Annotated in this window: 53 protein-coding genes (1 of these 53 cut by a window edge); 29 read left to right on the forward strand and 24 right to left on the reverse strand. The window is 64.2% G+C overall.

The window, feature by feature from the left end:
- Positions 1-101 precede the first annotated feature (101 nt).
- Positions 102-779, forward strand: coding sequence for a Hint domain-containing protein (locus tag RIdsm_RS12740; RefSeq protein ID WP_057815666.1), 678 nt, complete (start codon positions 102-104; stop codon positions 777-779).
- A gap of 118 nt (positions 780-897) precedes the next feature.
- Here RIdsm_RS12740 and RIdsm_RS12745 read toward each other — a convergent pair whose 3' ends face one another.
- From RIdsm_RS12745 to RIdsm_RS12755, 3 genes are all read right to left on the reverse strand, one after another.
- Complete coding sequence (locus tag RIdsm_RS12745; RefSeq protein ID WP_074939762.1) at positions 898-1524, reverse strand: nucleotidyltransferase family protein; 627 nt, start codon at positions 1522-1524, stop codon at positions 898-900.
- A gap of 97 nt (positions 1525-1621) precedes the next feature.
- A complete protein-coding gene (locus tag RIdsm_RS12750; RefSeq protein ID WP_057815664.1) occupies positions 1622-4039 on the reverse strand; it encodes a GcvT family protein in 2418 nt (805 codons plus the stop codon).
- Between the two features lie 405 nt (positions 4040-4444).
- Positions 4445-6052, reverse strand: coding sequence for an AAA family ATPase (locus RIdsm_RS12755; RefSeq protein ID WP_057815662.1), 1608 nt, complete (start codon positions 6050-6052; stop codon positions 4445-4447).
- A gap of 525 nt (positions 6053-6577) precedes the next feature.
- On the opposite strand from RIdsm_RS12755, the gene RIdsm_RS12760 reads away from it, so the two are divergent.
- Complete coding sequence (locus tag RIdsm_RS12760; RefSeq protein ID WP_057815660.1) at positions 6578-9007, forward strand: GcvT family protein; 2430 nt, start codon at positions 6578-6580, stop codon at positions 9005-9007.
- A 104-nt stretch (positions 9008-9111) separates the two neighbouring features.
- On the opposite strand, the gene RIdsm_RS12765 is transcribed toward RIdsm_RS12760, so the two are convergent.
- Complete coding sequence (locus tag RIdsm_RS12765) at positions 9112-10035, reverse strand: GIY-YIG nuclease family protein (protein ID WP_057815658.1); 924 nt, start codon at positions 10033-10035, stop codon at positions 9112-9114.
- A gap of 362 nt (positions 10036-10397) precedes the next feature.
- Between RIdsm_RS12765 and RIdsm_RS12770 the strand changes: the two genes are divergently transcribed.
- The gene (locus RIdsm_RS12770; RefSeq protein ID WP_057815656.1) at positions 10398-11378 is read left to right on the forward strand and encodes a YihY/virulence factor BrkB family protein; all 981 of its coding nucleotides are present in this window, start codon (positions 10398-10400) and stop codon (positions 11376-11378) included.
- Positions 11379-11492: 114 nt separating this feature from the next.
- Positions 11493-11846: a YybH family protein gene (locus tag RIdsm_RS12775; RefSeq protein ID WP_057815654.1), complete on the forward strand. Its 354-nt coding sequence runs from the start codon at positions 11493-11495 to the stop codon at positions 11844-11846.
- A gap of 9 nt (positions 11847-11855) precedes the next feature.
- Here RIdsm_RS12775 and RIdsm_RS12780 read toward each other — a convergent pair whose 3' ends face one another.
- On the reverse strand, positions 11856-13103 hold the full coding sequence (locus RIdsm_RS12780) for an adenylate/guanylate cyclase domain-containing protein (RefSeq protein ID WP_057815652.1): 1248 nt from the start codon (positions 13101-13103) through the stop codon (positions 11856-11858).
- 230 nt (positions 13104-13333) lie between these two features.
- Positions 13334-15481, reverse strand: coding sequence for a malate synthase G (locus tag RIdsm_RS12785; RefSeq protein WP_057815650.1), 2148 nt, complete (start codon positions 15479-15481; stop codon positions 13334-13336).
- Positions 15482-15696: 215 nt separating this feature from the next.
- Between RIdsm_RS12785 and RIdsm_RS30725 the strand changes: the two genes are divergently transcribed.
- Entirely contained in the window at positions 15697-15831 is a 135-nt protein-coding gene (locus tag RIdsm_RS30725) for a hypothetical protein (protein ID WP_268874586.1), read from the forward strand.
- Between the two features lie 43 nt (positions 15832-15874).
- Entirely contained in the window at positions 15875-16183 is a 309-nt protein-coding gene (locus RIdsm_RS12790; protein WP_057815709.1) for a hypothetical protein, read from the forward strand.
- A 52-nt stretch (positions 16184-16235) separates the two neighbouring features.
- Here the strand turns inward: RIdsm_RS12790 and RIdsm_RS12795 are convergent, their stop codons facing one another.
- The 4 genes from RIdsm_RS12795 to RIdsm_RS30140 all read right to left on the reverse strand — a co-directional run bounded on the left by RIdsm_RS12795 (position 16236) and on the right by RIdsm_RS30140 (position 20264).
- Positions 16236-17543, reverse strand: coding sequence for an HlyC/CorC family transporter (locus RIdsm_RS12795; protein WP_057815648.1), 1308 nt, complete (start codon positions 17541-17543; stop codon positions 16236-16238).
- Positions 17544-17636: 93 nt separating this feature from the next.
- Entirely contained in the window at positions 17637-18605 is a 969-nt protein-coding gene (locus RIdsm_RS12800) for a tyrosine recombinase (RefSeq protein ID WP_057815645.1), read from the reverse strand.
- A complete protein-coding gene (locus RIdsm_RS12805; RefSeq protein ID WP_064259069.1) occupies positions 18602-20128 on the reverse strand; it encodes a hypothetical protein in 1527 nt (508 codons plus the stop codon). Before RIdsm_RS12805 ends, RIdsm_RS12800 begins: the two co-directional genes overlap by 4 nt.
- Entirely contained in the window at positions 20115-20264 is a 150-nt protein-coding gene (locus RIdsm_RS30140) for a hypothetical protein (RefSeq protein ID WP_177228373.1), read from the reverse strand. The genes RIdsm_RS12805 and RIdsm_RS30140 overlap by 14 nt, the downstream gene beginning before the upstream one ends.
- Positions 20265-20411: 147 nt before the next feature.
- Here RIdsm_RS30140 and RIdsm_RS12810 point away from each other — a divergent pair, with 147 nt between their 5' ends.
- Entirely contained in the window at positions 20412-20936 is a 525-nt protein-coding gene (locus tag RIdsm_RS12810) for a shikimate kinase (protein ID WP_420854127.1), read from the forward strand.
- Positions 20933-22045, forward strand: a complete 1113-nt coding sequence (gene aroB, locus RIdsm_RS12815) for a 3-dehydroquinate synthase (RefSeq protein WP_057815641.1) — start codon at positions 20933-20935, stop codon at positions 22043-22045. The genes RIdsm_RS12810 and aroB overlap by 4 nt, the downstream gene beginning before the upstream one ends.
- Here the strand turns inward: aroB and arsH are convergent.
- From arsH to tyrS, 6 genes are all read right to left on the reverse strand, one after another.
- Positions 22042-22770 carry an arsenical resistance protein ArsH gene (arsH, locus tag RIdsm_RS12820; RefSeq protein ID WP_057815639.1) on the reverse strand — a complete coding sequence of 243 codons (729 nt, stop codon included), beginning with the start codon at positions 22768-22770 and terminating at the stop codon, positions 22042-22044. The two genes, aroB and arsH, sit on opposite strands and share 4 nt — an antisense overlap.
- The gene (gene arsC / locus RIdsm_RS12825) at positions 22763-23185 is read right to left on the reverse strand and encodes an arsenate reductase (glutaredoxin) (RefSeq protein WP_057815637.1); all 423 of its coding nucleotides are present in this window, start codon (positions 23183-23185) and stop codon (positions 22763-22765) included. Before arsC ends, arsH begins: the two co-directional genes overlap by 8 nt.
- 5 nt (positions 23186-23190) lie before the next feature.
- Positions 23191-24234, reverse strand: a complete 1044-nt coding sequence (arsB, locus tag RIdsm_RS12830; RefSeq protein WP_057815635.1) for an ACR3 family arsenite efflux transporter — start codon at positions 24232-24234, stop codon at positions 23191-23193.
- Between the two features lie 16 nt (positions 24235-24250).
- Positions 24251-24766, reverse strand: a complete 516-nt coding sequence (locus RIdsm_RS12835) for an arsenate reductase ArsC (protein WP_057815632.1) — start codon at positions 24764-24766, stop codon at positions 24251-24253.
- A 14-nt stretch (positions 24767-24780) separates the two neighbouring features.
- On the reverse strand, positions 24781-25113 hold the full coding sequence (locus RIdsm_RS12840; protein ID WP_057815629.1) for an ArsR/SmtB family transcription factor: 333 nt from the start codon (positions 25111-25113) through the stop codon (positions 24781-24783).
- 201 nt (positions 25114-25314) lie between these two features.
- On the reverse strand, positions 25315-26565 hold the full coding sequence (gene tyrS, locus RIdsm_RS12845; RefSeq protein ID WP_057815627.1) for a tyrosine--tRNA ligase: 1251 nt from the start codon (positions 26563-26565) through the stop codon (positions 25315-25317).
- Positions 26566-26628: 63 nt separating this feature from the next.
- On the opposite strand from tyrS, the gene RIdsm_RS12850 reads away from it, so the two are divergent.
- The 12 genes from RIdsm_RS12850 (at position 26629) to RIdsm_RS12905 (ending at position 37785) form a co-directional block, all read left to right on the forward strand.
- Positions 26629-27732: an anhydro-N-acetylmuramic acid kinase gene (locus tag RIdsm_RS12850; protein ID WP_057815625.1), complete on the forward strand. Its 1104-nt coding sequence runs from the start codon at positions 26629-26631 to the stop codon at positions 27730-27732.
- An 18-nt stretch (positions 27733-27750) separates the two neighbouring features.
- Positions 27751-28491: a maleate cis-trans isomerase family protein gene (locus RIdsm_RS12855; RefSeq protein ID WP_057815623.1), complete on the forward strand. Its 741-nt coding sequence runs from the start codon at positions 27751-27753 to the stop codon at positions 28489-28491.
- A gap of 10 nt (positions 28492-28501) precedes the next feature.
- Complete coding sequence (locus RIdsm_RS12860; protein ID WP_057815621.1) at positions 28502-30451, forward strand: acyltransferase family protein; 1950 nt, start codon at positions 28502-28504, stop codon at positions 30449-30451.
- A complete protein-coding gene (locus RIdsm_RS12865) occupies positions 30451-31593 on the forward strand; it encodes a trans-sulfuration enzyme family protein (protein WP_057815620.1) in 1143 nt (380 codons plus the stop codon). Before RIdsm_RS12860 ends, RIdsm_RS12865 begins: the two co-directional genes overlap by 1 nt.
- A gap of 549 nt (positions 31594-32142) precedes the next feature.
- Complete coding sequence (locus RIdsm_RS12870; RefSeq protein ID WP_057815618.1) at positions 32143-32820, forward strand: hypothetical protein; 678 nt, start codon at positions 32143-32145, stop codon at positions 32818-32820.
- An 83-nt stretch (positions 32821-32903) separates the two neighbouring features.
- Positions 32904-33563, forward strand: a complete 660-nt coding sequence (locus RIdsm_RS12875; RefSeq protein WP_057815616.1) for a hypothetical protein — start codon at positions 32904-32906, stop codon at positions 33561-33563.
- Positions 33564-33645: 82 nt separating this feature from the next.
- Entirely contained in the window at positions 33646-34323 is a 678-nt protein-coding gene (locus RIdsm_RS12880; RefSeq protein ID WP_057815615.1) for a hypothetical protein, read from the forward strand.
- Positions 34324-34409: 86 nt separating this feature from the next.
- The gene (locus RIdsm_RS12885) at positions 34410-35048 is read left to right on the forward strand and encodes a hypothetical protein (RefSeq protein WP_057815613.1); all 639 of its coding nucleotides are present in this window, start codon (positions 34410-34412) and stop codon (positions 35046-35048) included.
- A gap of 182 nt (positions 35049-35230) precedes the next feature.
- Complete coding sequence (csgH, locus tag RIdsm_RS12890; RefSeq protein ID WP_057815611.1) at positions 35231-35536, forward strand: curli-like amyloid fiber formation chaperone CsgH; 306 nt, start codon at positions 35231-35233, stop codon at positions 35534-35536.
- Positions 35537-35548: 12 nt separating this feature from the next.
- Complete coding sequence (locus RIdsm_RS12895) at positions 35549-36133, forward strand: hypothetical protein (protein ID WP_143100336.1); 585 nt, start codon at positions 35549-35551, stop codon at positions 36131-36133.
- 81 nt (positions 36134-36214) lie between these two features.
- The gene (locus RIdsm_RS12900; RefSeq protein ID WP_074939759.1) at positions 36215-36628 is read left to right on the forward strand and encodes a curli assembly protein CsgF; all 414 of its coding nucleotides are present in this window, start codon (positions 36215-36217) and stop codon (positions 36626-36628) included.
- A 38-nt stretch (positions 36629-36666) separates the two neighbouring features.
- Positions 36667-37785 carry a CsgG/HfaB family protein gene (locus RIdsm_RS12905; protein ID WP_074939757.1) on the forward strand — a complete coding sequence of 373 codons (1119 nt, stop codon included), beginning with the start codon at positions 36667-36669 and terminating at the stop codon, positions 37783-37785.
- A 42-nt stretch (positions 37786-37827) separates the two neighbouring features.
- Here RIdsm_RS12905 and RIdsm_RS12910 read toward each other — a convergent pair whose 3' ends face one another.
- Entirely contained in the window at positions 37828-39072 is a 1245-nt protein-coding gene (locus RIdsm_RS12910) for a cation:proton antiporter (RefSeq protein ID WP_057815605.1), read from the reverse strand.
- 410 nt (positions 39073-39482) lie between these two features.
- Between RIdsm_RS12910 and RIdsm_RS12915 the strand changes: the two genes are divergently transcribed.
- On the forward strand, positions 39483-41633 hold the full coding sequence (locus RIdsm_RS12915; RefSeq protein WP_057815603.1) for a DEAD/DEAH box helicase: 2151 nt from the start codon (positions 39483-39485) through the stop codon (positions 41631-41633).
- 15 nt (positions 41634-41648) lie between these two features.
- Here the strand turns inward: RIdsm_RS12915 and RIdsm_RS12920 are convergent, their stop codons facing one another.
- Both RIdsm_RS12920 and RIdsm_RS12925 read right to left on the reverse strand, forming a co-directional pair.
- Positions 41649-42083, reverse strand: coding sequence for a CBS domain-containing protein (locus RIdsm_RS12920; RefSeq protein WP_057815601.1), 435 nt, complete (start codon positions 42081-42083; stop codon positions 41649-41651).
- 60 nt (positions 42084-42143) lie between these two features.
- Positions 42144-43040, reverse strand: a complete 897-nt coding sequence (locus RIdsm_RS12925; RefSeq protein WP_057815599.1) for a LysR family transcriptional regulator — start codon at positions 43038-43040, stop codon at positions 42144-42146.
- Between the two features lie 113 nt (positions 43041-43153).
- Between RIdsm_RS12925 and RIdsm_RS12930 the strand changes: the two genes are divergently transcribed.
- The 5 genes from RIdsm_RS12930 to RIdsm_RS12950 all read left to right on the forward strand — a co-directional run bounded on the left by RIdsm_RS12930 (position 43154) and on the right by RIdsm_RS12950 (position 48116).
- Positions 43154-44653: a CoA-acylating methylmalonate-semialdehyde dehydrogenase gene (locus tag RIdsm_RS12930; protein ID WP_057815596.1), complete on the forward strand. Its 1500-nt coding sequence runs from the start codon at positions 43154-43156 to the stop codon at positions 44651-44653.
- Positions 44654-44730: 77 nt separating this feature from the next.
- Entirely contained in the window at positions 44731-45777 is a 1047-nt protein-coding gene (locus RIdsm_RS12935; protein WP_057815595.1) for an NAD(P)H-dependent flavin oxidoreductase, read from the forward strand.
- A gap of 91 nt (positions 45778-45868) precedes the next feature.
- Positions 45869-47002 carry a carboxylate-amine ligase gene (locus RIdsm_RS12940; RefSeq protein WP_057815593.1) on the forward strand — a complete coding sequence of 378 codons (1134 nt, stop codon included), beginning with the start codon at positions 45869-45871 and terminating at the stop codon, positions 47000-47002.
- Between the two features lie 124 nt (positions 47003-47126).
- Positions 47127-47624 (forward strand): pantetheine-phosphate adenylyltransferase, encoded by a 498-nt coding sequence (gene coaD / locus RIdsm_RS12945; protein ID WP_057815590.1) that lies wholly within the window; start codon positions 47127-47129, stop codon positions 47622-47624.
- Between the two features lie 93 nt (positions 47625-47717).
- Entirely contained in the window at positions 47718-48116 is a 399-nt protein-coding gene (locus RIdsm_RS12950; RefSeq protein WP_143100335.1) for a hypothetical protein, read from the forward strand.
- 7 nt (positions 48117-48123) lie between these two features.
- On the opposite strand, the gene RIdsm_RS30145 is transcribed toward RIdsm_RS12950, so the two are convergent.
- The 4 genes from RIdsm_RS30145 to RIdsm_RS12965 form a co-directional block, all read right to left on the reverse strand.
- The gene (locus tag RIdsm_RS30145) at positions 48124-48267 is read right to left on the reverse strand and encodes a hypothetical protein (protein WP_057815585.1); all 144 of its coding nucleotides are present in this window, start codon (positions 48265-48267) and stop codon (positions 48124-48126) included.
- 181 nt (positions 48268-48448) lie between these two features.
- Positions 48449-49450 (reverse strand): type I glyceraldehyde-3-phosphate dehydrogenase, encoded by a 1002-nt coding sequence (gene gap, locus RIdsm_RS12955; RefSeq protein WP_057815583.1) that lies wholly within the window; start codon positions 49448-49450, stop codon positions 48449-48451.
- Positions 49451-49752: 302 nt separating this feature from the next.
- Entirely contained in the window at positions 49753-50061 is a 309-nt protein-coding gene (locus RIdsm_RS12960; RefSeq protein ID WP_143100334.1) for a hypothetical protein, read from the reverse strand.
- 189 nt (positions 50062-50250) lie between these two features.
- A complete protein-coding gene (locus RIdsm_RS12965; RefSeq protein WP_057815581.1) occupies positions 50251-51696 on the reverse strand; it encodes a DUF5818 domain-containing protein in 1446 nt (481 codons plus the stop codon).
- A 138-nt stretch (positions 51697-51834) separates the two neighbouring features.
- Between RIdsm_RS12965 and RIdsm_RS12970 the strand changes: the two genes are divergently transcribed.
- On the forward strand, positions 51835-53739 hold the full coding sequence (locus RIdsm_RS12970; RefSeq protein WP_057815579.1) for a cation:proton antiporter domain-containing protein: 1905 nt from the start codon (positions 51835-51837) through the stop codon (positions 53737-53739).
- 33 nt (positions 53740-53772) lie between these two features.
- The gene (locus RIdsm_RS12975) at positions 53773-54747 is read left to right on the forward strand and encodes a DUF808 domain-containing protein (RefSeq protein ID WP_057815576.1); all 975 of its coding nucleotides are present in this window, start codon (positions 53773-53775) and stop codon (positions 54745-54747) included.
- Between the two features lie 132 nt (positions 54748-54879).
- On the opposite strand, the gene tkt is transcribed toward RIdsm_RS12975, so the two are convergent.
- On the reverse strand, positions 54880-56898 hold the full coding sequence (tkt, locus tag RIdsm_RS12980) for a transketolase (protein WP_057815574.1): 2019 nt from the start codon (positions 56896-56898) through the stop codon (positions 54880-54882).
- A 187-nt stretch (positions 56899-57085) separates the two neighbouring features.
- Here tkt and RIdsm_RS12985 point away from each other — a divergent pair, with 187 nt between their 5' ends.
- Positions 57086-57135, forward strand: partial view of a hypothetical protein gene (locus tag RIdsm_RS12985; RefSeq protein ID WP_057815572.1) — the 5' portion only. Its footprint extends 457 nt past the window's final position; the window shows 50 of its 507 coding nt (coding positions 1-50); the start codon lies at positions 57086-57088; the stop codon falls past the right edge of the window.

Raw genomic sequence — 57135 nt, forward strand, 5'->3', positions numbered from 1 at the left:
ACGTTCTCGCATGTGTGAGTAAGTGAAGTGCGAGTGCCGGGCAATCTGTCCGGATGTTTGAAGGTTAACGAGTAGCAAGTGCTGGTCTAAAAGGAGACAACATGCCGTCGATCGAGAACCCCGCAAGCCAGAACGCCGCCATCGCGGCCCTTGGCACCAGCGAGCAGGCAGAGTTGCCCATCGAGAACGTCGTTCCCTGCTTCACCCCCGGTACCGTCATTGCCACGCCTTCGGGCGAGAAACGGGTCGAGGATCTGCAACTCGGCGACCGGGTCCTGACACGCGACAATGGTCTGCAGGAAATCCGCTGGATCGGATCCTGCCGCCTTGGCGCCGAGGATCTTCGCAAAGCGCCCTCCCTTCGTCCGGTCCTGATCCGGTCGGGGGCGCTGGATCATGGGCTGCCCGAGGCCGACATCATGGTCAGCCCGTGGCATAATGTCCTGATCCAGAACGACAAAACGGCGCAGTTCTTCGAAGACAGTGAAGTTCTGTCCGCCGCCGGGCACCTGACGGGGCTCGACGGGGTGGATGTGGTAGACGTGGCCCAGGTCACGTATATCCACTTCATGTTCGACCAGCACCAGGTGGTGCTTTCCAACGGCTTCTGGACCGAAAGCTTCCGGCCCGACGAACGGGTCATGGCAAGCCTCGGCTCTCGCCAGCGCCGCCAGATTTTCGAGTTGTTCCCCGATCTTCGCGACACCGCGGGGCGCAAGGCCTACCAGGCCGCGCGCCGTGCGTTGACCGAAGCGGAAAGCCGTCTCCTGTTGAAGTGAGTACGAGTGTTGCAGCTGGCCGGGTTGTCCTTTGACGCCCGGCCTCATTGAAATCGGTGCGGGGGCAACGTCCGGTTTCGAAGGCGGCAATCCCGGCGCAAGCCGGGATTGTTCGTTTTCAGGGGGAGGGTTTTTTGCGCCGTTCACGCCACGCGGACCAGTCTTCCGGGGTATCGAGGTCGGTTGTGGCACGGCGACCGGGCAGGGCAATACGCGTGACCTTCTCCGAGGCCAGCACCGGCTTGGCGCCCTCGTCGCCGTGCAGTCCCGAGAGGCGCTGAAACAGGCGGGCGGGCAGGATCACGGGATGGCCCGGCTTGCCTGTCGCGTCGGTCGCCCTGAACACGGATTTCGGCTCTTTTTCAGAGGCCTGTAGCAGCTTTTTCAGGTCGTCTAGCGTGAGCTCCGGCAAATCCGCCAGCAGGATCATCAACCCCTGCGCCCCCTGCGCCGCTGCCCATGTCGCGCCGGCCCGTATCGAGGCAGAGATCCCCTCGGCCGCATCCGGCACGACTATCTGAGATAGCCCCTCAAGACCTGAAACCGCGTTGGCGCGTGCCGGGCGGTCTGCGGCCAGCGTCACGAGCACAGGATAGCGCGTTGCAAGTGCGAGCATTGCTTGACGGCGCAGCAACGGCTGGCCATCGACAACCTCCAGCAGTTTGTCACGCCCCTGCATGCGCGAGGAGCGGCCCGCCGCAGGGATCAGGATGCAATGCCCGCTCATCGCCGGGTCCGGCAGCATGTGAGACTTTGCAGAACGATGAAAATCATGGTGATCCCCTGCCTTTCACCGTTCCACAAATACTCCCGCCGGAGGCGTCCTGCCAGAGCGTATGGCGCTACATCCGAAACCTTTCGCCTTCCGGGTCAAAGAGCGGTTCGGTGATCAGCCGGGCAGGGCACATCTTGCCCAGGATCTCGATCTCGGCCTCGAGCCCATCCTTGGCAAGCGCGCGCGGGATAAGGGCCAGCGCGATCGATTTTTCCGCGTGGTGCGAATAGCCGCCCGAGGTGCAAAATCCCTGAACGGCGCCGTCGATCCAGATCGGCTCATAGGCATGCGGGTCGGCATCCTCCGCATCGACCTCGAACACAACCAACTGGCGCTCCGGCCCCTTGTTTTTCTCGTCTTCCGCCGCTGCGCGCCCAATGAAATCGGTGTTCTTCGTGAAGCTGATGAACCGGTCCATCCCTGTCTCGCCGGGGGTGTAGTCGGGTGAGAATTCCGACAGCCAAGAGCCGAAGAACCGGTCGAGCCGCAGCGACATCATCGCCCGCATCCCGAAGGGCTTCATGCCGTGCTTCTGGCCTTCTTCCCAGAGGGTTTTCCAGAGCGACCTCTGGGCCATCGGATCGCAGTAGATCTCGTAGCCCAGATCGCCCGTATAGCTGACCCGCTGGATCAGACAGTCGACCATGCCCACGGTGGCGCGGCGGAGGTCCATGAAGCGCATGTCGGCGACAGTGTCCCGGGTGCAGGCGGTCAGCACGTCGCGCGCCTTGGGGCCGGCGATCTGGAAGCCGTTGAGGCGGTCGGAGATGTTTTCAACCCGCACGCCGTCGGCCTCGTTCTGTTCGAACCAGCGCATGTGGAAGGCCTGGGCGCCATAGGAGGCGGTGAGCTGGAAGGCTTCCGGCCCAAGGCAGGAGACGGTGAAATCACCGATCAGCCGGCCCTTGGGCGACAGCATCGGGGTGAGCGAGACGCGGCCCTGTTTGGGGATGCGCCCGGCCATGATCCGGTCGAGCCAGTCGCGGGCATTGGGGCCGGTGACGAGGTACTTTCCGAAGTTGTGAACCTCGTTGATTCCAACGGCTTCGCGGACGGCCTTCACCTCGCGCTTGGTGGCCTCCCAGGCGTTGGAGCGGCGGAAAGAGGGCGTCTCGAAACGCGGCTCGTCGCCCTCGGCGAAGTAGTTCACCACCTCGAGCCCGTATTGGTGGCCCCAGACCGCGCCCATGCTGTCGAAGATGTCGTACATCGGCGTGGTGTTCAGCGGGCGGGCGGCGGGAAGTTCTTCGTTCGGATAGGAGACCGAGAATCTTTTCTGATAGTTTTCAATGACTTTCGGAAGGGTGTAGCCCTTGTTGATCCAGTCGCCGTAGCGGGCCACGTCCATGGCAGAGACGTCGCGTTCGCATTCGCCCTCGATCATCCACTGCGCGAGCATGAGGCCGACGCCGCCGCCCTGGCTGAATCCGGCCATCACGCCGCAGGCGGACCAGTAGTTGCGCAGGCCCGGCACGGGGCCGACAAGGGGGTTGCCGTCGGGGGCGAAGGTGAAGGGGCCGTGGATGACGGACTTCACCCCGGCGCGTTCGAGGGCGGGGAAGCGTTTGTAAGCGAAATCAATGGATTGTTCGATCTTGTCAAGGTTGTCGGGGAGCAGCTCGTGGCCGAAATCCCAGGACGTTCCGTCGACGGCCCAGGGCTTGCAGGGCTGTTCGTAGAAGCCGATGCAGAGGCCGCGGCCTTCTTGGCGGAGGTAGCTTTCGCCGGCGGGGTCCATGACGTGGGGGTGTTCGCCGCCGGCGTCGATGATCTCGGCGATCTCGGGGACTTCCTCGGTCACGACATACTGGTGTTCCATGGGGTGGAGCGGCAGGTAAACCCCTGACATCGCTGCAACTTCCCGGGCCCAGAGGCCGCCGGCATTGACCACGTGCTCGGCGTCGATGGTGCCTTTCTCAGTGACAATTTGCCACGTCCCGTCGGATTTCTGGTTTGTTTCCAGCACCTTGCAATGCGTCTCGATGGTGGCGCCGGCCATGCGGGCGGCCTTGGCGTAGGCGTGGGTGGTGCCGGACGGATCGAGGTGGCCGTCGAGCGGATCGTAGAGGGCGCCGAGGATGCCGTCGGTGTTGGTGACGGGGGCGATCTTGCGGATTTCCTCGGGCGAAACGATCTCGGTTTCGAGGCCCATGTAGCGGTGCTTGGCCCGCTCGGCGAGGAGCATGTCGAAGCGGTCGCGGTTGTCGGCGAGGGTGACGCCGCCCACGTGATGGAGCCCGCAGGAGAGGCCGGTGATTTCCTCCAACTCCTTGTAAAGCTTGATCGTATAGCCCTGAAGGGCGGCCATGTTGGTGTCGCCGTTGAGGGTGTGAAAGCCGCCGGCGGCATGCCAGGTGGAGCCGGAGGTGAGCTCGGACCGCTCGATCAGCATGACATCGGACCAGCCCAGCTTGGTGAGGTGGTAGAGAACGCTGCAGCCGACGACTCCGCCGCCGATAATCGCCACGCGGGTGGTGGTTTTCATGTGTGACTCCCTGCTTTTACGGTGGCCCTACACTGTCGTCTGACGCGGATCGGGCATGTCCGTTTGCGACAGATCGTGTCGGTAACCGATTCGAAGGTTAACGGCCATGATTTGCAGGGAAACCGACGTCGGTATCACGTCGGTATTACGTCGGTATTACGTCGGTATCGGGTCAGTGGAGGCCGGGTGTTAATGTGTCGCGCGATGGGGGGAGGGGCGAGATGTTGTTTCGGGCGCAACGGGGGGGTGGGGTGTGGTATTGGTTTCTCGAAGGCGACACCGTTTTGCGACGCAAGGCGTCTATCGAACTGCGAGTAACAGCGACGTTCCCTCTTAGAATAGATCTTTAATCTTTGCCGGTGCGTAGACGTCAAAATAACTTTGGGGTGGGAGCGATTTTCAATGTCATTGCCGATCGAAAATACATTTCTCAAGTTCACGAAATACAGGCATTTCAGCGCTAATGTATTTAGAGAGTTCGACTTTAAAAACGTCAGCATTGATACTGCTCTTGATGTTGCAAAAGTTCTTGATGTGCTGCACGTAATCCTTGAGGTTCTGGTCGCTAATATTCGTGACAAGCTTGTCATACGCTTCTTCAGAAAATGTTAGTCCTTCGCCTTCACAGTAGGCTTTCAATACATCCTTGTCGAAAAGGTAGTTTTCAATTTCCCACCGCGTAAGCACTCTGTGGTTTGGGGAATTGGTTCTCAGATAAATTTGTCGATCTTTTTCGTCCATGTACTTGCCCGAACCAACGTCCCGGTCTTTTAGTACCAGGATGTCCACGGTAGGGAACACTTTGCTGAGAACTGCTAGCGCAATTGCACTCCTCTGATCGGGTTCAGTATTTCCCCCGCTTGAAGTGAAAAAAGCATCAGGATGCGATTCAGCAAAAATATTGTTGAAAACCTGTGCGTCCAACCCTCGTTCTCGTCCACCTACGCCGGGTTCAGCCCGCCCTTCACAGTATATGATCGTTTTTGGACTGACCAGTAGCGCCATGTCGTCTAACGCGACTGAAAAAAGTTCCCGCCAAGTACCTGCCCCGACTTTCATTGGTGTCAGAACACAAGGTTCGGCAGCTAAGTTGTACTCGGGTCTAAAATAGATGATCTGGCACTGGCTATACATTTTCGTCTGTAGTGCGCGCAGAAAGCCAATACTGTGCGTAGTAAGCCAAATTTGGCAGTCTGGTCCTACAAGCCGGTCAATTTCTGTTAGCAAATTGCCTTGAATTGCCGTGTTGATGTGTAGTTCGGGCTCATCGATTAGGAAGATTGAGTCGTTGTAATCGTTTTTTCGCAAATACAGGTCGAGCAGCAAATCGACCACTTCTTTTTCCCCTGATGACAAGACATTAAATTCAAAGTCTTTAGGGTGATCCGGCTTACTAAAGTACAGTGTGCCTTTGTCACCTTCGACGTTTCCCAGATTGGATATCTCTAGGTCTACGCAATTCTGGATCGAGCGATTTAGTTCCCCAATTATTTTACTCTTTGCTTCACTTGGCTTGATATCATTCTCGTCGAGATAAGAATTATACAAGGCATACAAGCGTCGATAGTTATCTTCCATTTTTGCATCCAAACTGGATGCGTCGCCTGCGCCATAGGAGTTAAGACTAATCTTTTCCACGGCGCGGGTTTCTTTGATTTTGAGCGTGCTGTTGTAGCGATATGGGCTTCGGAACGAGAATATGGTGTTAGATCTGCCTGCGCTTGATCTGGCGTTATGGACCTCATTGAATGAACCCTCTGTAAAGCGAATATCTATATCCTGCCAACTAACGTTTGTTTCCTTCATTGAATGGTAGGTAGGATCGCGTTGCTGAGGTTTTCCTATCCTTTGATGGGCGTTTGCGTGATACAATAAACCGTCGAGAACGCTACTTTTGCCGCATCCATTCGGTCCCACCAAAGCTACAATTCGAGCAGGTTCTTCACCCAAATCTATTGTTAGATCGTGGAAACGTTTGTAACCGTTTCGAAAATGGATTTTTGTAATGCGCATGACGATGCATCTATTCGTTGAGTAGGCTTGTCTAACTTTCTAACACGATTGAAAAACTCGTAAAGTACGTCACTAACAAACTGCTGAGAACTCAGAAACTAAAGTGTAATCTTACCTCCTGCCGCGAACCGTGATTATTCCCGTGCCAAGCCGCGCATCGTCGGGCCGTGGTGCGGCGATCCAACCTCCGTGGGGCAGTGCTTTATGCCTGCCAAGTCCCTCCGACCTCGGAGCGTTGCGCTGGTGGTAGCCAAATCGCCGTGCCGGGGGGCGGCCCACCTCTCGGCGATTGCTTTGCAATCGCCTGCCGGCCAGCGGGCGATGCGCGGCGGCCTTCGGCCTTGATTCCGCGCGGGTGTGCGCCTCGGGCGTGGCCACACCCCACCCCTGCCGCAAACCGTAATTCCCTGACGCAAAACGAAACGACAATGGCCCCCGACCGACGAATGATGTCGGGAACCGGCATTCATGGCGCCCGCAAACGGTGTCAGGCTGGCCGCTGAAACCAGGTTCAAGGGACGATACATGAAAACCCATGCTCAGGCTGTCGTGATCGGCGGCGGCGTTATCGGATGCTCCATCCTCTATCACCTCACCAAGCTGGGGTGGACGGACGTGGTTCTGCTGGAGCGGGACGAGCTGACGAGCGGCTCGACCTGGCACGCGGCGGCGAACATCCACGGGCTGCATGACAGTGCCAATATCTCCCGGCTGCAGCATTACACGATGAACCTCTACAAGCAGCTTGAGGAGGAGACGGGGCAGAGCTGTGGCGTGTTCCAGCCCGGGAGCCTCTACCTCGCGCAGACGGAGAACAGGGAGCATCAGCTCAAGCTGCAGGCGGCGAAGGCGAAGCTTTACGGGATGAACTTCTTCGAGATCAGCCGGGAGGAGGCGGAGGAGAAGCATCCGCTGGTGAATTTCGACGGCATCCGCTGCATCATGTGGGAGCCGGACGGGGGGAACGTGGACCCGTCGGGCGTGACCAATGCCTATGCGGTGGGGGCGCGGCAGAAGGGGGCCGAGATTTACCGGTTCACGCCGGTGACGGGGACGGTTCAGAAGCCCGACGGAAGCTGGGTGGTGGAGATGCCGAAGGGGAATATCGAGACGGAGTGGGTGATCAATGCGGCCGGGCTCTGGGGCCGGGAGGTGGCGAAGCTGGCCGGCATCGAGGTGCCGCTGCAGCCGACGGAGCACCAGTATTTCGTGACCGAGACCATGCCGGAGATCGAGGAGATGGGGCGGCGGTTGCCGTCGGTCGCGGATCGGGATGGCGAGTATTACCTGCGGCAGGAAGGCAAGGGCTTGCTGATCGGGGCCTATGAGAGGGACATGCGGTTCTGGGCGGAGGATGGGACGCCGCTCGATTTCGCGCATGACCTGTTTCCCGATGACCTCGAGCGGATCATGGAGAACGTGATGCGGGCGATGGACCGGGTGCCGGCGGCGGCGGAGGCCGGGGTGAAGCGGGTGATCAACGGGCCGATGATCTGGTCGCCGGATTCGAACGTGATCCTGGGCCCGGTGCCGGAGCTGAAGAATTACTTCATGTGCGGGGGGATCATTCCCGGGTTCTCGCAATCGGCCGGGATGGGCCTGATGGTGGCGCAGTGGATCGTGGAGGGGGAGATGCAGTATGACATGTTCCCCTGGGATATCGCGCGGTTCGGCCTGTGGGCGAATGACCGGAAGTTCGTGATGGCGAAGGTGGAGGATGTGTATACGCATCGGTTTGCCATTCACTATCCGAACGAGGAGCGGGCGGCGGGGCGGCCGTTGCGGACGAGGCCGGTTTACGGGTTGCAGAAGGAGATGGGGGCGGTGTTTGGCCTCAACTACGGGTGGGAGCATCCGCAGTGGTTCGCGGGCGAGCCGGGGGCGAAGGATACGAACGGGTTCGTGCGGCAGAACTGGTGGGGGCCTGTTGGCGAGGAATGCCGGATGCTGAGGGAAAGGGCCGGGATCATCGATATCTCGAACTTCGCCAAGTACCGGGTGAAGGGGCCGGGGGCGGAGGACTGGCTGAACGCGGTGTTTGCGAACAAAATGCCGAAGTCTGTCGGGCGGTCGTGCCTGACGCCGCTGATTTCCAAGCGCGGCGGGATTGCCGGGGATGCGACGGTGACACGGGTCGAGGAGGACGAGTTCTGGGTCGTGTCATCGGGGATGGCGGAGCGCTATCAGAAACGGTTCTACGACATGGTGCCGCTGCCCGAGGGGACCACGTTCGAGAGCATGACCGAGGCGATGTGCGGGTTCAACGTGGCGGGGCCGAAGTCGCGCGAGATATTGCAGCGGATGACGAACACGTCGCTGGCGACCGAGGATTTCCCGTTCATGCGGTCGAAGATGATCGACATTGCGGGCGTGCGGTGCCTGGCGCTTCGGGTGAGCTTTACGGGCGATCTGGGCTGGGAGCTGCACTGCAAGACGGAGGACCAGGAGAAGCTTTACCGGGCGCTTCTGGACGCCGCGAAGGAGTTTGGCGGCGGGCCGGTGGGCGCGCGGGCGCTGATGTCGATGCGGATCGAGAAGGGGTATGGCTCGTGGAGCCGGGAATACTCGCCCGAATACTATCCGCACGAGGTGGGGCTGGGGCCGCTCTGCAAGATGCAGAAGGACTTCCTCAACAAGGACGCGGCCCAGAAGGTGATGGCCGAGCCCACCCGCGAGACGCTGGTGCTGGTGCATATCGACGAAGAGGCGGTGACGGCCTCGAACGCCGATGCCACCGGGGGCGAGCCGATCTTCAAGGATGGCAAGGGGATCGGGCGGGTCACGTCGGGGACCTATGGCTATACCGTGGGGATGTCACTGGCGCTTGGGTATATCAAGAGCGGCACGGCAGCGCCCGGCGACGAGGTCGAGGTGATGGTGCTGGGACAGCCGCACAAGGGGCGGATCCTTGAGGAACCGCCGTTTGACCCGAAGGGGGAGAAGCTGCGGGCTTGAGGGGTTGAGTTAGGGAAATGGATGCGGGTCGGGGGAGACCCCGGCCTGTTTGGGGTGGCTGCAGGGACAAGTCTGCCGCTGGATTGAACGGAAACAGCGGCAGACTAATTCGGTCTGTGAATCCAGATTGTTGTCTTGGACAGCACGTCCACCTGAACTAGCCCATTGATCTTGAAGTTTCGCTGGAACCAATCTCGTAGTTCCCGGCCTCCCATTATTCGGGGCGTGTTGTTGGTATTTGCAGTTCGGTTCACACGCCCCTGGACGGATTCTCTGCCGGCACCAAGCCGGATTTCGATGAGTGCACCATCCCTCGCGAAAAGGCTTTCATAGGCAACAATTACGTTGAAGAACCCTTGGTCATAGTAAGTTTTGTGGAGCGTGAACTCGAACCGATCACCACTTTGCTCGAATGCCTTCGGATTGGCAGTGTCTAGATTCATATCCGGAGGCTCCAGATCGAGGGCCGCATTCGCTGATTTCGGCTTCTCGGGCGACGCCGTGCGCGAAGCAATCTGTCTGCCGTTCCAAGGTGGCCTAAGTTTAGTGATAAGATCATCTTCAAGGCCCGCAGCCATATTGATTTTGAATTCGCCGACTTGAAGCTGACCTCGGTCAGCCAGCGCCCAGATTTCCACCAGCCCGCCGTTGCAGAGAGCCTCTCGGATGTTCGCGTTATTCTTGATGTTCGTCGACTGAGTTGGGTCGGGGTATTTGTAGTTGTACATCCGGTTCCTCAGTGCCCGACCAGTCTTGCCGATATACAAAACGTCGTCATTGGAAATGAAAGCGTAAAGAACTCGCTCGGCATTTGCCAAATTCGTCAATTCGAAGTCGATTTGGTCTTTGACCAACACCCATCGTCCGATTTTCTCAAAGCCGATGTCAGCAAGTCGCTTCATGTCACGCCACCAGATGTTTCCGATTTCCAGAGTGGTATCAAAGTCTATCAAGTTTTTTGCACCTTGGTAGCTGGCGATACCACTTTGATGGAAAAGGTTCGAAAAGTGCGACGGTTGGCAATTCATGCAGAGGCTTTTTCAGATGTTGTAGGTTTCTGGCTTGAAGGGAGCGTATGAACGTCGCCGGTGACAAGCCGCGCATCGTCGGGCCGTGGTGCGGCGAACCGACGTCTGTGAGGGGCAGTTTATGGCTGCCGGACGTCCATCCTTCGCGCGTGGCGCTCCATCTGCGAAATCGCCGTGCCGTCGGGGCGGCCCCCCGATGCGCGGCGGGCTTCGCCCTTGATTCCGCGCAGGGGGATGCAATGACCGTCGGGGATGTAGCCGGTGCCGCCAATCCACCCTGCAAAAAATTCCCCGATCCCCCCGATCTTTTGACCTGCCTGAGCGTTCTTCTACGTAAGGGACCACCTTGGAGGAGCACGAGCATGCCAACCAAACCCCGGGGCCAGGCGGCCACTCATCCGGTCGAGATACCGCGGCGCGGGTGGTGGGATATCTGCCGGAGGCTGATTGCCGGCATTCCCGCCGATCACCTGTCGGTGGTCGCGGCCGGCGTGGCGTTCTTCGGGCTGCTGGCGATCTTTCCGGCCGTGGTGGCGCTGATTTCCATCGCGGGCGTTCTGCTCGACCCGGCGGATGTGGCGAGCCAGCTGGAGGTGTATGTCACGATGCTGCCGCAGGAGGCGGCGGCGATCATCGAGGACCAGATCCTGAAGGTCACCGGCGGCGACGAGAAGGCCACGGGCTTTGCCGCGATCCTGGGTCTCCTGCTGGCGATCTATGGCGCGACGCGGGGGATGATGACGCTGATGGAGGGGATGAACATCGCCTATGGCGAGCGGGAAACGCGGGGCTTCGTCAGGCTTTATGCCACCGGCGTGGCGCTGACGGTGGTGATCATCGTGGGGCTCTTGACGGCGCTTGTCTTCATGATCGTGCTGCCGGCGGTGGTCGGGTTCCTGGGCCTGTCGGGGGCCATGGAGACGGCGATCACCTGGCTGCAATGGCCCGTGCTGGCGGTGCTGGCGATCCTGGGGCTGGCGGTGCTCTACCGGTTCGGGCCGGCGCGCACGCCGGCGCGGTGGCGGTGGATCAGCCCCGGCGCGGTGGTGGCCATGATCCTGTGGATGATCGGCACGATCGGGTTCTCGCTCTACACCCAGAATTTCGCCAGCTACAACGAGACCTATGGCACGCTGGGCGGGGTGATCATCCTGCTGACATGGCTGTGGCTGTCGTCGTTCATCGTGCTGGCCGGGGCGAAGCTGAACGCCGAGATCGAGCACCAGACGCGGCGCGACACCACCACCGGGCCGCCGAAACCCGAGGGGGAACGCGGGGCGATCAAGGCGGATACCTATCCCGAGGGGCTGGGGCCTGCGGTATTGAACGACCGGGAGCGCTGAAGGGAGGCGCGGTATCGGTCGGGGCGTCACGAGAAAGTGTAAATTTTCGTAGACAGGTGCGGGCCGGGAATTCACCATGGGCAATGGTATCCAGCGTACCGTGGGGAGCTCGTGATGTCAGACCATGACCACCTGATGGACCTGTTTCAACGCTACGAGGCGGCTTTGCAGAGCGGGGATTCGGGCGCTTGCGCCGCCTGTTATGCCGAGGATGCCGAATACGTGGCCAGCGCCATGGCGCCGGTGCGGGGGCGGGCGGCGATCCGGGATCTGCATGACGAGCTGTTTCTGGTCGGCGTGAAGAAGTGGTCGCTGCATGTGCGCAGTATCACGGTATCGGGGTGGATGGCCTATTCGCGCCAGGCGGTGCTGTCGGACGGCACCGGCTCGGACGTTATGCTGGTGGCGGTGAAGGGCACCGATGGCGTCTGGCTGATCCAGGCGGAGGCGGAGATCCCGCGGCGGTAGGTCAGGCGGCTAGTAGCTGTAGCAGGTCATCTTGCCGATGCCGCGCAGGTCGACCTCGCGGCTGGGCAGGTCGCCGATATCGGGCCGGATGCGATTGTAGGTGATTTTCGAGAGCAGCATTTCGCCGGGATCGGCCGCGGTCTGGATGCGGCTGGCGATGTTGACGGTGTTGCCCCAGTAATCATAGGCCCAGCGCCGCGAGCCGATGACGCCGCCGATGATGGAGCCGGTATGCACCCCGATGCGCAGCTCGAGGGGGATATCGAGGGCATCGCCGATCGCCTTCGTGGAGTCCTGCCAGAGCATGCCGCATTCGATGGCGCGAAAGGCCGCGTCCTTGCCCGAGGTGGAGGGAGAGACGGCCATGTAGCAGTCGCCGATGATCTTCACCTTGTCGATCTTGTGGGCGTCGGTGGCGGAATCGAAGGCGCCGAACAGCTTGTCGAGCACCTCGAGCAGGTGTTCGGGGCCCAGCTGGTTGGTCAGGCCGGTGAAGCCATGGATATCGGCGAAGATCACGGTGGCCTCGCCGATCGGTTCGGCGATGGGCGGCGTGCGGGTTTTCAGGGCGGTGACGATCCGTTCGGGGATCAGCTCGTGCAGCATGCTTTCGGTGCGGGCGCGTTCGTGGTCGAGCTTGACGTTGAACTGGTAGACCAGCCGCACGAACCATTCGCGCCAGTAGCCGAGAAACGCGCTGAGCAGGAACATCGAGGCGATGTGATAGCTGTAGGCATAGAATTCGGTGTCTTGCAGGGCACCGTCATGGGCGGCGAACCAGAGGAACACGCCGGTGACGAGGACCCCCGTCCAGAGCGCGATTTCGAAACGGACCCCGGAAATCAGGAAGAGCAGCAGGATGACGAACACGTAGTTGATGATGCCGGCGCCCGATGTCAGGCCGAGCCCGCCATCCCGGTCGAGAAGCAGCAGGGCCCAGAACAGCCCCGCCGACCCGATCAGGATGATAACGGAGAACAGCAGCTCCAGGTAGGCGCGGACGAAGCGGACGAAGGTCAGGGCGAGGGCCAGCGCGATACAGGGCAGAACGACAAAGCCCCGGACGTAGTTCGCGCGCAGGGATTCGGTGGCGTAGAGATAGCGGTCGACGGCGATATCGCTAATCAGGACAATGAAGGTCAGGCCCAGGGCGACCTGAAGCTGGGGCACGAAGCGTTCGACGTAATCCCGGGCGAATTCCTTTTCGAGGCGATCATCGGCGAACCGCAGCAGCAGGCGATTTATGAGATTACCCATTCGCATGGGCAGGGCGGACCCGCGGCGCACGGGGGCTGTCGGGTAACAACAGGGCGTGTCGGTCAACACGGGGCAAGGCGGGACCTTCCGTGACTGGCATACTGTTACGGGTTTCCGTAGCGTAAGGCCGGAAGGCGATTTCGTCGAGCCGCATTCTTCTGCTGGGTGCAGCCAAGGCGGCGCGGCAGACCAGCGGCGCGCCCCGGCGGGCCGGGGCGTGCCCCGAAAGGTCAGGAGGCTTGCGACGCCTTCAATTCCAGCCGGCGTTGGTGGAGGACCGGTTCGGTATAGCCCGAGGGTTGTTCGCGGCCCTTGAAGACGAGGTCGCAGGCGGCCTGGAAGGCGATGCCGTCGAAATCGGGGGCCATCGGCCGGTAGGCGGGGTCGTCGGCGTTCTGGCGGTCGACCACCTCGGCCATCTTCTTCATGGCGGCCATCGCCGCGTCATGGCTGATGACGCCGTGATGCAGCCAGTTGGCGATGTGTTGCGAGCTGATCCGACAGGTGGCGCGGTCTTCCATGAGGCCCACGTCGTTGATGTCGGGCACCTTGGAGCAGCCGACGCCCTGGTCGACCCAGCGGACGACATAGCCGAGGATGCCCTGGGCGTTGTTCTCGACCTCCTTGACGATCTGTTCGTCGGACCACTTGCGGTAGCTGGCGGTGGGGATGTCGAGCAGCGTGTCGACGAAGGCGCGGCGGCCGCCGGCCTTGAGCTGATCCTGTACGGCGAAGACGTCGACCATGTGGTAATGCAGGGCGTGCAGCGTGGCGGCGGTGGGCGAGGGCACCCAGGCGCAGTTGGCGCCGGATTTGGGGTGCTCGATCTTCTGTTCCATCATCGCGGCCATCTTGTCGGGCATGGCCCACATGCCCTTGCCGATCTGGGCCTTGCCGGAAAGGCCGCATTCGAGGCCGATATCGACATTCTGGTTCTCGTAGCCGCCGATCCAGGCCTTGCGCTTGATGAAATCCTTCCGGCTGAAGGGGCCGGCTTCCATGCTGGTGTGGATCTCGTCGCCGGTGCGGTCGAGGAAGCCGGTGTTGATGAAGGCGACGCGGTGCTTGGCGGCGCGGATGCATTCCTTGAGGTTGACGGAGGTGCGGCGTTCCTCGTCCATCACGCCGATCTTGACGGTGTATTGCGGCAGGCCGAGGAAGGTTTCGACACGGGTGAAGATCTCGTCGGTGAAGGCGACCTCGTCGGGGCCGTGCATCTTGGGTTTGACGATGTAGATCGAGCCGTGCACGGAGTTGCCGCTGTCGCGGGTGAGGTCGTGCATGCCGATGAGCGTGGTGATCGCGGCATCCATCAGGCCCTCGGGGATCTCGTTGCCCTGGGCGTCGAGGATGGCGGGGTTGGTCATCAGGTGGCCGACGTTGCGGATCCACATCAGCGCGCGGCCCTTGAGGGTCAGCGCGCTGCCGTCGGGGGCGGTGAAGCTTCGGTCGTCGGCGAGGCGTCGGGTGAGGGACTTGCCGCCCTTGTCGAGCTTGGCTTCCAGCGTGCCCTGCATCAGGCCCAGCCAGTTGGAATAGGCGAGCACCTTGTCCTCGGCATCGACGCAGGCGACGGAATCCTCGCAATCCATGATGGCCGAGACGGCGCTTTCGATGCGGACATCGGCCAGCAGCGCCTGATCGCGGCAGCCGATGAAATGGGCGCGGTCGAAGATCAGTTCGACATGCAGGCCGTTGTTGCGCAGCAGGATCGCGTCGGGCGCTTTGGGGTTGCCGCGGTAGCCGGCGAATTTCGAGGGGTCGGCGAGGGGGCGGTCATCGACAAGCAGGGCGCCGTCCTGCACGTGGTAACGGCGGACATCGGCGTGGCTGGTGCCGTCGAGGGGGAAGAAGCTGTCGAGGAAGACGCGGGCGCGGGCCACGACCCGGGCGCCGCGGCCGCGATCATAGCCGCCCGGGGGCGGGGGCGTGCCCATGGCGTCGGTGCCGTAGAGCGCATCGTAGAGGCTGCCCCAGCGGGCGTTCGCGGCGTTGAGCGCGTAGCGCGCGTTGGTGATCGGCACGACGAGCTGGGGGCCGGGGACGAGGGCGATCTCGGGGTCGATATTGGTGGTTTCGATCTCGAAATCGGGGCCGTCTTCGACGAGGTAACCGATCTCGGAGAGGAATTGCTTGTAGGCCTCGTGGTCGTGCGGCTGGTTGCGGTGGCGGATGTGCCACTCGTCGATCTGGCTTTGCAGCTCGTCGCGCCGGTCGAGAAAGGCCTTGTTCTTCGGCGCGAGGTCGGTGACGAGGGCGGCGAAGCCGGACCAGAAGTCATCGGCCGCGACTCCGGTGCCCGGCAGGGCTTTGTCCTCGACGAACCGGGCCAGTTCGGCGGCCACCTGCAGGCCATGCTTTTCGATACGTTCCACCACGTTGCGCTCCTCCGCTTGTCCTCCGCTCGGGCATACAATGGCATGCAAATAGGACCGGGCCCAATGGAAAAATTGTCGGGACGGGGCGATCTGGTTAGGGAAAGGGATCGCTTTATGGTGACCAAGGGGAGCCCCGCTCGGGCCGGTGCGCTTCGATGCCGAGATATCGCGCCTTCGGGCTTGGGGTCAAACGCGTGTCAGCCGTGAGGGTTTTGATGACCCGCGCCGAGCAAAAAACAATTATCGTCACATGGGGCGACGTTCCAACGGCGGCGATAAACTATGCCGATCATGCTTGGAAGATCGAATCGGCGTCCCGTCGCATCGGTGCTTGGCAGTCGATTGCTTGAAACCTTGTTTATGGATAACCTCTCATTGCCAGAGAGGTGCCCAATGACTTTCGATCAGGCAATGTTCAATATCTACAAGCGCGCGAAAGAGGAGGCAGGATACCCCGCCAATATCTTTCTTCGCATGATCACTGAAAGGGGCGGGCTGGCAACCGCAAAGACACTCATTAATTCTCCGCAGCCAAGCGACGGTTATACCGCTCTTTACGAACTTGGTCGTCTCGACTTGACCGTTGAGGCGATGGTGCTCGAAACACGAGAGTGGCAGGAGCTCTTCACGGCTGATGAGTTGAAGCGCGCTCGCCGCCGATTGAACCAATACGGCTACCAAGTACGTGAGCCGCACCCCTGAGCGTAAAAGCGCGACTTGCGTTGGTTCCGCGTGCGGCTTCGACCCACCGCCTCTACAACTTCCGGATCTTCAGCTTGGTGATGCGGTTGCCGTCCTTGGCCATGACCTCGAAGCGGAAGCCGTGGAGGTTGAAGACCTGGTTCACCTCGGGGATGATCTGGGCCTCGTGGATGACGAGGCCGGCGACGGTGTTGGCCTCGTCGTCGGGGAGGTTCCAGTCGGTGGCGCGGTTGAGGTCGCGGAGCGTCATGGCGCCGTCGACGAGGAACTGGTTGTCGTCGCTGCGGCGGATCGGGTGGTCGGCGTCGGGGTCGAACTCGTCGGCGATCTCGCCCACGATTTCCTCGAGGATGTCTTCCAGGGTGATCAGGCCCTGCAGGACGCCGTATTCGTCGACCACCAGCGCGAAATGGGTGCGCAGGCGCAGGAACTGGCGCATCTGGTCGTCGAGCGTGGTGGTTTCGGGCACGAAATAGGGCTTCATCGCCACGTCGGTGATGTCGAAATTCTTCAGCACCTCGTCCGACAGGCCGCCTTCGGTCACCAGCTTGTACATGGCGCGCAGGAGGTCCTTGGCGTGGACGACGCCGATGATGTTGTCGGGGTCGTCGCGGTAGACGGGCAGGCGGGTGTGGCTGCTTTTGAGGCACTGGTCGAGGATCGCCTGCGGCTCGAGCTCGGCGTCGATCATCTCGATGCCGGAGCGGTGGAGCATGATCTCTTCCACCGCGCGGTCGCCGAGGTCGAGCGCGCCGAGGATACGGTCGCGGTCTTCCTTTTCGACGACGCCTTCGGAATGGCCGAGATAGAGCGCGCCGGCGATTTCCTCGCGCACGGCGAGGATGTGGCTGTCGGGGTCGATCTTGACGCCGAAGAGGCTGAGGACCATGCGCACGAAGACGCGGACCGCCGAGACGACGGGGGAGAAGATGGAGATGACCAGCGTGATGATGGGCGCGGTGCGGGCGGCCGCGGCCTCGGCGTTGGTGATGGCGTAGGTCTTGGGCAGCACCTCGGCGAAGATCAGCACGAGGAGGGTCATCACGAGGGTCGCGAGTGCCACGCCGCTTTCTCCGAAGATGCGGGTGAAGAGTGCCGTGGCGAGCGAGGCCGCGAGGATGTTGACGAGGTTGTTGCCCAGCAGGACGGAGCCGATCAGGCGTTCATTGTCCTCGGTGATCTCGAGCGCCTTGGCGGCGCCCTTTTCGCCCTTGTCCGCGCGGGCGCGCAGCTTGCCGCGGGAGGCGGCCGTGAGGGCCGTTTCACTGCCCGAAAAGAAGGCCGAGAGGACGAGGAGGGCGAGGATAGACGTGCCCGTGATCCAGAAGGCGGCGTCGAGCAGCGAAGATGAGGGTTCCATTCAGGTCGTTTTCCTTAAAGCCTCTCGGGTTATGGGGTTTTGGCGGACAGCGTTCAAGGGATCATCGGGTCGCAATGTACGCCATGGTGCGGTTTAGTCGCCTGCCGGGGGCTCCCCCTTGGTGCGGGCGGCGGCGGCCTTGGCCAGCGGGTGGTGGTCTTCGACCAGTGACCGGAGGCGTTCGTCGAGCACGTGGGTGTAGATCTCGGTCGTGGCGACATCGGCGTGGCCCAGCAGCACCTGGATGGCGCGCAGGTCGGCGCCGTGGGCCAGCAGATGGGTGGCGAAGGCGTGGCGCAGCGTGTGGGGCGTGACCTTGGCCGGAGAGACGCCGCCGGCGACGGCCATTTCCTTGACCAGCAGGTAGAACCGGTTGCGGGTGAGGTGGCCGAGCTTGCCGCGCGAGGGGAAGAGGAAGGCGGAGGCGGGTTTGCCCTCGGCGCGGGCGGCATCTTCGGCGCGGTCGCGGAGGGCGAGCCAGTCGGTGAGCGCGGTGCGGGCGGGGGCGGAGAGGGGGACCATGCGTTCCTTGCCGCCCTTGCCGCGGACGAGCAGCATTTCCGGGTCGCCGCGCGCCGCCGAGACCGGCAGCGAGACCAGTTCGGTGACGCGCATGCCGGTGGCGTAGAGCAGTTCCATCAGGCAGGTGTTGCGGGCCCGGTCGGGGTCATTCCGGCCGACGCGGCGGGCGGCGTCGAGCAGGTGGTCGACATCGGATTCCGACAGGGTTTTCGGCAGGCGTTGGGAGCGGCCCGGCCCCTTGATGCGGGCGGCGGGGTTGTCCTCGCGCAGGCGTTCCTCGAAGGCGAAGACATAAAGCTGGCGGATGGCCGAGAGGCGGCGGGCGCGGGTGGCGGTGGCCAGCCCCTGGGCGTCGAGGTCGACGAGGTATGTTTCGATGTCGGTTTGCGTGGCGCTGTCGAGGCCGAGGGATTTGCGGTCGAGCCAGCCGGTGAAATCGTCGAGGTCGCGGCGGTAGGCGGCGAGCGTGTTGGCCGCTGCCCCCAGCTCCGCCGCGCGCGCTTCGAGAAAGGGCTCGATCCAGCCGCGGCCGGGGGTCATCCCGCCTCCGACAGGAGGAGGATCTGGAGGGCCGCCTGGCGGGCCACGTCTTCCAGCCCGACGATGCGGAGCGTGGCGAGCGAGGATTCCAGGTCGCGCATCTGGCCCGGCCGGGTGGATTGAAGCTGCATGGCGGCCGCGAGGATGGCCTGGCCGAGGCGGCCCTCGTTCAGGGGGCCGGCATGGTCGGGGGGCACCTCGGTGGCGGCGAAGGCGCGGGCGATGGCGGATTCGGTGCCGGCGGCGGCGCCGGCCTCGTCGGGTGCGCCCTTGGCGACCCCGGCGAGGAAGTCGAGGCGGCGGGTCCGGGGGCCCGTGGCCCGGGCGGCGCTTTCGTAGACCGGCGAGAGCAGCGCGATCTCGTGGGCGAGATCGGCGGCGGCGGGCAGGTCGAGCGCGGCGAGCCGTTCGCCGTAGAGCGTGGCGAAGACGACGGCGAGGTCGTTGGCGCGCATCAGGCGCCAGACCTCGGGCAGCTCTTCGGCTATGGCCTTGGGGTCGTTCGATTCGAGCGCCGCGTCGAATTCCTGCACCGCGCGGACCCGTTCCCAGACCCCGCCCGATGCGGCGGGCCGCCGGTCGGTATAGAGGCCGAGCAGGCGGTTGGCGGGCAGGGCGCCGGTGCGGGCGAGGCGTTCGGCCGCCTCGACCTCGGCCTTCCAGCCCATGGTGCCGCGCAGGTCGGCCACGGCATATTCCCGCGGCAGGTTGCGGGTGGGCAGGGGCATGCCGCTGGCCTCGTAGAGGCGGAACAGCAGCGGGGTCATGGTGCGGGGCGGCGGCATCTCGTTCGCCTCGGCGAACTCGGGGTCGAGGAACTGGGCCAGCAGCGCCGATTCGTGGGCGTCGAGCGCGCCGATGGCGTTGGCGGTGTCGTAGGTGAGGGCCGCGGTCGACCAGTCGCCGGCGCGGGCGATGCAGAAGATCCGCTTGGCGTAGCTGTCCGACAGGTCGGGGGTGTCGGCGAGGGCGCGGCAGGCGTCATCCTCGGTGCCCTTCAGAAGCGCGAGGTCGAGCCACGCGTCGAAGAGGAGCGGGGTGTCGGCCCCCGCGCGCTCCACCAGTGCCAGCGCCGCGTCGACCGCGCCGTATTTGCGCAGCGCGTCGAGCCGGGCGCGCAGGAAGCGGGCATTCTCGGCGGCGTCGGCGGGCGGTTCGGCTTCGGCCAGCAGCAGCGTGTAGTAGAGCGCCTGGATCGCCGGCAGGGGCGTGTCGCCCAGCCGCGACATCTGGGCCACGATCGTGTCGGTGGCGCTGGCCTGCCAGAGCGAGGCGGGCAGGCCCGTGGTGCTGGAGGGCAGCAGGCCCACCGCGTCGGGCTGCACGTCGTCGAGCGCCATGACGGTGACGTCGGGCACGGTGACGCCTTCGGTCACCGGCGGGTTCACCAGCGGTTGCAGCAGCGGCTGGGCCACGCTGACCGGGGCCGGCTGGTTGAGCCAGTCGATGGCCGAAAGCGGCTCCTCCGCCAGCGCCAGCCCCGGTGTCAGCAGGACGGCGAGGGAGAGGCTATTCGGTCTCAAGAATGATTTCCTGACGTATCTCTTCCTCGGGCGGAGAAAAATCCGCGCCGAAGAACGGCCCGATATAGGCGTAGGCCACGAGGGCCAGGAAGGCCAACACGGCCAGGTAGAAAAGCCACTTGATCAGGCGCGCCATTTTGCCTCTTGCTCGTAGGTCTGTTCGTTGTCGACTTTATAGCTGGCCTTTTGAACAAGATCACGTCATTCAGTGCAAACGATTTGGTTATTGGCAGGGGAGCGCCGAGCATTGGCCGCCGTAAGGCATTGGAAACTACACAAGACCGTGGTTCTGGTGGGTATGATGGGGGCTGGCAAGACCGCGGTCGGAAAAGCGCTTGCCGCGCGGCTGGAGGTTCCTTTCCTCGATTCGGATGCCGAGATCGAGCAGGCGGCGAACATGTCGATTGCCGAGATTTTCGCCCGTGACGGCGAATCCTTTTTCCGGGACCGCGAGACGCAGGTGATCAACCGGCTGTTGGAAAACCGGCGGGGGATCCTGTCGACCGGGGGTGGCGCGTTCCTGTCGGAGCGGAACCGGGCGCTGATTTCGGAAAAGGGCGTGTCGGTGTGGCTGGATGCCGAGTTGCCGCTGTTGTGGAACCGGGTAAAACACAAGGATACCAGGCCGTTACTGCGCACGGATAAACCTCATGCCACGCTGAAGGCGCTCTATGAGGCGCGTGTGCCTGTTTATGCGACGGCCGATCTTTCGGTGAAGGCGCGGTCGGATTATGCCATCGAGACGATGGCCGGCAAGGTGGTGGAAACGTTGCTGACGCGGCCGGATGTGCTGGAGGAGATCGAATGACCGAGATCGTGCATGTGCCCCTGGGCGAGCGGGCCTATGACGTTCACGTTGGCCCCGGTTTGCTGGCGCGGTCGGGGGCGTTGGTGGGGCCGTTGCTGGCGCGGAAGCGGGTGGCGATCGTCACGGATGAGAACGTGGGGCCGCTGCATTTGAAGGCATTGGAGGCCGGTCTGGCGGCGGAGGGGATTTCCGCCGTTTCGCTGACATTGCCGGCCGGGGAGAGCACGAAAGGCTGGCCGCAGTTCGAGCGGACGGTGGAATGGCTGCTGGAGCAGAAGGTGGAGCGGCGCGACGTGGTCGTGGCGTTGGGCGGGGGCGTGATCGGCGATCTGGTGGGCTTCGCGGCGGCCGTGCTGCGGCGGGGCGTGCGGTTCGTGCAGGTGCCGACGAGCCTGCTGGCGCAGGTCGACAGTTCGGTGGGCGGCAAGACCGGGATCAACGCGCCGCAGGGCAAGAACCTGATCGGGGCGTTTCACCAGCCATCGCTGGTTCTGGCGGATACGGACGTGTTGTCGACGCTGACGGAGCGGGATTACCTGGCAGGCTATGGCGAGGTTGTCAAATACGGGCTGTTGGGGGATTCGGAGTTCTTTCAATGGCTTGAGACGCAAGGTTCATCTGCTGCCGGCGGGGATCAGGCGGCAAGGATTCACGCGGTGCGGCGATCGGTCGAGATGAAGGCCGAGATTGTCGTGCGGGACGAGACGGAACAGGGCGACCGGGCGTTGCTCAATCTAGGCCATACCTTCTGTCATGCGCTGGAGGCGGCGACGGGGTATTCCGACCGGCTGTTGCATGGCGAAGGGGTGGCGATTGGCTGTGCCTTGGCGTTCGAGCTGTCGTCGCGCATGGGACTGTGTTCGCAGGAGGAACCGAGCCGGGTTCGTGCGCATTTGCGCGACATGAAGATGAAGGTCGATCTGTCTGATATTCCGGGGGAATTGCCGGATGCGAATGGGTTGCTCGACCTGATGGCGCAGGACAAGAAGGTGGTGGATGGCAAGCTGCGGTTCATCCTTGCGCGCGGGATCGGGGACGCCTTTGTGACCTCGGGCGTGGACCGCGACATGGTGCGCGGGCTGTTGCAGGAGGCGCTCGACGCGCGTTAGCCGCCGGTGGCTTTCGGCATGTTTACCCGTTTCGACAGGTCTTCCAGGCTTTCCACCCGTTCGGAGTAGCGGTCGGTGAGATAGCCGCTCTGACCGCGGGTCAGCAGGGTGAATTTCATCAGCTCTTCCATCACGTCGACGAGGCGGTTGTAGAACGGGCCGGGTTTCATGCGGCCGTTTTCGTCGAACTCGTCCCAGGCTTTCGCGACCGAGGACTGGTTGGGGATGGTGAGAAGGCGCATCCAGCGGCCGAGGATGCGCAACTGGTTGACCGCGTTGAAGCTTTGCGAGCCGCCGGAGACCTGCATCACCGCCAGCGTTTTACCTTGCGTGGGGCGGATGCCGCCGATGGGGGCCAGCGGGATCCAGTCCACTTGCGTTTTCATGATGCCGGTCATGGAGCCGTGGCGTTCGGGGGTGGACCAGACCATGCCCTCGGACCACATGACGAGGTCGCGTAGCTCGGCCACCTTGGGATGCGTGGTGTCGGCGTCGTCGGGCAGCGGCAGGCCAGAGGGGTTGAAGGTGCGGCACTCGGCGCCGAGGCGGGTGAGGATGCGGGCGGCTTCCTCGGCGGCGAAGCGGGAATAGGAATGTTTGCGCAGGGATCCGTAGAGGAGGAGGATGCGGGGCGCGTGGGTGGGGTGCTCGGATGGGAAAAGTTTTATCTCGTCAATGGGTTCGAAGGCGGAGCTCACGAGGTTCGGGGTGGTATTGTCAGGCAAGGCGGGTTCCTTCGGTGGTCAGGATGAGCTCTCCGTCTTCCTTGGTGTAGGGGCCCTGGGGCCAGGTTTCCAGCAGGTCGAGCACGGTTTCCGAGGGGCGGCAGAGGCGGACGCCCTTGGGGGTGCAAACGATGGGTCGGTTCACGAGCACGGGGTAGGTGAGCATGGCGTCGAGGAGGGTATCGTCACTGACCGCAGGGTCGAGGAGGCCCAGCTCCTCGGCCGGGGATTTTGTGGTGCGCAGCGCGGTGCGCGGGGTGAGGCCGGCCGCGGCGAAGAGGGCGAGGAGCTGCGGGCGGGTCCAGCCGGTCTCGAGGTAGTCGATGACGGTTGGGTCATAGCCTGCGTCGCGGATGATCTGCAGGACGTTGCGCGACGTCCCGCAGGCGGTGTTGTGGTGGATGACGACGGCCATGGCGGTCAGGCGAACTTCGCACGCGTGCGGTTGGCGAAGGCCACGAGCGAGAGCATCACGGGCACCTCGACCAGCACGCCCACCACGGTGGCCAGGGCTGCGCCGGAGTTGAGGCCGAAGAGGCTGATGGCCACGGCGACGGCCAGTTCGAAGAAGTTCGAGGTGCCGATCATCGCGCAGGGGGCGGCGATGCGGTGCGGCACGCGCAGGGCGTAGGCCGCGCCATAGGCCAGCGCGAAAATGCCGTAGCTCTGGATCAGGATCGGCACCGCGATGAGGGCGATGACGAAGGGGTTGGCGAGGATCAGCTCGCCCTGAAGCCCGAAGAGGATGACCACGGTGGCGATGAGGCCGATGATTGACCACGGTTTGATGCGGGCGGTGAAGGCGTCGATCGCCTGTTTCGAGCCGAGGATGCGGCGGGTGAGAAGGCCCGCGGCGAGCGGCAGGACCACGTAAAGGATGGTGGCGGTGACGAGCGTCTGCCACGGCACGGTGATGTCGGTGACGCCGAGGAGGAAGGCCACGATGGGGGCGAAGGCGAAGACCATGATGATGTCGTTCACCGAGACCTGGATGAGGGTGTAGGTGGCGTCGCCCCGGGTGAGCTGAGACCAGACGAAGACCATGGCGGTGCAGGGGGCGGCGCCCAGCAGGATGAGGCCGGCGGTGTATTGCGCGGCGTCTTGCGGCGAAATCCACGGCGCGAAGATGTACTCGAAGAAGAGGACGGCTAGGAAGGCCATGGTGAAGGGCTTGATCAGCCAGTTGACGATGAGCGTGACGATCAGGCCCTTGGGCTGTCTGGCGACGCCCGAGATGGTGCTGAAGTCGACGCCGACCATCATCGGGTAGATCATCGCCCAGATCAGGACGGCGACGACGAGGTTGACCGAGGCGACCTCGGCCGATGCGACGGCCTCGACGAGGCCGGGGGCGATGGCGCCGATGGCGATGCCGAGGATGATGGCGAGCGCGATCCAGACGGAGAGGTAGCGTTCGAAGACGCCAAGGCCGCTGTCCTTGGCGGAGAATTCTGTGTCGGTCATGTCGGATCCTTGGCGGTCAGGCGGGGGTTGTGTCGTTCTGGGTCTGGCCGATGCGGTCGAGCTCTTTCTGGAGGGAGAGCCGGTCGAGCTGGGCTATGGGCAGGTTGACGAAGATCGAGATGCGGTTGCGGAGCATCCGGTAAGCATCTGAAAAGGCGAAGGCAATCTCGGCCTCGGTGCCGGTGGCGGCGGCCGGGTCGGGGACGCCCCAATGGGCGCTCATCGGCTGGCCGGGCCAGATGGGGCAGGGCTCGGACGCGGCCTGATCGCAGACGGTGAAGACGAAATCCATCTGCGGGGCGTCGGGCGTTGCGAATTCTTCCCAGCTTTTGGAACGGATGGCGGAGGTGTCGTGGTTGAGGTGCTGCAGGAGGGCGATGGTGCGCGGGTGGGGCGCGTCTTTCGGCTGGGAGCCGGCGGAGAAGCCGCGGAATTTGCCGAGGCCCTCGCGTTCGATGATGGCTTCGGCCATGAGCGAGCGGGCGGAATTGCCGGTGCAGAGGAAAAGGACATTCTTGCGATCGTCGGGCATTGGAGGGGCCTCCTTTAGCAGGCGCAGGCGAGTTTGGAGATCAGGGGCTGGCAGAGGTCGGGGTTTCCGCCGCAGCAATCCTCGAGCAGGAAGCCCAAGAGGCCGCGCGTGCCGTCGAGATCGGCGAAGTAGCGGATCGAGCGGCCTTGCCGTTCATTCCGGACGAGGCCGGCCTGATGGAGGACGGAAAGGTTGGCGGACATGGTGTTCTGGCGGACGCCGAGCGCGTCGGAGATTTCGCCGGCGGCCATGCCGGTTTCGCCCGCCTTGAGGAGCAGGCGGAAGACGTCGAGCCTTGTGGGCTGGGACAGGGCCGAGAAGGCGGTGAGGGCGTGAGTCTTATCCATATATCAGGAAGTATTGATATATTGGAGGTGAGTCAACGGAGATGTTTAGGGGCGTTTTCCGCGCGGAAAACGGGGCCGGAAAATGCGTATTTTCCGGGCTCGGAATTTGTGGAAATTCCGAGTGGCGGTGGTGGGCGTGGGGGCGTTTTCTTGAAAAGAAAACGGGTCGGAATTTTTTGAAAATTCCGACACCGTCACTGGTTAGCCGGCGATCTTCACCAAGGCGTGGCGCTTCTTGCCGGCGGAAAGCTTGAGGTCTCCCGCAAACTCGTCGGGTGTCATCAGGCGCGGCTCTTTCACCACCTCGTCATTGATGCTGGCGCCGCCGCTGGCGAAGAGGCGCTTGGCTTCCTTGCCGGAGGGGCTGAGCCCGGCCTTCACGAAGAGCGCCGTGTTGGCGATGCCCTCGCCGATATCGGCAGCGGTGAGCGTCACGGTGGGCAGGTCGTCACCCACGCCGCCCTTTTCGAACACCTCGCGCGAGGTGGCCTCTGCGGCCTGTGCCGCCTCGGCCCCGTGCAGCAGGGTCGTCACCTCGTTGGCGAGGATGATCTTGGCGTCGTTGATCTCGGACCCGGCCAGCGCGCCCAGCCGCTCGCATTCCTCGATCGGCAGCTCGGTGTAGAGCTTGAGGAAGCGGCCCACGTCGGCATCCATCGTGTTCCGCCAGAACTGCCAGAACTGGTAGGGCGAGCACATCTCGGCATTGAGCCAGATCGCGCCATCGGCGCTTTTTCCCATCTTGCGGCCGTCGGCCGTGGTCAGGAGCGGCGAGGTGAGGCCGAAGACCTCGGTGTCGATCACCCGGCGGGTGAGGTCGATGCCGTTGACGATGTTGCCCCACTGATCCGAGCCGCCCATCTGGAGCAGGCAGCCGTAGCGGCGGTTCAGCTCGAGGAAGTCGTAGGCCTGCAGGATCATGTAGTTGAATTCGAGGAAGCTGAGCGACTGTTCGCGGTCGAGCCGGGATTTCACCGATTCGAAGCTGAGCATCCGGTTGACCGAGAAATACCGGCCGATATCCCGCAGGAAGGGGATGTATTTCAGGTCGCTGAGCCACTCGTCGTTGTTGAGCATCAGCGCGCCGGTGGGGCTGTCGTTGTAGTCGACATAAGCCGCGAAGACCTGCTGGATGCCGTCGATATTGGCCTGGATGGCGGCATCGTCGAGCAGCGGGCGTTCGTCGGCGCGGAAGGAGGGGTCGCCCACCTTGGTGGTGCCGCCGCCCATCAGGGTCAGCGGCTTGCCGCCGGTCTTCTGCAGCCAGCGCAGCATCATGATCTGGATGAGCGAGCCCACGTGAAGCGAGCGCGCGGTCGCGTCGAAGCCGATATAGGCCGGCACCACGCCCGCACTCAGCGCCTCGTCGAGGCCCTGGTAATCGGTGCAGTCGGCGAGGAAGCCGCGCTCGATCATGATGGTCATGAAGTCCGATTTGGGGTGGTAGGTCATATGGCTTGTTCCCGGGTTTTTCGCGCGGCATGTATAGGCATGGTTCGGGCGAAGGAAAAGAGCATGTTGAAGGCGGGGCGCATATGGGCGCTCGGGGCGATGTCGGGAACGTCGCTTGACGGGGTCGACGCGGCGATGGTCGAGACCGATGGCGAGGAGATCTTTGCCTTCGGGGCGTCGGATTACCGGGGCTATTCGGAGGGCGAGCAGGCGGTTCTGGCGGGGGCGTTGGGCAAGTGGCCGGGCGAGGATGTGGCCGAGGCCGAGGCGGTGGTGCAGATGGCCCATGCCGAGCTGTTGTCGCGGTTCGAGGGGGCGCAGCTGGTGGGGTTTCACGGGCAGACGCTGGCGCATGAGCCGCGGGAGCGGGGGACGTATCAGATCGGCGATGGCGCCGCGCTGTCGGAGGCGTTGGGCGTGCCGGTGGTGTGGGATTTTCGCAGCGCTGATGTTGAATTGGGCGGCGAGGGGGCGCCGCTGGCGCCGTTCTTTCATTTTGCCTGTGCGAAGTGGATCGGGGCGGAGCGGCCCTTGTGTTTCCTGAACCTCGGGGGCGTGGGGAACCTGACATGGGTAGACCCGCGCAAGGACAGGCCGGAGGCGGAGGGGGCTTTGCTGGCGTTTGACACCGGTCCCGCGAATGCGCCGATCAATGACGTGATGATGCGGCGGCGGGGGCTGCCCTATGACAAGGATGGCGCGCTGGCGCGGCGGGGGCATGTGGAGGACGGGGCGCTGGAGTTGTTCCTTGACGACGCGTATTTCTCAAGAATGCCGCCCAAGTCTCTGGACCGTAACGAATTTTCCGACATGATCGGATTGGTGAACGAGTTGAGCGATGCCGATGCGGTGGCGACGCTGACGGGGATGAGTGCCGCCGCGGTGCTGCGGGGTATGGAGCATTGCCCGGAGCCGCCCGAGCGCTTGCTTGTCACGGGTGGCGGGCGGCATAATCCGGTGCTAATGGAAATGTTGCGGGTGGCGCTGGATTGCCCGGTGGAGCCGGTCGAGGCGGCCGGGCTTGACGGGGACATGCTGGAGGCGCAGGCGTTTGCCTATCTCGCGGTGCGCGTGGCAAGGGGGCGGCCGACCTCGGGCCCGGGCACGACGGGGGTGCGCGCGGCGGTGTGCGGCGGCACGATCAGCCGGCCGGAGGGCACGGATTAGCCGGTCGAAGGGGACGGGATGACGTATGAACTCGATCAGGGGGCCGGGGCGGGGCTGCGGCTGGGGTTGATCCTGCTGAGCACGGACGAGACGCTGGAATACGAGGCGCGGCAGGTGCTGGCGGGGCGGGAGGTGAACCTTCTGCACACGCGCATTCCGGCAAGGGCGGATGTGACGCCCGAGGACCTGGCGACCATGGCGGGCGAGATGACGGCGACCGCGGCACTGTTGCCGCAGGGGCTGGACGGGGTGGCCTATGCCTGTACGTCGGGCGCGACGATCATCGGGTCGGAAAGGGTCGAGGCGTTGGTGCAGATGGCGCATCCGGGCGTGCCGGTGACCAATCCGCTGAGTTCGGTGGTGGCCGCGTTGGGTGAACTGGGGATGAGCCGGATCGCGATGGTGACGCCCTACGTGGAAGAGGTGACCGGGCCGATGCGCGAGGCGCTGGCGGCGCATGGTGTCGAGACGGTGAGCGACTTCAGTTTCGGCCAGAAGGAAGACCGGACGGTGGCGCGGATCACCGAGGCGAGCACGCGGCGGGCGATTGTCGAGGCGGCACGGAAGCCGGGGGTGGAGGCGGTGTTCACCAGTTGCACCAATCTGCGGACCTTCGGGATCCTCGATGCGGCCGAGGCGGAGCTGGGTATTCCGGTGATCAGCTCGAATTCCGCACTGCTGTGGCGGCTTCTGACGCTGGCGGGGCAGCCGGCGGTTGGCTGGGGGCCGGGGCGGTTGTTCGGCCGCGAAGCTGCGTGAGATTACCGAGATGAGCGATCTGGCCTACCGCAGGGAACTCGACGGCGTGCGCGCCATTGCCGTCTTGAGCGTGGTGCTGTTCCATGTCGGGTATCCGGACATGACGGGCGGCTTCGTGGGCGTCGATATCTTCTTCGTGCTGTCGGGCTACCTGATCTGCGGGCAGACCTACATGCGGCTGGAGGCGGGCACCTATTCGGTGACCGAGTTCTTTGCGCGGCGGATCCGGCGGCTGTCGACGGCCTATGCCTTGTGTTTCCTGGTGACGGCGCTTCTGGCGAACGCGTTCTTCCTGCGCTCGGAGATGGGCGTGGTGGCGGATGGGTTCCTGGGGTCGATCACCTTCACGAACAACTACAACCTTTTGAATTCGGTTGGATATTTCTCGACGCCCGCGCATGAGAACCCGTTTCTGCACACCTGGTCGCTGTCGATTGAGGAGCAGTTCTATATCGTGCTGCCGATGCTCATTTTGCTGACGCGCCGCAACCGGGTGACGTTTGCGTGGCTGCTGAGTGTGCTGTTCGTGGTGTCGCTGGCGCTGACGCTGTTTTCGGGGGATCTGATCTATGACCGGGAGGAGCGGTTTTTCGCGTCGAGCTTCCGGGTGTGGGAGCTGGCGGCGGGCGGCTTGATCTTCCTCGTGACCTATCACAGGCTCATTCCGGCGAAGCTGCCGCTCATGCCGCTGGTGGGGCTGGCGCTGGTGGTGGTGCCGGTGAAGTTTCTCGATGCGAGCTACCTGTATCCCGGGTGGGCGACGGTGTTGCCCGTGTTGGGGACGGTGGTGCTGATCGCGTTCGCGGCGCCTGGGCATAGCTGGGTGGCAAAAGCGCTGGCGGTGCGGCCGATGGCCTATATCGGGCGGATTTCCTATGGGACGTACCTGTGGCACTGGCCGGTGATCGTGGGGGCGCTGTACTATGGCGTGACGCTGACCGACGAGATCCGGGCGGTGCTGGTGCTGGTTTCGCTGGCGCTGGGGGCGGTGTCGTATCATTTCGTCGAGATGCCGGTGCGGCGGATTTCGGTGCGGGGTGAAGGGAAAAAGCGGCTCTACATGCTGTTCGCCGGGCAGGCTTTGGTGCTGCTCGGGCTGGCGGTTTACCTGATGTACCAGCCCGGCAAGGCGGGCGCGGGCGAGGATGCGCGGCTGGAGGCGTTGAAGGCCGAGGTGATGAATGTGCACCCGGGGTGGGATGCGTGCTGGGGGCAGGACAGCCCCGAGACGTTCTGCACGCTGGGGGTCGAGGGCGAAGAGCCTGCTTACGTGCTCTGGGGTGACAGCATGGCGAATTCGGCTTTCGAGGCGTTCGATGCTTATGGCGAAGAGCATGACCAAGCGGGCTACATGATCACCAAGGCGGCCTGTGCGCCGCTTTCGGGGGCCGGGACGAAGCCGGATTGCATTGCCTTCAATGACCGGATTTTCGAGTACCTGGAGAGCGCGCCGCCTATGGATGTGTTTCTCTTCGCGCGGTGGTCGTTCTATGCGGAAGGTTATGGGCATCGCGGTGACCGGTCGGGGCAGGTGGCGTTGCTGGGGCCGGATGGCAGTGCGGCGGAGGAGAATTTCCCGCTGTTCGCCGAGAGCCTGAGCGCGGCGGTCGCACGGGTGGCGGAGAAGCACCGGGTGATCGTGATCAACCATGTGCCGGAATTTCCGACATCGGTGCCGAAATCCATGCTGCGGACGATGCGGTTCGGGTCGGAGCCGCTGAACCTGACGGTGGAACAGTTCGAAAGCCGGACGGGGCGGACGGTGGAGGCCGTGCGGCAAGCCGCGGAGGAAAACGGGGCGGTGCATGTCGCGCCGGCGGAGCTTTTCTGTAACGATACGGTCTGTCACCATGAGGTGGAGGACGTGCCGCTCTTTATCGACAACGTGCACCTGGGGCCGCGGGGGAACGACCTGTTGCTGCAGGCGGTGGATGCGGCGCTTGAGACGGAGGGCCAGTGATGCGTGACGACAAACCTCTCGATCCGGCGACGATTGCCGCGCGGGCGGCCGGGGCCGTGGATGGCGAGCATGGCGGCGTGGTGCCGGGCGTGCAGCCGGCGACGACGTTCCGGCGGGATGAGAGCTATGCGCTCATGTCGGGCGGCAGCTATGGGCGGGATCACAATGCCACGGTGTTGCAGGCCGAGGAGGTGCTGCGGCAGCTGGAAGGCGCGGCGGAGACGCGGCTGTTCCCGTCGGGGATGGCGGCGGTGGCGGCACTGTTCCGGACCTTGCCGGATGGCGCGCGGGTGGTCATGCAATCGGGCATCTACTGGGGTGTGACGGCCTGGGTCAGGGAGTTCTGCGCGCGGCGGAATATCCGGCTGGAGGAGGTCGACGCGGCCGACCCGCTGGCCATCCGCAAGGCGCTGGTGGAGAAGGCGGACCTGGTGTGGATCGAGGTGCCGTCGAACCCGTGGCTTCGGGTGTCGGATATCGGGGCGATTGCCAAGCTGACCCATGACCGGGGCGGGCTGCTGGCGGTGGACGGGACGGCGGCGACGCCGGTTCTGACGCGGGTGTTGGAGCTGGGCGCCGATATCTCGATGCATTCGGGAACGAAGGCGATCAACGGGCATTCGGATGTTCTGGCGGGCGTGTTGTCGTGCCGGGATGCCGGGACGGTGACATGGCGGGCGATCTGTGCCGACCGGCAGGCGGCCGGCGCGATCCTGGGGCCGTTCGAGGCGTGGCTGCTGATGCGGGGGATGCGGACGCTGCCCCTGCGGATGGAGCGGATGTGCCGGAGCGCACAGGTGCTGGCCGAGGAATTGGCGGCGCATGAATGCGTGGAGCGGGTGCTGTACCCCGGCTTGCCGGATCATCCGTCGCACGGGCTGGCGGCGGCGCAGATGAAAGGTGGCTTCGGCTACCTGATGTCGGTGCTGGTGAAGGGCGGCGCCGAGGAGGCGCTGGCGGTGGCGGGGCGGATGCGGCTCATCCATCGGGCGACGTCGCTGGGCGGGGTGGAGAGCCTTGTCGAGCACCGGGCGACGATCGAGCCGCATACGGGCATCCCCGGCAACCTGCTGCGGCTGTCGGTGGGGATCGAGGATGCGGGCGACCTGATGGCGGATCTCGACCAGGCGCTGCGGGGGTAGGGGCCGTCCTACCCGGCTCGCATATTATCTATTTGATACATTGAAATGGGCGCTACCGGGCGGCGCACCCGCGCGTATCCTTTCAAAATGACTGAAATCAGCGGCTGTGATTCTAGGTTGCTCGACCACCTTAAGTTGAGGTGATCGCTTATTGTCTCCAAATGATAATCAATGGCGGCGGAATTGTGGCATTCGATACGGCTTTCTGGTGGGCCGGCGCCCGTTGAAGGCGAATTTTTTTCGAGGCCTCCCGGCGACCGGGTTGCGGCCCCTGGGCCGAGGAAAGGATCAGGCCAAGTCGTTAAGAATTAACCAAAATTGTGCGGATTCGTACTGTTCAACGCCTGAACCATCTTGGAAATAACTCTCAATTTGAAAGTCATGGAGCGACCAAATCTTTCAATTTCAGCGTCTTTTTTTTGCTTAATGTTTTGCTGAGTATCAGATTGTGACGTAATAATGGCTCCGGGATGGCTCGAATGTGGCGATTTTAAGGCTGCTGGGGGAGCCGCTCGTCAATTTTGACCAGACACCTTTGGGGGGTGACCAATGAAACGTATTCTTGCTTCTGCCGCGCTTTGCGCGGCCCTGTCGACTGTTGCCTACGCGGATAACAACGAGATCTTCGTGACGCAGTCGGGTAACAACAACCAGATCGGCAACGCTGCGCATCCTGCCACGCAGACGGGCATCTACAACGACATGACGTTCACTCAGAGCGGCAGTGACAACGTCATCGGCGCATCGAGCAACCCTGCACGGTTGCAGGGCGCCATCCAGGACGGCGACGATCATGTCATGGACGTGACCCAGCCGGGCCACCGCAACCAGGCCATCCGGCTTGAGCAGGATGGCGGCAACCACAGCGACATGTTCATTCGCCAGAGCGGCAATGACAACACGCTGGGCTTCATTCGCCAGAACGGCGACAAGCACCTCGCCGACATCACGCAGAGCGGCAACAACAACAGCGGCAACGCACGCCAGGTGGGCCGCGACAACGTTCTGATGGCGCGCCAGAGCGGCAACGCCAACGATTTCCTGATCCTCTCGGGGGATTTCGGCGTGAACGGCCGCCCGGGCGCCTGCACCAGCTGTGACGTGACCCTGATCCAGTCGGGCAACTCGAACTACAGCAACGTCTGGCAGCAAGGCAACAACCAGATGGCCAGCATCACCCAGAGCGGCAACAACAACACCGCCTACACCAAGCAGTCGCCGAACTGAGACCCGGTTTCCGGCTTTACCGAGGTGTCCGGGCCGGCCCCCGGACCGGATGCCGCCAACCCTTTCAAACTTGAGGAAATGACATGAAGCTTTTTGCAACAGCAGCAGCCCTCGCAGCCCTTGTCGGCACCGCCGCCCTGGCAGACAACAACGAACTTTTCGTGACCCAGTCGGGCAACAACAACGTGATCGGCAATGCCGACCAGCCGGCCACGCAGATCGGCACGCAGAACGACGCGACCTTCGTTCAGAGCGGCAATGACAACTCGATCGGCGATGTCGGCCCGAACGTGGCCAACATGGGGCAGCGCGGCTTCAAGCACACGCTGGAAATCCGTCAGTCGGGTAACCGCAACAAGACGATCCGCTACACCCAGACCGGCGAGAAGAACGACATGTCGATCCGCCAGACCGGCAATGACAACCAGCTTCAGCTGGTCATGCAGCGGGGCGAGAACAACGACGCCGACGTGGTGCAGAGCGGCAACGACAACCGCGGCTTCGCCGTGCAGGTCGGCAAATCGAACGTGCTCGACGTGGTCCAGGGCGGCCACCGGAACGATTTCGACATCAACTCGGGTGATTTCGGGCCGTCGAACGGGTGCATCTCGTGCGACGTGGTCCTGCGCCAGCCGGGCAACGACAACTACGCCAACGTGCTGCAGTCGGGCACCAACCAGATGGCCAATATCAGCCAGAGCGGTCTCAACAACACGGTCTACTCGTCGCAGTCGGCAAACTAATCCGGCCGCCGGATATCAAGCAGCCTGTCCGGGCCGATGCCCGGCCCGGACAGATCCAACACTGGAAAATTGAGGAAACAACATGAAACTCCTTGCAACTGTAGCCACCGTCGCCGCGCTTCTCGGCACGGCCGGCCTCGCCGACAACAACGAGCTCTTCGTGACGCAGGCGGGCAACGACAACTTCGTCGGTGATGCCAACAACCCTGTCGAACAGAACGGCACCTCGAACTACATGGACATCAGCCAGACCGGCAACGGCAACACCGTCGGGTCGCGGGCGACGTCGGAACCGGCGCTGCCGACATGGCCTGGCGCAACCCAGACCGGCTCGGACCACGAGATGACCATCGTGCAATCGGGGCACCGCAACAAGGCCGAGCTACTTCAGCAGCGCGGCGGCAACAAGAACACGATGGAAATCCGTCAGAGCGGCAATGACAACCGCATCGTCAACGCCCACCAGTACGGTGACAAGAACACGTTCGACGTGCGCCAGAGCGGCAACGAGAACTATGGCAACTCGCTGCAGGTCGGTGACCAGAACATCATCGAGGTGCGCACGAGCGGTCACCGCAACACTTATGACCTGAATCAGGGCAGCTTCTCGGCCAATGCCTGCACCAAGTGCGACATCGAGCTGATCCAGGGCGGCAACGACAACGCCGCCAATGTGTATCAACAGGATCTGAACCAGATGGCCAGCATCAGCCAGAGCGGCAACGGCAACACGGTCTACACGTCGCAGGCGGCTAACTGAGGCTGCAGAGTCTCAATCAGAAGCGAAAATTCGGGCCGAAGCCCGGCCCGAATGACACCCACATTTGTAAATGGTAGGAAATTAACATGAAGCTTTTCGCAACAGTGACCGCGCTTGCCGCACTCCTGGGAACGGCCAGCCTTGCCGACAACAACGAGATTTTCGTGGCCCAGTCAGGCAACAACAACAACATCGGTACGGCGGCCGACCCGCTGGAACAGGTCGGCACGCAGAACTTGATCGACGTCACTCAGAGCGGCAACGAGAACACGGTCGCGAAGGCCCGTCAGGCAGGCGCCCAACACGACATGAACGTCGTGCAGTCGGGTAACCGCAACCTGTTCCAGAACGTCCGCCAGCGGGGCGGCGACAACAACGAGATGGTCATCCGTCAGAGCGGCAACGACAACCGCATCGTCAACGCCAACCAGTTCGGTAACAGCAACTTGCTTGATGTGCGCCAGGGCGGCAACGACAACTATGGCCACTCGCTTCAGAAGGGCGACCAGAACACCATGGTCGTGCGCACCAACGGTCACCGCAACGAATACAGGATGGCCCAGGGCAGCTTCAACGCGAATGACTGCACGGGGTGCGACATCGAGCTGACCCAGGGCGGCAACGACAACCTGGCCAACGTGTATCAGATGGATCTGAACCAGATGGCCAGCATCAACCAGAGCGGCAACGGCAACACGGTTTACACCAGCCAGAGCGCAAACTGAGACCGGGGCGCGCGCGATCTTTCGCAGGGTCACGCGCGCCTTGTTTATTCTGTATCGTTTTGGCACATTGAGTCGCGTGCCTGAGCGATTTTACGGAGCCATTTCGAGAAGTGATACATCTCATCCGCCTTCTTTTCCTGACCGGGCTTTTGAGTGTCGCTTCGATAGGGAGTGCCCAGGGTTTGACACAGCTTGCCTGCCGGGTCGTTGTCGAGAAGAACGATGATCTCGTGTCGGTCTACGCGCTGGCGCAGGTCAGCCAGCCGGTCACCGTGGATTATTCCCTCGAGACAACCAAGATCAGCGCTTCGGGGACCGGGACCACCGTGCAATCCGGCACGCAGGACATGCAGGTGGGCAAGACGCAGGTCCTGTCGCAGGTCACCTACCGGCTGGAACCCGATGGCTGGCTGGAATTCGGCCTCGAGGTCACCGACCGGCTGACCGGGGCCAGATGCGAGTCGAGCGAGGCGGTCAGCCCAATCTGAAGGAGTGTCGACGTGAACTTTACGGATTTCGTTACAGGGCTCAGGGGAGCTGCCGCCGCGGCGATGCTCGCCGCCATCACGCTTGCCGCGCCAGACCCGGCCGCGGCCCAGAACGCGGAGGTCACGGTCGAACAGGTCCGGCCCGGCACGGCGGGCGATACGGCCGGCTACTACCAGGACACCACCGGCGCCGGGGACGACACCGGCGATTATGTGCCCACGCAGCTTATCACCGGCGGCGCGCGGCTGACCGTGGGCTCGACCAACCTGTCGAGCATCAACCAGGCCGGCAACAGCAATTTCGCGAGCGTCAACATCAGCGGCATCGGCAACCTGACGCTCCAGGACCAGCGCGGCGCGTTCAACAGCTCGGAGCTGGACGTGATCGGCTCGCGCAACCGCGTGCTGGTGGAGCAGCGGGGGGTCGGCCTGCAGTCGGACATCAATCTCACCGGTGCGGAAGGCAAGACCGTTGTGCATTTGCAACGGGGGCGCGCAAGTTCGCGCAGTGTCGACCCGATCGACATAGGGAATCAGGGCGCAGCCGTTGTGTTTGTTTTAGATACACCAAGAGGTCGTCGAATAGTCACCAAATAGCCATTTCACCCCATTATCAGCCTTGCGGTGACTTGCAATTTGAGACACGCCGTGCGACTTCGCGACATGGGGAGACATGGAATGAGATACTTTGTGACTTTGTTGGCCTGCGCCATCTGCGGGCACGCAGCGGCGGGCGACCTCGTGTACCAGCCGATCAACCCGTCCTTCGGGGGCAACCCGCTGAACAGCTCGCACCTGTACCAGGGCGCGGACATTCAGAACCAGTACATCGACGACGGCAGCCGGTTCGATGACCTCTTCGAGGAACCGTCCCTGGCGGAAGAATTCGCAGAAGCGATCCGCAACGGCATGATCTCGATCGCGGCCGGGGAGCTGATCGATTCCATCGTGCTTCAGGAGAACCCGACCGGCACCATGGAGCTTGACGGCGCGATGGTGAGCTGGGTCACGCAGGGCGACCGGGTGGTGATCACCGTCAATGACGGCGTGTCGACCCAGACGCTCGATATCCCCGTTCCGGTGATCAACTGATTTCAAGAAGGCAGAGGGCCACGGATTTGAATACAGGTATGTTTCGAAAACAGGCGCGACTGGCCCTGGCGGTGATGCTTGCGGGCACGCTGATGGGATGTGCGGGCAAGGACCCGTTCGAACCGGGCCGCAATGACGTGCCCGCGCGGATCCTGCCGGAGACGCAGACGAGCGCGGCACTGAAGGGCCTGCCGGCGCCGAAGCGCAAGATGACGCTGGCGGTCTACGAATTTCCCGACCTGACGGGTCAGCACAAGCCGAGCGAGAATTTCGCGGAATTCTCGCGGGCGGTGACGCAGGGCGCGGACGCGATCCTTGTGGATGTGCTCACCAAAGCCGGTCGTGGCGAGTGGTTCGACGTGGTCGAGCGGCGGGGCCTGACCAATATCCTGCGCGAGCGGCAGATCATTCAGGCCACCCGGCAGGAACACGAGGGCGAGGAGGCCAAGCCGCTGAACCCGCTGACCTTTGCCGGGGTTCTGATCGAGGGCGGTGTCGTCGCCTATGAATCGAACCTGCGGACCGGCGGGCTGGGCGCGCGCTATCTCGGGATCGGCGGGCACACCGAGTATCGCGAGGATTACGTGACCGTGAACCTGCGGCTTGTGAGTGTCAGCAGCGGCCGTGTGCTGCACAGTGTCACGACGACCAAGCAGGTCTATTCGACGCTGGTGCAGGCCAATGTCTTCCGCTTCGTGTCGAGCGATGCGCTGCTGGAGATCGACGCGGGCTATACCCGGAATTCGCCGCCGCAATTCGCGTTGCGCGAGGCCATCGAGCTTGGCGTCTTCGCCATGGTGCTGGAAGGCCGCGAGCAAGGGCTGTGGGATTTCAAGAACCCGGCCCGGGGCGTGCAGGCGATGCAGACCTACATTCAACGCAACCCGAACCTGGCCGATGGCGACACGCCCGTGGTGGTGTCGCGGGACGACCGGGCGTCGGCCTTCGACCCGATCCCGTTGGCGCAGGTCGACGAGCGCTGGCTGGATCAGCCCGACATGGGCGAAAGCCGCGCCTCGCTTGCCGCGGTGCGGCCGGTGGCGCGGGGCAACCGGATGGCCGATACCGATGTGCCGGACGCAGAGGCCGATACCGATACGCCGGACGAGATCGTCGAGATTACCGAAGCCGGGGTCGACCTGGCCGAGCTGCGCTGACCGGCGCAGCCGTTGCGGGTGGGGCGCCTTGCGGCGCCCCGTTCAGTCGTCCTTGATCTGTTCCATCGCCCAGCCGACGCTGAAGCCGTGCAGGATGGTCGACAGCAGGATGACGAGGCCGACAAGGGTCCAGAGCTCGTCCTTGTTGGCGAAATCCATGTGGCTTCCCGCGTAGCAGAGGTAATAGATCGAGCCGATGCCGCGCACGCCGTAAAGGGAAATCACGGCGCGGTCGCGATAGGCCAGACGGCTTCCGAGCAGGCCGATCCAGCCCGACAGCGGGCGCACCACGAGGATCAGCAGCAGCGCGAAGATCACGTGGACCCAGGTGAGATCGGCGAAGAGGAGGGGCAGGATGGTGCCGAGCGCCACCAGCAGCACGGCGGTCAGGGCGTGTTCGATCGATTCCGAGAAATCGTGCAGGCGGCGGTGGAAGTGGTGATCCTGCTCGACGCGGCGTAGGGTCAGGCCCATGACGGCGACGGCGATGAAGCCGTAGCCTTCGACCAGTTCGGTCGAGCCGTAGCAGAGCAGCACGCCCGCCAGCGCGACCACGCCGGAGCCGGTTTCGGCCAGCACCGCGTTGCGGGGCACCGAGAAGAGCACATAGCCCAGCACCCGCGCCCCGGCCCAGCCCATCGCCCCGCCGACGGCGATGCGGTAGACCACGTCGAGCGCCAGCCAGTCGAAGACCAGCAGGCCCGGCGTCACGGTTTCGGCGGCGACGAGAAGCCCGAGATAGACGAAGGGGAAGGCGAGCCCGTCATTGAGGCCGGCCTCGGTGGTGAGGGTGAACCGAACGGGGTGCTCGACGCCTTCCTGCGGCGGGCCGACCTGGACGTCGGCCGCGAGCACGGGGTCGGTTGGGGCCAGGACGGCCCCGAGCAGGATGGCGCCGGCGACGGTGAGCCCTTCGAACCCGATGCCGAGCAGCGCGACGGCAAGGATGGTGAGCGGCATGGCGATGCCAAGCATGCGGAAGGTCGGTGTCCATCTTCTCCAGGGGCGGAGCGCGTCGATCCGCATGCCCGTGCCGAAGAGGGCGATGATGACGGTCAGCTCGCTGACCAGTTCCCAGATGCGCGGCGCCTCGCGCGGGTCGGGCAGGGTGGGCAGGTTCGGCACCAGCAGCGCCGCGCCCGTGCCGAAGAGGATCATCAGCGGGGCCGAGGCCGGTTCGCGGTCGGAGAAGAGCCGCGGCAGCCACTGGGCGACGATCACGATGGCACCGACCACCACGAGGGCGATATGGTAGGAGTTCAGGGCGAAGAAGGAGTCCGGTTGCACGGGCTGTCAGGTCCTTTCAGGTATGGCCGTGGCGCGGGCGGGCGGCTCAGCGCGGGAGGAAATGGCGGTTCTGGAAATGGCGGGCGCGCAGGAAATAGAGGGTAGTCGGCATTCTGTTACGTGCCCCGGGTTCGGCTTTGTTATTGTCACGGTGTCGAGGGCGCTGCCGCTGGGCGGCGCACCTGTCGGGAAGCTAACGCCGCAGGGCGGCATGGTGTTCCCGTTTTGGGCGCGTCTTGGCGACCTTGGCGAATGTGGCCCGAAAGAAGCGGTCGCCGGTCTGTCGGGTTTCGCGATATTTTTCCCATATACAGGCGCTGGCAGACCGGTTAGGAGGGCGTTTTCCATGCCTGTCCGACGACAGGGCGCGGCGCCCGGGTGCCGCGCGGCCCAAGCAGAACGGTTTCCTGATGATACAGACCCTCTCCGATGCGCTCGCCGAGCGCGGTTACGATGTTTTGACGCCCGTGCAGGAGGCGGTGACGGCGGCCGAGCTGCGGGACGCCGACCTGCTGGTCTCGGCGCAGACGGGGTCTGGCAAGACGGTGGGGTTCGGGCTGGCGATCGGGCCGACCCTGTTGGAAGAGGACGGGCGGCTTGGCCCGGCGGCGGCGCCGCTGGGGTTGATCATCGCGCCGACGCGGGAGCTGGCCCTGCAGGTGACGCGGGAGCTGGGGTGGCTTTATGCCAAGGCGGGCGCGCGGGTGGTGACCTGCGTGGGCGGCATGGACATGCGCGACGAGCGCCGCGCACTTGAGCGGGGCGCGCATATCGTGGTGGGCACGCCCGGGCGGCTGAGCGACCATATCCGGCGCGGCTCGCTGGATATGAGCGAATTGCGCGCGGTGGTGCTCGATGAGGCCGACGAGATGCTCGACCTCGGCTTCCGCGAGGACCTGGAATTCATGCTGGGCGAGGCGCCGGAGGAGCGGCGCACGCTGATGTTCTCGGCCACGGTGCCGCCGATGATCGTGACGCTGGCCAAGCAGTACCAGCGCGATGCGGTGCGGGTGACGACGCTGTCGGACAAGAGCCCGCATGCGGATATTACCTACCAGGCGCTCAGGGTGGCGCCGCAGGATGCGGAGAACGCGATCATCAACGTGCTGCGCTATCACGAGGCGCAGAACGCGATCGTCTTTGCCAATACGCGGGCGACGGTGAACCGGCTGACGGCGCGGTTCTCGAACCGGGGGTTCTCGGTCGTGTGCCTGTCGGGTGAGTTGAGCCAGACGGAGCGGAGCCATGCGTTGCAGGCGATGCGCGACGGGCGGGCCAGGGTCTGCGTGGCGACGGATGTGGCGGCGCGGGGGATCGACCTGCCGAACCTCGAGCTGGTGATCCATGCCGAGCTGCCGTCGAATTCGGAGACGCTGCTGCACCGGTCGGGCCGGACGGGGCGCGCGGGGCGGAAGGGGATTTCCGCGCTGATCGCGCCGCCGAAGGTGGTGAAGAAGGCCGAGCGCCTGTTGAAGGGCGCCAAGGTGCAGGCCGAGTGGACGGTGCCGCCGGGGGCGGAGGAGATCTTGCGCCGCGACGAGGAAAGGCTGCTGGCCGATCCGGCGTGGCAGGAGGTGCCGAGCGCGGCGGAGGCGGAGTTTGCCGCGCGGTTGCTGGCCGAACAGTCGCCCGAGGCGGTGGCTGCGGCCTATCTGCGGCTGTTCCGGGCAAGGCATTCGGTGCCGGAGGAATTGTCGGACGTGGCCTCCCGGCCGGAGCCCAAGCCGCGGCCCGAGTTCGGGCCGAGCGTGTGGGTGTCGCTGTCGGTGGGCCGTGACAAGGGGGCGGAACCGCGCTGGCTGTTGCCGCTGATGTTGCGGGCCGGGGCGCTGGAGAAGGCCGATGTCGGCGCGATCCGGGTGCAGGATACCGAGACCTTCGTTGAGATATCAGAGGCGGCGGCGGAGAGTTTCCTGGCGTCGCTGGAGCAGGGTGGCGTGCTCGAGAAGGGCGTGAGCGTGCGGTCTGTCGAGGGCGTGCCGGAGTTCGGGCGGCCGGAACCGCGCGGCGACAAGCCGAAGCGGGGCGGGGGCAAGCCCTGGCAGGACAAGGGGACGGATGCGCGGCCGAGGCCGGCGAAGCCCGAATGGCGGGAGAAACCGGCGTCGAAGCCTGAGCGGGCCGAGCGTGGGCCCAGGCCTGAGAGGGCGGAGCGTGCACCGGATGCGGAGCGGAGGTCGGAGAAGCCGGCCAAGCCGTTCGGGGGGAAGAAGCCTTACGAGGGTGGAAAGCCCCGGAAGCCCCATGGTGCGGGCAAGCCGAAGCAGGCATACGACCCTGCCAAGCCGAAGAAACCCTACGAGGCGGGCAAGCCGAAACCCTCTGGCGAGGGCGCGCCGGCGCCTCAGGACACCCGCAAGCCGCGGAGCAAGGGGCCGAAGCCGGGCAAACCGGCAGGGCCGGGCCGGCCGGAGGGAAAACCTGCGGCTGCCAAGCCGCGGGCGAGTGCCTCGGACACGTCGAAGCGGTTCACGCCGCCGGGCAAACCGGGCAAGCCCGGCAAGCCGAGGGGCGTGCGTGGCAAGGGTGGCATGGCGGTGCCGAAGCGGCGCAAGCCGTAAGGGTGAAACGGGCCCTCAGTGGCCCATGATCATGCCTTCGAGGGCCGATTTCTCCATCGCCAGTTCCTGAAGGCGGGCCTTGACCACGTCGCCGATGGTGACGATGCCGACCAGCTTGCCGTCTTCGACCACGGGCATGTGCCGGAAGCGGCCGTCGGTCATGCGGGTGAGCACCGCGTCGGAGCTGTCCTGACGGGTGCAGCAGACCGGGTTGCGGGTCATCATCTCGTCGACGGTTTCCTGCATGCAGTTGGCGCCGCGCACCGCCAGCGAGCGGACGATGTCGCGCTCCGACAGGATGCCTTCGGCGGTTTCGCCGTCGGAAGAGACCACGAGGCCGCCGATGCGCCGTTCGGCGAGGATCTGGGCGGCTTCCGAGACGCGCGTGCCGGGTTTGATCGTGATCACCCCGTCATTGCCCTTGGATTTCAGGATCTGTTGCACCAGCATCGTCGATAACCCCGCAATATTATTTCGCTAATTCAAGGGTCTGTTATTCGTTTGTTTCTGTCAAGCCTCTGCCTCGAGGCGGGCCACCTCTGCGCGGATCCCGTCGCAGAAGGTCTGGGCGAAACGGTTGAGCCGTTCGAGGCGGCGGTCGTCGGCGTGGCGGACGAGATAGAAGCTGCGGGTGAGGCTGAGCTGGTCGGTCAGAAGCTTGCGGGTGCCGGGGAAGAAGGGCATGGCGAAATCATGCATGATGCCGACGCCGGCGCCCTGCCTGATCCAGCCCATCTGGACGGCGACGGAGTTCGAGGCGAGATCGACCCGGGTGAGGCCGGTTTCACCGAGATAGTCGAGCTCCTTGTCGAAGATCATGTCCTGCACGTAGCCGATGATGCGGTGGTTCTGGAGGTCGTCGAGGGAGGTGATGGGCGGTGCGGTGCGCAGGTAGTCGTCGGAGGCGGCGAGGTGCAGGCGGTAATCGGCGATTTTCTGCACGGTGAGGCGGCCGGCGGTGGGGGGCGAGACGGCGACGACCATGTCGGCCTCGCGCCTCGTGAGGCTGAAGAGGCGGGGGAGGGCGACGATCTGGATCTCGAGCCCGGGATTGGCGCGGCCGATGCGGTCGCAGACCTGTGGCAGGAGGAAGTTGGCAGAACCGTCGGGGGCGCCGATGCGGATCTGGCCGGAGATGCCCGCCGCTTGCCCGGCCATGTCGTCGGCGGCGTCCTCGACCGCCTGTTCGGCGCGGGTGGCGTGGGTCATCAGCCGCTGGCCCGCGTCGGTGAGGGCGTAACCCGTGGGCGACTTGGCGAAGAGCGGCGCGCCGAAGCCGGCCTCGAGCCGGGCGACGCGGCGGCCCACGGTGGCGGGGTCGAGTTTCAGAAGCCGACCGGCGCTGGAGAGGCTTTCGGCGCGGGCCACCGCGAGAAACACTTTCAAATCATCCCATTGGACCTGCATCGCGCCACCCTTTGCATTTTCGCAAGACGTTTTTGGGATATTGCCTCTTTTCCATCTATTTTTGCAACGCTAGGGTCGCGCCAAATTCCGAAGAATTCTCATGGAGGAGCGTCATGAAAGAACTGACCCATTATATCGGCGGCGAGCACGTCAAAGGCACGTCGGGCCGGTTTTCCGATGTGTTCAACCCGGCGACGGGCGAAGTGCAGGCGAAATGCCCGCTGGCCTCGACCGAGGAATTCGGCAAGGCGGTCGATATTGCCGCCGCAGCGCAGCCCAAATGGGGCGCCACCAACCCGCAGCGCCGGGCCCGGGTGATGATGGAATTCGTGCGCCTGCTGAACCGCGACATGGACAAGCTGGCCGAGGCGCTTTCCGCCGAGCATGGCAAGACCTTTCCGGATGCCAAGGGCGACGTGCAGCGTGGCCTCGAGGTGGTGGAATACTGCATCGGCGCGCCGCAGCTGCTGAAGGGGGAGTTCACCGACAGCGCGGGTCCCGGCATCGACATGTATTCCATGCGCCAGCCGCTGGGTGTGACGGGCGGCATCACGCCGTTCAACTTCCCGGCGATGATCCCGATGTGGATGTTCGCGCCGGCGATCGCCTGCGGCAACGCCTTCATCCTGAAGCCGTCGGAGCGTGACCCCTCGGTGCCGCTGATGCTGGCCGAACTGATGGAAGAGGCCGGGCTGCCCAAGGGCATCCTGCAGGTGGTGAACGGCGACAAGGAATCGGTCGACGCGATGCTGGATCACCCGGTGGTGCAGTCTATCGGTTTCGTCGGTTCGACACCGATTGCCGAGTATATCTATGGCCGCGGCTGTTCGAACGGCAAGCGCGTGCAGTGTTTCGGTGGCGCCAAGAACCACATGATCATCATGCCGGATGCCGACATGGACCAGGCGGCGGATGCGCTGATCGGGTCGGGCTATGGCGCCGCGGGCGAGCGCTGCATGGCGATCTCGGTCGCCGTGCCGGTGGGCGACGAGACCGCCGACCGCCTGATCGAGAAGCTGGTGCCGCGCATCGAGAAGCTGAAGGTCGGGCCCTACACGGCGGGCGATGACGTGGATTACGGCCCCGTGGTGACGGCCGAGGCGAAGAAGAAGATCCTCGGCCTTGTAGAGAAGGGCATCGAGCAGGGCGCCGAGCTTGTGGTCGACGGGCGGGATTTCTCGCTTCAGGGCTACGAGGACGGGTTCTTTGTGGGGCCGCACCTGTTCGACAAGGTGAAGCCGGACATGGATATCTACACGCAGGAGATCTTCGGCCCGGTGCTGTCGACCGTGCGGGCCGGTTCCTACGAAGAGGCGCTTGGCCTTGCGATGGATCACGAGTACGGCAACGGCACGGCGATCTTCACCCGTGACGGCGATGCTGCGCGCGACTTTGCCAACCGGATCAACATCGGTATGGTGGGCGTGAACGTGCCGATCCCGGTGCCGCTGGCGTATCACACCTTCGGCGGCTGGAAGAAATCGGCCTTTGGCGACCTGAACCAGCACGGGCCGGACGCGTTCAAGTTCTACACCCGCACCAAGACCGTGACGGCCCGCTGGCCGTCGGGGATCAAGGATGGCGGCGAGTTCAACTTCAAGGCCATGGACTGAGCCTTTCGACATGACGATACTGACCGGGCCGCGCGCAGATTGCCGCGGCCCGGTTTCGTTTCGGGGAGGAGGTGACGATGTGGCCTGACACGAGGATTTGCGAGCTTCTGGGGATCGAGCATCCCATCATCCTGGCGCCGATGGCGGGGACGACCACGCCCGCGATGGCGGCGGCGGTGTCAAACGGCGGGGCCTTGGGCTCGCATGGTTGTGCGACCATGCCGCTCGACCGGCTGGAGCAGGACATGGAGGCGCTGGCGCGGGCGACGAACCGGCCGGTGAACCTGAATTTCTTTTGTCACGAGGTGCCCGAGATCACGCGGGAGCGGCACGAGGCACTGCTTGAGGCGATGGCGCCGCATTATGCCAAGGCCGGGATCGCGCCGCCGGAGGGGGTGCCGAAGGCGCCTTACGAGCCGTTCGGGCGCGCGCATCTTGAGCTCTTGCTGCTGCATCCGCCGGCGGTGGTGAGTTTCCATTTCGGCTTGCCGGATGCCGAGGCCATGGCGGCGCTGAAGGCGGCCGGGTGCAAGGTGCTGAGTTCGGCCACTACGGTGGAGGAGGCGCGCTGGCTCGAGGCGCGCGGCGTGGATGCGGTGATCGCGCAGGGCTGGGAAGCGGGCGGGCACCGGGGGGTGTTCCTCGACGTGGAAAACGACGCGCAGGTGGGGTTGTTTTCCCTGCTTCCGCAGGTGGTCGACGCGGTATCTGTGCCGGTCATTGCCGCCGGGGGCATTGCCGACGGGCGCGGGATCGCGGCCGCGTTCGCGTTGGGCGCCTCGGGGGTGCAGGTGGGCACGGCGTTCATCAGTTCGGACGAGGCGGCGCACAAGGCGTTGCATGACGAGGCGGTGGCCGAGGGCGCGGATGAGAGCACGCGGATCAGCCGGGCGGTTTCGGGCCGGCCGGCGCGGGCTCACCGGACGCCATGGCTCGACGCGATGACCGGTGTCAGGGCTGCGCCGTTTCCATTGATGTATCACTATACCGCCGGGCTGCAGGGGGCCGATGCCGAAACGCACCGCTTCTCGCTTTACGGTCAGAGTGCGCCGCTGGCGCCGAGGGGTGATGCCGGGGCGCGGTTGCAGGCGTTGATCTCTGCGGCACGCCGGGCGCTGTCATAGGGGATTTCGCCGTCTATCCGTGCGTGAAAGCTTGATTTTTCCGGGTCATACCGACGACACTCGGAGAAAGACGCAGGCGGGAGGAGGCGGCATGGCCATCGCGGAACCGGAATTTACCATCGGGATCGAAGAGGAATACCTGCTTGTCGATCGCGACAGCCTGGGCCTGGCGGAGGCGCCCACGGCGTTGATGGAGGCCTGCCAGGAGGAGTTGCAGGACCAAGTCGCGCCGGAGTTCCTGAAATGCCAGATCGAGATCGGCACCAAGGTCTGCCGGTCGGTGGCCGAGGCGCGGGAGGATCTCAGGCGCCTGCGGTCCTGCGTGTCGCGGCAGGCGGCGAAGCACAATCTCGCACCGATCGCCGCGTCGTGCCATCCGTTTTCCGACTGGCGCGAGCAGCACCACACCGACAAGGACCGCTACAACGAGTTGCAGAACGACCTGGCGGGCGTGGTGCGGCGGATGCTGATCTGCGGGATGCATGTGCATGTGGGCATTCACGAGCCCGACCGGCGGGTCGACCTGATGAACCAGCTCGCCTATTTCCTGCCGCACCTGCTGGCGCTGAGTTGCTCATCACCCTTCTGGCAGGGGCGGGACACGGGACTCGACAGCTACCGGCTGACGGTATTCGACAACCTGCCACGCACCGGGCTGCCGCCGCGCATGGTGAGCTTTGCCGAGTTCGAGCGATCGGTGCAGATACTGACCGACCTTGGCGTGATCGAGGACAGCTCGAAGATCTGGTGGGATCTGCGGCCGTCTTCCCGGTTTCCGACCATAGAGTCGCGGATCTGTGATGTGCAGCCGAGGCTCGAGCACACGCTGACGCTGGCGGCGCTGACGCAGGCGCTGACCCGGATGCTGTGGCGGCTGGCGACAAGAAACCAGCGCTGGCGGATCTACGACAAGTTCCTGGTGTCGGAAAACCGCTGGCGGGCGCAGCGCTATGGCAGCCGCGAGGGGCTCATCGACCTGGGCCGGGGCGAGATCGTGCCGATGGGAGAGCTCGTCGAGGAGATCATCGAGCTGATCCGGGAGGACGCGCAGCATTTCGGATCGCTGGAGGAGGTGGAGACCGCGCAGGAGATCGTGCAGGGCGGCACCAGTTCGAGCCGGCAGCGGCAGGTCTATCTCGACGCGCTGGAAGCGGGCGACGACAACGAGCACGCGCTGCAGGCCGTGGTGCGGCACCTGGTCGACGAGTACCACGCCGACCTCTGAGCCGGGCAAGGCTGACCCTATGGTGACGCGCGGCGATTTCGGGCCGTTAGGGCCTTGCATTCCGCGGCGCAGTATTGTTGCTTGGCCCCGCGACACGCGCCCGGACTGAACGGAGGAGCCGCCCATGCGTATCGGACTTTATCCGGGGACGTTCGACCCCATCACGCTTGGTCATATCGACATCATCCGCCGGGCCTCGTTCTTGGTCGACCGGCTGGTGCTGGGGGTGGCGATCAACCGGGACAAGGGCCCGCTTTTCACGCTGGAAGAGCGTGTCGAGATGATCGAGGCGGAATGCGAGAAGCTGAGCAAGCAGACCGGCACCGAGATCGTCGCGCACCCGTTCGAGAACCTGCTCATCGACTGCGCCCATGACGTGAACGCGACGCTGATCATCCGCGGCCTCAGGGCCGTGGCGGATTTCGAGTACGAGTTCCAGATGGTGGGCATGAACCGGGTTCTGGACAGCTCGGTCGAGACGGTCTTCCTGATGGCCGACGCGCATCACCAGGCGATTGCCTCGAAGCTGGTGAAGGAGATCGCCCGGCTGAACGGCGACGTGGGCAAGTTCGTGACCCCGCCGGTGAACGAAGCGCTGAAGGCGAAGTTCGCGGCGAAGTAGATCGGTGCGGGGCCGGTGATTGGGTCTGTCGACAGCCGGAAACGCTTCTTGCTTCTGACGGCGCTGTTGGCGCTCTGCGGATGCGCGCAGACAATGACCACCTCGAGCGTGACTGTCGATGCGGCTTACCTGACGGAGGAGACCGAGGCCGCTCTGGTTGCGGCCGTTTACGCCAAGGCCGAGGCGCTTTCCGGGACGTGCAAGCTGGTGAACGCGGAGCGAAGATACCATAGCTGCTCGGTTGGAGAAGCCTCGGGAAACCCGTCGCTCGAGATGAAAGTGGGATATGGTCAGAACGGGGAGTATGGCGTCAGCCTGACCACTGTCCTTGTGCACTGGTTTCCGCCCCCGAAAGAGGACGTCATTTCCGGGGCCTTCCTGTCGGAGCGCCAAAAGCGGCTGGAAGTCTGGATGCTTAGCCTGGTCCCGGAAGAGGCGACCGTGAATGCCGTGAGGCATTACATCGGGTATGACCACTCCGAAGAATTTTGACCGACGCCTATCGCCAGAAGGCCAGCCATTCGATCAGGTCGGCGAGCTTGCGGGCCAGGAAGATCGAGCCGGACCAATCGTAATACATGTAGTCGACGCCGAGACCGATCAGGATCAGGGCCCCGAGGAAAAGCGCGACTTGGTTGTTCATGTATCCGCCCCCGGGCCTGCCTGCTGCTTGCCGGATATGCCCGAGGCCGGGCAGGGGCGCAAGGGTTGAGCGGTGGGGTGGCAGATCGGAGGCGGGCTCGCGATGTCGACAGGCCGGAACGACAACGCCCCCGCAGATATCTGCGGGGGCGGTCCGTTTCCGTGTTCGATGATTTGCCCGATCAGGCGAGGCGGCCCATTTCGACGGCCACGTCGGCCATGCGGCAGGAGAAGCCCCATTCGTTGTCGTACCAGGCCAGCACGCGCACGAGGCGGCCGCCGGTGACCTTGGTCTGGTCGGGGGCGAAGATCGAGCTTTCCTCGGTATGGTTGAAGTCGATCGAGACCTTGGGTTCCGGGTCGTAGCCCAGCACGCCCTTCATCTTGCCGGCCGCGGCTTCGGCGACGATCTCGTTCACGTCGGCTTCGGTCACGTCCTTCTTGGCGATGAAGGTCAGGTCGACGGCCGAGACGTTGGGCGTGGGCACGCGGATGGCCGAGCCGTCGAGCTTGCCCTTGAGGTCGGGCAGCACTTCGCCGAGCGCCTTGGCGGCGCCGGTCGAGGTGGGGATCATGGACATGGCCGCGGCGCGGGCGCGGTAGAGATCCTTGTGCCGGCGGTCGAGCGTCGGCTGGTCGCCGGTATAGGCGTGGATCGTGGTCATGATGCCGCTTTCGATGCCGATCCCCTCGTGCAGGACCTTGGCGACGGGCGCGAGGCAGTTGGTGGTGCAGGACCCGTTCGAGATCATCTTCTCGCCGGTCTTCAGCTCTTCATGGTTCACGCCGTAGACCACGGTGCGGTCGACATTCTTGCCGGGCGCCGAGAGCAGCACCTTGCCGGCGCCACGGTCGAGATGGGCCTTGGCCTTTTCGCCGTCGTTGAACTTGCCGGTGCATTCGAGCACCACGTCGACGCCGGACCAGTCGAGCTCGTCCATCTCGTAGGTCGAGAACATCTCCATCGGGCCGCGGCCGAGGTCCATGGTGCCGTCGCCCAGCGTGATCTCGTTGGGGAAGCGGCCGTGGACGCTGTCATACTTGATCAGGTGTGCCGCGGTTTCCAGCGGGCCGGTGGCGTTGACCTTCACGACCTTGATGTCGTTGCGCGTGCTGGTGGCGATGTGGGCGAGGGTGCAACGGCCGATCCGGCCGAACCCGTTGATGCCGACGGTGATGGTCATGAGGCAGACTCCCGGTGCGTGGATGTTGGGCGCGATATAGACGGGGGTGGGGCCGGGAGAAAGGTGAAAATCGGCCTTTATCAAAGTGATAGCGATAACGTAGGGGTGGTGTGGCGGGGATGCGCTTATGGTGGCGCTAACGTGTGGGGCGGTCGGGCAAAGCTGGGCCAGCCGTGTTGGTCATGCGGGCGAAAGTGAGCATTCACCGCGCTTAGCCGATGGTGATTTTGGGATGAAACGCCAAGAACGGCGTTATTGCCACACGGGAAACGGCAGGGTTTTGTCAATTACCTGCTCACGTTTCAATGGATCGTATTGTCTACCTGATAGTATCTGATCCGCGATTTATCTTCCCATGGATACGGATTTGCCATGGCACCAGCGCAGGCATCCCATTCTTCTTTGGTTGGATTGGGGACCTCACTGAAGGTTGCGCACTTTCTGCATTGAACCTGCAGTTCCACGTTAGACAAAATGCCCGCAACCACGTCCCACTCATGCTCGCATGAGTCTGGATCACCGGCCAGGATAGAAATGCGTTCACCTATGTATGCGGTCGATAGCCACGACTGCGGAACAAAGAGGCTGAGAATAGCCACGATTTTCCTCATGAGTCTCTCTTCGTACTGTTTAAGGGCGTTGGACTGGCCGTGAAAATGACCATACCCTGTATAGGGTTGACTTGTCTTCCATGCACAGCCCGGCTCTGACCTGCACTGGCACCATGCGGCAGAAAACACCCTCGACAAAAAAAGGGCCGGTCGCGGTGACCGGCCCTGTCAGGTTTCAAATCGGCGCCCTTAGCTGGGCACTTCTCTGATCTCGCTGACGCTGACGGTGCCGACGCCCTGCTGGCAGAAGGACATCTCGGCCTGCTGGCCCGAAACCCGGACGAACTCGCCTTCGGTGAAGCGGACGTCGTCGCTGGTGAGCGACCAGATATCGCCGTCGCGGGTTTTCAGCACCATGCATTCGACGCCCTGCTGTACCCGGCCTTCCAGCGTGATGCGGTCGTCGCGCGGGGCGTCGGTGCCGGTGTCGCGGTCGATCTCGTCGAGGTTGACGACCTCGAGCGTGCCTTCACCTTGCTGGCAGAAGGCCGCGGCCTTGCGTTCGCCGCGGACGCGGACGTATTCGCCGGTGGTGAAACCGATATCTGCGCTGGTGAGGGACCATACGTCACCGTCTGCGGTGGTCAGGGTGGCGCATTCGGCGCCCTGGCCCACGCGGCCTTCGAGGGTCAGCATGTCGGTGTTGCCGCCGTTCCGGTCATCGCGACCGTCATCGGGTGCGTCGATCTCTTCCATCCGGGCGACATCGATCGTGCCGAGCCCCTGCTGGCAGAAGGCGGCGGCCTTCCGCGCGCCGGTGACGCGGACATATTCGCCTTCCGTGAAACCGGTATCGGCGCTGGTCAGTGACCAGACATCGCCGTCTGCGGTGGTCAGCGTGGCGCATTCCGCGCCCTGGCCGACACGGCCTTCGAGGGTGATGCGGTCGGTGTCGTCGTCGCCACCGGTGTTGCGGTCGGGTACGGTGACATCGAAGCGGCCGGATTTGAGGGTCATGCCCCGGTCGGTGTCGAGCACGTAGATCAGGCTGTCGCCCGGATCGGCCCAGTCGGGCAGGCCGACATCGGCGGAAATGTCGCCCTGGCCGTCGGCGCGGGCCTGGCCGATGGCGCGCCACTCGGACGAGGCGCGGCCGGCGCCGATGGTGACCCAGTCGTTCGGGCGCAGGTTGCGGGCCCGGAGAGTGACCTGCGTTTCGGGCGGGCCACTTTCGGGGGTGATCCGTACGGCGGCGGATGGAGTGTCAGTGGGCACGTCGATGACGTCGCCCACGGCAAGGTCGGTGGGGTCGATGCTGCCATTGGCATTGAGCAGCTCGATGACCGAGACGCCGACCGCCTGGGCGATGGAATAGAGCGTTTCACCCCGGCCGACGCGATAGGTTTCGGCGCCACGGCGGGTGCCATTGCGGTAATCCGTGCCGGTCTGGCCATCAGCGCGCGTGCCCCGGGTGAGGCGGATGCTCTGGCCCACGGACAGGTCGCGCGCGTTGACGTTGGGGTTGAGCTCCATGATCCGGGTCAGGCCGACATTGCAGCGCTGCGAGACCTTGTAGAGCGTGTCGCCCGGCTCGATGGCGTAGGATGTGCCGCAGGCGCCTTGGGCGCTGGCCATGCCCGCCCCGGCGGTGAGGGCCACCGCCGCGAGGGTGGCGCGGGGGGTGATGCGTTTCATGGGGTCCTCCGTTTGTCCTTCTCCTGTCGCCCAACCCGACCCCCGGCGGCCATGTTCCGGAGAATTCGGCTTGCGGCACGGGGCGGGGCGGCTATTCCTAGAAGGAACCGGGTGGGCGCCCGACTTGGGGGACAGGACATGACCGACTTTCTGCTGCTGGCGTTCACCTTCCTCGTGGCCGGGGTGATCTCGGTGCCGATTGCGACGCGGCTGGGGTTGGGGTCGGTGCTGGGCTACCTGATCGCGGGGATCGTGATCAGCCCGGTGCTGGCGCTGCTCAGGGTCGACGTGGTCTCGATCCAGCATTTCGCGGAATTCGGGGTGGTGATGATGCTGTTCCTCGTCGGGCTGGAGCTTGAACCCAAGCACCTGTGGTCGATGCGGGGGCGCCTGATGGGGCTTGGCGGCGGGCAGATCGGGTTGACCGTGGCGCTGGTTTACGGGGCGGGTGTTCTGCTGGGGCTGCCGTGGTCGGTGGCGTTGGCGGTGGGGCTGGTCTTTGCGCTGTCGTCGACCGCTATCGTGCTGCAGACGCTGGGCGAGAAAGGCTTGATGAAGTCCGATGGCGGGCAGTCGTCTTTCGCGGTGCTGCTGACGCAGGATATCGCGGTGATCCCGATGCTGGCCTTCCTGCCGTTGCTGGCCTTGCCGGAGCTTGCGGATCATGCGGCGGTGGTGGCGCATGGGGTCGAGGAGGCCGCCCACGGCGCGGCCGAGGCGGGGCATGACGAGGGCGGGCACGGGCCCGCGATCAGCCTTGTCGAGGGCCTGAACGGCTGGCAGACGGCGCTGGTGACTTTCGCGGCGGTGGCGGCGGTGGTGATCGGGGGGTCATACCTGACGACGCCGGTGTTCCGCTTCATCGCGGCGGCGGGGCTGCGGGAGCTTTTCACCGCGACGGCGCTGCTGATGGTGGTGGGGATCGCGCTCTTGATGCTGGTGGTGGGGCTGTCGCCCGCGCTGGGGACGTTCCTGGCGGGCGTGGTGCTGGCCAACTCGCCCTATCGACATGAGCTGGAGAGCGACATCGACCCGTTCCGGGGGCTGTTGCTGGGGCTCTTCTTCATGACGGTGGGCGCGTCGATCAATTTCGGGCTGCTCTTCGAGAACCTGTTCAGCATTCTTGGGATGACCATCGGGCTGATGACGGCGAAGGTGGCGGTTCTGCTCGTCCTGGCGGTGGTGTTCCGGATCAGGGGCGCCGACCGGTGGCTCTTTGCGCTGGGGCTGGCGCAGGCGGGGGAGTTCGGCTTTGTCCTTCTGTCTTTCACGGTCGCCAACGGGGTGATCCCGACGGCGCTGGCCGATCAGCTTCTGCTGGTGGTGGCGCTGTCGATGCTGCTGACGCCGGGGTTGTTCATCCTCTATGACCGGGTGATCGCGCCGCGGTTTTCCACCGTGCAGGAGCGCGAGCCGGACGAGATGCCGGGCGACCGCCAGATCATCATCGCCGGCGCCGGCCGGATGGGCGGGCTGATCGACCGGGTGATGCGGGCCGCGGGGCTGAGCACGACGGTGATCGACTACAACGCGCGGCGGCTGGATATCCTCGAACGGTTCGGCACGCGGCACTATTACGGCGATGCCTCGCGGCCCGACCTGCTGCATGCGGCGGGGATCGCCGAGGCGAAGATGCTGATCGTGGCGATCGACGACCGCGAGCAGATCAACGAGATCGTCAGACATGTGGGCAAGACATATCCCCAGGTGCATATCGTGGCCCGCGCGATCGACCGCGACCATGTCTATGACCTGTGGTATTACGGGTGTCGCGACATCATCCGCGAGACCTTCGACAGCTCGATGCGGATGAGCCGGTCGGTCTTCGAGGCGATGGGGATCGAGCGGGAGGTGGCGCAGCGGATGATCGACGCCTTCGTCGAGCGCGACCAGGAGGCGATGCTCGAGGCGGCGGAAGCCTATGATATCGGTGTTCCCCTTCACGAGAATCCGGCTTATGTCGAACTCGTCCGGTCGCGCCGGGGCACGTGGGAGGCCGAAATTCGCGAACGGATGGAACGGATCCGTGACGGCGGGACTTGAGCTTAAACGAGAAGATTTGAATCAGGGTACAATATGAGTGGACTTCTGGCGCTGCTTGACGATGTGGCGAGCCTTGCGAAAGTGGCGGCGGCCTCGGTCGATGACGTGGCAGGGCAGGCGGCCAAGGCAGGGGCCAAGGCCGCTGGTGCGGCGATCGATGACGCGGCGGTGACGCCCAAGTACCTGACCGGGTTCGATGCCAAGCGGGAATTGCCCATCGTCTGGCGGATCGCGCGGGGCTCCATCATCAATAAGCTGGTGTTCCTGTTGCCCGCCGGGCTGGCGCTGTCGGCCTTTGCGCCGTGGCTCATCCCGCCGCTGCTGATGCTGGGCGGGGCCTACCTGTGTTTCGAGGGCGCCGAGAAGATCGTGCATGCGATGGGGTTCGGGCATCACGAGGACCACGGGACGGACAAGCCGGAAAAGACCAGCGACCCGGCCCATCTGGAAGAAGAAAAGGTGGCCGGGGCCATCAAGACGGATTTCATCCTGTCGGCCGAGATCATGACGATTGCCCTTTCGGCCATTCCGCCCAGCAACATCTGGATGGAAGGGGCCACGCTGGCCGTCGTGGCCATCGGGATCACGGCTGTCGTTTACGGCGCCGTGGCGCTGATCGTGAAGGCCGACGACATGGGGCTTTTCATGGCGACGAACGGGATCCTGCGGGCGACGCGGGCCGTGGGGCGGGCGATCGTTCGGCTGATGCCGCGGTTCATGTGGCTGCTGACGGTCGTGGGCACGGCGGCGATGCTGTGGGTCGGCGGCTCGATCATCATTCACGGGCTCGACACGCTGGGCTGGCCGGTGGTCTATGACTGGATACATCATGTCGCCGAGGAGATCGGCCATACCGCCGGCAAGGCGGAGGGCGCCGTGACATGGGGGATCGTCGCCGCGCTCGATGGAGTGTTCGGGCTGGCGCTGGGGCTGGTGCTGGTGCCGATCGGCACCAGGCTGATCGCGCCGGTCTGGCAGCGGATCGCGAAGCTGAACCCGTTCGTTTGAGGGCCGCGGAGCAGGCTGGCGGCGCCCGGAATTTGCGCAAATTCCGGGTTGGAAAATGCGTATTTTCCAGCCCGTTTTCTGTGCAGAAAACGGCGGCGCGGGCGACGGCCGGGCCGTCGCCTGCAGGCCGGATCAGAGCAGCGACTTGACCTTTTCGGCCACGGCTTCTGCGGTGATGCCGAACTTCTCGAAAAGCACCTCGGCCGGGGCCGATGCGCCGAAGCTGTCCATGCCGACGAAGCCGGTTTTCTTCGGCCGGCCACGCTCGCCGCAGAGCCAGCGATCCCAGCCCTGCCGGACCCCGGCCTCGACCGCGACGCGGACGAAGTCGCCGCCGGGCAGGACGCGCTTGCGGTAGGCTTCGTCCTGTTCCTCGAAGAGCTCCCAGCAGGGCATCGAGACGACGCGGGTGCCGATGCCCTCGGCCTCGAGCATCTCGCGGGCGGCCATCGCCACGTGCACCTCCGAGCCGGTGGCCATCAGGATCGCCTTTCTCTCGGCATTGAAGTTGGCCATCACGTAGGCCCCGAAGGAGGTCATGTTGCGCTGTCTGTGCTCGGTGCGCAGCGTCGGCACGCCCTGACGGGTCAGCGACAGGACCGACGGCGTCGAGGTGGATTTCAGCGCCAGTTCCCAGGCTTCCGCCGTCTCGACCGTATCGCAGGGGCGGAAGACATAGGTGTTGGGCGTGGCCCGGCTGATGGCGAGGTGTTCGACCGGCTGGTGGGTGGGCCCGTCTTCGCCGAGACCGATGCTGTCATGGGTCATCACGAAGACGGTCGGCACCTGCATCAGCGCGGCCAGGCGCATCGAGGGGCGGGCGTAGTCGGTGAAGCACATGAAGGTGCCGCCATAGGGGCGCACGCCGCCATGCAGCGCCATGCCGTTCATCGCCGCCGCCATGCCGTGTTCTCGGATGCCGTAATGGATGTAGCGGCCCTTGCGGTTGTTGGTGTCGAACACCGTCATGTCGCCCGAACGGGTGTTGTTGGACCCCGACAGGTCGGCCGAACCGCCGATGGTTTCGATCATGATCGGGTTGACCACCTCGAGGACCATCTCGCTCGATTTGCGGGTGGCGACCTTGGGCTCCTCGGCGCTGATCTGTTTCTTCAGCGCGGTGATGCGCGAGGAGAGCTTCTTGGGGGTGTCGCCCGCCATGATGCGGGCGAACTCGGCCTGCCGCCGTTCGGAGGCGCCGGCCAGGCGGGCTTCCCATGCCGCCCGTTCCTGGGCGCCGCGGCGGCCGATCTCTTCCCAGGCCGACTTGATGTCGCCGGGCACTTCGAAGGGGCCGCCTGTCCAGCCATAGGCCTCTTTCGCGGCCTGAAGCTGATCGGCATCGGTCAGCGCGCCGTGGCCCTTGGAGGTGTCCTGCGCCGCATGGCCGAGGGCGATATGCGTCTTGCAGGCAATCATCGTTGGGCGGCGCGATCTCTTGGCCTTGGTCAGCGCGGCGTCGATTTCCTCGGGGTTGTGGCCGTCGATCTGGATCACTTCCCAACCGGCCGAGGCAAAGCGCTTGGGCTGGTCGGTGCGGTCGGCAAGGCCGACCTCGCCGTCGATGGTGATGTTGTTGTTGTCCCACAGCACGATCAGCTTGCTGAGCGCCAGCCGCCCGGCCAGCGTGATCGCCTCCTGGCTGACACCTTCCATGAGACAGCCGTCGCCGGCGATGACATAGGTGTGGTGGTCGACCAGCTGGCGGCCGTAGCGGGCGCGCAGCACCTCCTCGGCGATGGCGAAGCCCACGGAATTGGCGATGCCCTGGCCCAGCGGGCCGGTGGTGGTCTCGATCCCGTCATGCAGGAAGTTTTCCGGGTGGCCCGCCGTGATCGCGCCCAGTTGGCGAAAGTTCTTGATCTGGTCGAGCGTCATGCCCTCGTAGCCGGTGAGGTAGAGCAGCGAATAGAGCAGCATCGAGCCGTGGCCCGCCGACAGGATGAACCGGTCACGATCGGGCCAGTTGGCGTCGGCCGCGTCGAACTTCAGGTGTTTCTCGTAGAGAACCGTCGCCACGTCGGCCATGCCCATCGGCATGCCGGAATGGCCGGAATTGGCCGCGTGAACGGCGTCGAGGGTCAGCGCGCGGATGGCCGCGGCCTTGTTCCAGTGGTCGGGATTGGCAGAGCGAAGGGCAGCGATATCCACGGGTCATGCATCCTTGAAATGAAAACCGGTCGAAGGTTGCATACCAGCCACGGGCCAAAGTTCAAGCGTACTTGGGCGGGGTATTTTGAGGGGGCGAACTTTTCCCTGCGATTTTGTAGAGTTGGGCGAGACAGTTCGACCGCCGATTCGCGGCCGGACCAAGAAAAGCAGACGAAGGACTGGGGATATGAGCCAGATTGAAGAGCTACAGGGCCGGATCGCCGCCGCGCTCGACCG

Source organism: Roseovarius indicus, from assembly GCF_008728195.1.
GTDB classification, from domain to species: domain Bacteria; phylum Pseudomonadota; class Alphaproteobacteria; order Rhodobacterales; family Rhodobacteraceae; genus Roseovarius; species Roseovarius indicus.

Coding starts and splice junctions, on each gene's coding strand:
- RIdsm_RS12740 (WP_057815666.1), top strand. CDS start 102: ATGCCGTCGATCGAGAACCCCGCAAGCCAGAACGCCGCCATCGCGGCC.
- RIdsm_RS12745 (WP_074939762.1), bottom strand. CDS start 1,524: ATGCTGCCGGACCCGGCGATGAGCGGGCATTGCATCCTGATCCCTGCG.
- RIdsm_RS12750 (WP_057815664.1), bottom strand. CDS start 4,039: ATGAAAACCACCACCCGCGTGGCGATTATCGGCGGCGGAGTCGTCGGC.
- RIdsm_RS12755 (WP_057815662.1), bottom strand. CDS start 6,052: ATGCGCATTACAAAAATCCATTTTCGAAACGGTTACAAACGTTTCCAC.
- RIdsm_RS12760 (WP_057815660.1), top strand. CDS start 6,578: ATGAAAACCCATGCTCAGGCTGTCGTGATCGGCGGCGGCGTTATCGGA.
- RIdsm_RS12765 (WP_057815658.1), bottom strand. CDS start 10,035: ATGAATTGCCAACCGTCGCACTTTTCGAACCTTTTCCATCAAAGTGGT.
- RIdsm_RS12770 (WP_057815656.1), top strand. CDS start 10,398: ATGCCAACCAAACCCCGGGGCCAGGCGGCCACTCATCCGGTCGAGATA.
- RIdsm_RS12775 (WP_057815654.1), top strand. CDS start 11,493: ATGTCAGACCATGACCACCTGATGGACCTGTTTCAACGCTACGAGGCG.
- RIdsm_RS12780 (WP_057815652.1), bottom strand. CDS start 13,103: ATGGGTAATCTCATAAATCGCCTGCTGCTGCGGTTCGCCGATGATCGC.
- RIdsm_RS30725 (WP_268874586.1), top strand. CDS start 15,697: ATGACCCGCGCCGAGCAAAAAACAATTATCGTCACATGGGGCGACGTT.
- RIdsm_RS12790 (WP_057815709.1), top strand. CDS start 15,875: ATGACTTTCGATCAGGCAATGTTCAATATCTACAAGCGCGCGAAAGAG.
- RIdsm_RS12795 (WP_057815648.1), bottom strand. CDS start 17,543: ATGGAACCCTCATCTTCGCTGCTCGACGCCGCCTTCTGGATCACGGGC.
- RIdsm_RS12800 (WP_057815645.1), bottom strand. CDS start 18,605: ATGACCCCCGGCCGCGGCTGGATCGAGCCCTTTCTCGAAGCGCGCGCG.
- RIdsm_RS30140 (WP_177228373.1), bottom strand. CDS start 20,264: ATGGCGCGCCTGATCAAGTGGCTTTTCTACCTGGCCGTGTTGGCCTTC.
- aroB (WP_057815641.1), top strand. CDS start 20,933: ATGACCGAGATCGTGCATGTGCCCCTGGGCGAGCGGGCCTATGACGTT.
- arsC (WP_057815637.1), bottom strand. CDS start 23,185: ATGGCCGTCGTCATCCACCACAACACCGCCTGCGGGACGTCGCGCAAC.
- arsB (WP_057815635.1), bottom strand. CDS start 24,234: ATGACCGACACAGAATTCTCCGCCAAGGACAGCGGCCTTGGCGTCTTC.
- RIdsm_RS12835 (WP_057815632.1), bottom strand. CDS start 24,766: ATGCCCGACGATCGCAAGAATGTCCTTTTCCTCTGCACCGGCAATTCC.
- RIdsm_RS12840 (WP_057815629.1), bottom strand. CDS start 25,113: ATGGATAAGACTCACGCCCTCACCGCCTTCTCGGCCCTGTCCCAGCCC.
- tyrS (WP_057815627.1), bottom strand. CDS start 26,565: ATGACCTACCACCCCAAATCGGACTTCATGACCATCATGATCGAGCGC.
- RIdsm_RS12850 (WP_057815625.1), top strand. CDS start 26,629: ATGTTGAAGGCGGGGCGCATATGGGCGCTCGGGGCGATGTCGGGAACG.
- RIdsm_RS12855 (WP_057815623.1), top strand. CDS start 27,751: ATGACGTATGAACTCGATCAGGGGGCCGGGGCGGGGCTGCGGCTGGGG.
- RIdsm_RS12860 (WP_057815621.1), top strand. CDS start 28,502: ATGAGCGATCTGGCCTACCGCAGGGAACTCGACGGCGTGCGCGCCATT.
- RIdsm_RS12865 (WP_057815620.1), top strand. CDS start 30,451: ATGCGTGACGACAAACCTCTCGATCCGGCGACGATTGCCGCGCGGGCG.
- RIdsm_RS12870 (WP_057815618.1), top strand. CDS start 32,143: ATGAAACGTATTCTTGCTTCTGCCGCGCTTTGCGCGGCCCTGTCGACT.
- RIdsm_RS12875 (WP_057815616.1), top strand. CDS start 32,904: ATGAAGCTTTTTGCAACAGCAGCAGCCCTCGCAGCCCTTGTCGGCACC.
- RIdsm_RS12880 (WP_057815615.1), top strand. CDS start 33,646: ATGAAACTCCTTGCAACTGTAGCCACCGTCGCCGCGCTTCTCGGCACG.
- RIdsm_RS12885 (WP_057815613.1), top strand. CDS start 34,410: ATGAAGCTTTTCGCAACAGTGACCGCGCTTGCCGCACTCCTGGGAACG.
- RIdsm_RS12900 (WP_074939759.1), top strand. CDS start 36,215: ATGAGATACTTTGTGACTTTGTTGGCCTGCGCCATCTGCGGGCACGCA.
- RIdsm_RS12905 (WP_074939757.1), top strand. CDS start 36,667: ATGTTTCGAAAACAGGCGCGACTGGCCCTGGCGGTGATGCTTGCGGGC.
- RIdsm_RS12915 (WP_057815603.1), top strand. CDS start 39,483: ATGATACAGACCCTCTCCGATGCGCTCGCCGAGCGCGGTTACGATGTT.
- RIdsm_RS12920 (WP_057815601.1), bottom strand. CDS start 42,083: ATGCTGGTGCAACAGATCCTGAAATCCAAGGGCAATGACGGGGTGATC.
- RIdsm_RS12925 (WP_057815599.1), bottom strand. CDS start 43,040: ATGCAGGTCCAATGGGATGATTTGAAAGTGTTTCTCGCGGTGGCCCGC.
- RIdsm_RS12930 (WP_057815596.1), top strand. CDS start 43,154: ATGAAAGAACTGACCCATTATATCGGCGGCGAGCACGTCAAAGGCACG.
- RIdsm_RS12935 (WP_057815595.1), top strand. CDS start 44,731: ATGTGGCCTGACACGAGGATTTGCGAGCTTCTGGGGATCGAGCATCCC.
- RIdsm_RS12940 (WP_057815593.1), top strand. CDS start 45,869: ATGGCCATCGCGGAACCGGAATTTACCATCGGGATCGAAGAGGAATAC.
- coaD (WP_057815590.1), top strand. CDS start 47,127: ATGCGTATCGGACTTTATCCGGGGACGTTCGACCCCATCACGCTTGGT.
- RIdsm_RS12950 (WP_143100335.1), top strand. CDS start 47,718: ATGACCACCTCGAGCGTGACTGTCGATGCGGCTTACCTGACGGAGGAG.
- RIdsm_RS30145 (WP_057815585.1), bottom strand. CDS start 48,267: ATGAACAACCAAGTCGCGCTTTTCCTCGGGGCCCTGATCCTGATCGGT.
- gap (WP_057815583.1), bottom strand. CDS start 49,450: ATGACCATCACCGTCGGCATCAACGGGTTCGGCCGGATCGGCCGTTGC.
- RIdsm_RS12960 (WP_143100334.1), bottom strand. CDS start 50,061: ATGAGGAAAATCGTGGCTATTCTCAGCCTCTTTGTTCCGCAGTCGTGG.
- RIdsm_RS12965 (WP_057815581.1), bottom strand. CDS start 51,696: ATGAAACGCATCACCCCCCGCGCCACCCTCGCGGCGGTGGCCCTCACC.
- RIdsm_RS12970 (WP_057815579.1), top strand. CDS start 51,835: ATGACCGACTTTCTGCTGCTGGCGTTCACCTTCCTCGTGGCCGGGGTG.
- RIdsm_RS12975 (WP_057815576.1), top strand. CDS start 53,773: ATGAGTGGACTTCTGGCGCTGCTTGACGATGTGGCGAGCCTTGCGAAA.